This is a genomic window from Streptococcus sp. CCH8-H5 (genome assembly GCF_001556505.1).
GTDB lineage: Bacteria > Bacillota > Bacilli > Lactobacillales > Streptococcaceae > Streptococcus.
The window spans coordinates 1-43,978 of sequence record NZ_LSIZ01000081.1; the positions used below are offsets into that span (position 1 = coordinate 1).

Annotated in this window: 39 protein-coding genes, 1 pseudogene and 1 other annotated feature; of the genes and pseudogenes, 16 read left to right on the forward strand and 24 right to left on the reverse strand. The window is 36.9% G+C overall.

Annotation, left to right across the window (positions count from 1 at the left end):
- The 3 genes from AX663_RS05280 to AX663_RS05290 all read left to right on the forward strand — a co-directional run.
- On the forward strand, positions 1-983 hold a 983-nt coding region (locus AX663_RS05280; protein WP_060972931.1), incomplete at its 5' end, for a bifunctional glycosyltransferase family 2/GtrA family protein.
- Positions 973-3,198 (forward strand): glycosyltransferase family 2 protein, encoded by a 2,226-nt coding sequence (locus tag AX663_RS05285; protein WP_060972932.1) that lies wholly within the window; start codon positions 973-975, stop codon positions 3,196-3,198. The genes AX663_RS05280 and AX663_RS05285, both read left to right, overlap by 11 nt.
- A complete protein-coding gene (locus tag AX663_RS05290; RefSeq protein WP_060972933.1) occupies positions 3,195-5,135 on the forward strand; it encodes a hypothetical protein in 1,941 nt (646 codons plus the stop codon). The genes AX663_RS05285 and AX663_RS05290 overlap by 4 nt, the downstream gene beginning before the upstream one ends.
- Before the next feature lie 112 nt (positions 5,136-5,247).
- Here AX663_RS05290 and AX663_RS10355 read toward each other — a convergent pair.
- A pseudogene (locus AX663_RS10355) lies at positions 5,248-5,439 on the reverse strand (DNA polymerase); the annotation flags it as partial.
- Between the two features lie 303 nt (positions 5,440-5,742).
- On the opposite strand from AX663_RS10355, the gene AX663_RS05295 reads away from it, so the two are divergent.
- From AX663_RS05295 to AX663_RS05305, 3 genes are read left to right on the forward strand one after another with little or no spacing between them, the layout of a single operon-like run.
- Positions 5,743-6,675, forward strand: coding sequence for a hypothetical protein (locus tag AX663_RS05295; RefSeq protein ID WP_060972934.1), 933 nt, complete (start codon positions 5,743-5,745; stop codon positions 6,673-6,675).
- Between the two features lies 1 nt (position 6,676).
- Entirely contained in the window at positions 6,677-7,468 is a 792-nt protein-coding gene (locus AX663_RS05300) for a hypothetical protein (protein WP_060972935.1), read from the forward strand.
- Complete coding sequence (locus tag AX663_RS05305) at positions 7,443-7,943, forward strand: hypothetical protein (protein ID WP_037599346.1); 501 nt, start codon at positions 7,443-7,445, stop codon at positions 7,941-7,943. The genes AX663_RS05300 and AX663_RS05305 overlap by 26 nt, the downstream gene beginning before the upstream one ends.
- A 240-nt stretch (positions 7,944-8,183) precedes the next feature.
- Here the strand turns inward: AX663_RS05305 and AX663_RS05310 are convergent, their stop codons facing one another.
- Positions 8,184-8,792: an NUDIX hydrolase gene (locus AX663_RS05310; protein WP_060972936.1), complete on the reverse strand. Its 609-nt coding sequence runs from the start codon at positions 8,790-8,792 to the stop codon at positions 8,184-8,186.
- A gap of 161 nt (positions 8,793-8,953) precedes the next feature.
- Between AX663_RS05310 and AX663_RS05315 the strand changes: the two genes are divergently transcribed.
- The 3 genes from AX663_RS05315 to AX663_RS05325 are packed head-to-tail and all read left to right on the forward strand — an operon-like array spanning position 8,954 to position 10,693.
- The gene (locus tag AX663_RS05315) at positions 8,954-9,280 is read left to right on the forward strand and encodes a PadR family transcriptional regulator (protein WP_060972952.1); all 327 of its coding nucleotides are present in this window, start codon (positions 8,954-8,956) and stop codon (positions 9,278-9,280) included.
- Positions 9,267-9,851, forward strand: coding sequence for a DUF1700 domain-containing protein (locus AX663_RS05320; protein WP_060972937.1), 585 nt, complete (start codon positions 9,267-9,269; stop codon positions 9,849-9,851). The genes AX663_RS05315 and AX663_RS05320 overlap by 14 nt, the downstream gene beginning before the upstream one ends.
- Complete coding sequence (locus AX663_RS05325) at positions 9,848-10,693, forward strand: DUF4097 family beta strand repeat-containing protein (RefSeq protein ID WP_082759647.1); 846 nt, start codon at positions 9,848-9,850, stop codon at positions 10,691-10,693. Before AX663_RS05320 ends, AX663_RS05325 begins: the two co-directional genes overlap by 4 nt.
- Before the next feature lie 37 nt (positions 10,694-10,730).
- On the opposite strand, the gene AX663_RS05330 is transcribed toward AX663_RS05325, so the two are convergent.
- On the reverse strand, positions 10,731-13,100 hold the full coding sequence (locus AX663_RS05330; protein ID WP_060972939.1) for a YhgE/Pip domain-containing protein: 2,370 nt from the start codon (positions 13,098-13,100) through the stop codon (positions 10,731-10,733).
- A gap of 128 nt (positions 13,101-13,228) precedes the next feature.
- Between AX663_RS05330 and AX663_RS05335 the strand changes: the two genes are divergently transcribed.
- The gene (locus tag AX663_RS05335; protein ID WP_060972940.1) at positions 13,229-13,768 is read left to right on the forward strand and encodes a TetR/AcrR family transcriptional regulator; all 540 of its coding nucleotides are present in this window, start codon (positions 13,229-13,231) and stop codon (positions 13,766-13,768) included.
- 74 nt (positions 13,769-13,842) lie between these two features.
- On the opposite strand, the gene AX663_RS05340 is transcribed toward AX663_RS05335, so the two are convergent.
- Entirely contained in the window at positions 13,843-14,205 is a 363-nt protein-coding gene (locus AX663_RS05340; RefSeq protein WP_037599356.1) for a DUF1304 domain-containing protein, read from the reverse strand.
- A 115-nt stretch (positions 14,206-14,320) separates the two neighbouring features.
- Here AX663_RS05340 and AX663_RS05345 point away from each other — a divergent pair, with 115 nt between their 5' ends.
- The gene (locus AX663_RS05345; RefSeq protein WP_003095232.1) at positions 14,321-14,509 is read left to right on the forward strand and encodes a hypothetical protein; all 189 of its coding nucleotides are present in this window, start codon (positions 14,321-14,323) and stop codon (positions 14,507-14,509) included.
- 210 nt (positions 14,510-14,719) lie between these two features.
- Here the strand turns inward: AX663_RS05345 and rpsD are convergent, their stop codons facing one another.
- The 18 genes from rpsD to yfmF form a co-directional block, all read right to left on the reverse strand.
- Positions 14,720-15,331 carry a 30S ribosomal protein S4 gene (gene rpsD / locus AX663_RS05350; RefSeq protein ID WP_002885833.1) on the reverse strand — a complete coding sequence of 204 codons (612 nt, stop codon included), beginning with the start codon at positions 15,329-15,331 and terminating at the stop codon, positions 14,720-14,722.
- Positions 15,332-15,528: 197 nt separating this feature from the next.
- Positions 15,529-15,831: a Veg family protein gene (locus AX663_RS05355; RefSeq protein ID WP_002885699.1), complete on the reverse strand. Its 303-nt coding sequence runs from the start codon at positions 15,829-15,831 to the stop codon at positions 15,529-15,531.
- Positions 15,832-15,856: 25 nt separating this feature from the next.
- The gene (gene dnaB, locus AX663_RS05360; RefSeq protein WP_002892156.1) at positions 15,857-17,218 is read right to left on the reverse strand and encodes a replicative DNA helicase; all 1,362 of its coding nucleotides are present in this window, start codon (positions 17,216-17,218) and stop codon (positions 15,857-15,859) included.
- A 43-nt stretch (positions 17,219-17,261) separates the two neighbouring features.
- Positions 17,262-17,720 carry a 50S ribosomal protein L9 gene (rplI, locus tag AX663_RS05365; protein WP_002885729.1) on the reverse strand — a complete coding sequence of 153 codons (459 nt, stop codon included), beginning with the start codon at positions 17,718-17,720 and terminating at the stop codon, positions 17,262-17,264.
- A gap of 1 nt (position 17,721) precedes the next feature.
- The gene (locus tag AX663_RS05370; RefSeq protein ID WP_060972941.1) at positions 17,722-19,686 is read right to left on the reverse strand and encodes a DHH family phosphoesterase; all 1,965 of its coding nucleotides are present in this window, start codon (positions 19,684-19,686) and stop codon (positions 17,722-17,724) included.
- Between the two features lie 73 nt (positions 19,687-19,759).
- The gene (gene mnmG, locus AX663_RS05375) at positions 19,760-21,661 is read right to left on the reverse strand and encodes a tRNA uridine-5-carboxymethylaminomethyl(34) synthesis enzyme MnmG (protein WP_060972942.1); all 1,902 of its coding nucleotides are present in this window, start codon (positions 21,659-21,661) and stop codon (positions 19,760-19,762) included.
- A 179-nt stretch (positions 21,662-21,840) separates the two neighbouring features.
- Positions 21,841-22,455: a MarC family protein gene (locus AX663_RS05380; RefSeq protein ID WP_060972943.1), complete on the reverse strand. Its 615-nt coding sequence runs from the start codon at positions 22,453-22,455 to the stop codon at positions 21,841-21,843.
- A 19-nt stretch (positions 22,456-22,474) separates the two neighbouring features.
- Positions 22,475-23,596, reverse strand: coding sequence for a tRNA 2-thiouridine(34) synthase MnmA (mnmA, locus tag AX663_RS05385; RefSeq protein WP_060972944.1), 1,122 nt, complete (start codon positions 23,594-23,596; stop codon positions 22,475-22,477).
- A 144-nt stretch (positions 23,597-23,740) separates the two neighbouring features.
- A complete protein-coding gene (locus AX663_RS05390; protein ID WP_060972953.1) occupies positions 23,741-25,450 on the reverse strand; it encodes a hypothetical protein in 1,710 nt (569 codons plus the stop codon).
- A 100-nt stretch (positions 25,451-25,550) separates the two neighbouring features.
- Positions 25,551-26,249 (reverse strand): transglycosylase SLT domain-containing protein, encoded by a 699-nt coding sequence (locus tag AX663_RS05395; protein ID WP_060972945.1) that lies wholly within the window; start codon positions 26,247-26,249, stop codon positions 25,551-25,553.
- A 183-nt stretch (positions 26,250-26,432) separates the two neighbouring features.
- Complete coding sequence (locus AX663_RS05400) at positions 26,433-27,014, reverse strand: LysM peptidoglycan-binding domain-containing protein (protein WP_002892168.1); 582 nt, start codon at positions 27,012-27,014, stop codon at positions 26,433-26,435.
- 300 nt (positions 27,015-27,314) lie between these two features.
- A complete protein-coding gene (locus AX663_RS05405; RefSeq protein ID WP_002892171.1) occupies positions 27,315-28,109 on the reverse strand; it encodes an energy-coupling factor transporter transmembrane component T family protein in 795 nt (264 codons plus the stop codon).
- Positions 28,102-28,944: an energy-coupling factor transporter ATPase gene (locus AX663_RS05410; protein WP_037602396.1), complete on the reverse strand. Its 843-nt coding sequence runs from the start codon at positions 28,942-28,944 to the stop codon at positions 28,102-28,104. The genes AX663_RS05405 and AX663_RS05410 overlap by 8 nt, the downstream gene beginning before the upstream one ends.
- Positions 28,920-29,750 (reverse strand): energy-coupling factor ABC transporter ATP-binding protein, encoded by an 831-nt coding sequence (locus tag AX663_RS05415; protein ID WP_002892176.1) that lies wholly within the window; start codon positions 29,748-29,750, stop codon positions 28,920-28,922. The genes AX663_RS05410 and AX663_RS05415 overlap by 25 nt, the downstream gene beginning before the upstream one ends.
- A 12-nt stretch (positions 29,751-29,762) precedes the next feature.
- Entirely contained in the window at positions 29,763-30,305 is a 543-nt protein-coding gene (gene pgsA / locus AX663_RS05420; RefSeq protein ID WP_049545986.1) for a CDP-diacylglycerol--glycerol-3-phosphate 3-phosphatidyltransferase, read from the reverse strand.
- Between the two features lie 12 nt (positions 30,306-30,317).
- A complete protein-coding gene (locus AX663_RS05425; RefSeq protein WP_060972946.1) occupies positions 30,318-31,184 on the reverse strand; it encodes a helix-turn-helix domain-containing protein in 867 nt (288 codons plus the stop codon).
- A gap of 58 nt (positions 31,185-31,242) precedes the next feature.
- Entirely contained in the window at positions 31,243-32,520 is a 1,278-nt protein-coding gene (yfmH, locus tag AX663_RS05430) for an EF-P 5-aminopentanol modification-associated protein YfmH (RefSeq protein WP_060972947.1), read from the reverse strand.
- Between the two features lies 1 nt (position 32,521).
- The gene (yfmF, locus tag AX663_RS05435; RefSeq protein WP_060972948.1) at positions 32,522-33,772 is read right to left on the reverse strand and encodes an EF-P 5-aminopentanol modification-associated protein YfmF; all 1,251 of its coding nucleotides are present in this window, start codon (positions 33,770-33,772) and stop codon (positions 32,522-32,524) included.
- 77 nt (positions 33,773-33,849) lie between these two features.
- Between yfmF and yaaA the strand changes: the two genes are divergently transcribed.
- Positions 33,850-34,227, forward strand: coding sequence for a S4 domain-containing protein YaaA (gene yaaA, locus AX663_RS05440; protein ID WP_002892188.1), 378 nt, complete (start codon positions 33,850-33,852; stop codon positions 34,225-34,227).
- 2 nt (positions 34,228-34,229) lie between these two features.
- Positions 34,230-35,330 carry a DNA replication/repair protein RecF gene (recF, locus tag AX663_RS05445; RefSeq protein WP_060972949.1) on the forward strand — a complete coding sequence of 367 codons (1,101 nt, stop codon included), beginning with the start codon at positions 34,230-34,232 and terminating at the stop codon, positions 35,328-35,330.
- Between the two features lie 181 nt (positions 35,331-35,511).
- On the opposite strand, the gene guaB is transcribed toward recF, so the two are convergent.
- Positions 35,512-36,993, reverse strand: coding sequence for an IMP dehydrogenase (guaB, locus tag AX663_RS05450; RefSeq protein WP_021144763.1), 1,482 nt, complete (start codon positions 36,991-36,993; stop codon positions 35,512-35,514).
- Positions 36,994-37,171: 178 nt separating this feature from the next.
- Entirely contained in the window at positions 37,172-38,194 is a 1,023-nt protein-coding gene (gene trpS, locus AX663_RS05455) for a tryptophan--tRNA ligase (RefSeq protein ID WP_037599375.1), read from the reverse strand.
- A 44-nt stretch (positions 38,195-38,238) separates the two neighbouring features.
- Positions 38,239-38,478, reverse strand: a binding site (T-box leader).
- Between the two features lie 144 nt (positions 38,479-38,622).
- Between trpS and AX663_RS05460 the strand changes: the two genes are divergently transcribed.
- The 3 genes from AX663_RS05460 (at position 38,623) to AX663_RS05470 (ending at position 43,828) form a co-directional block, all read left to right on the forward strand.
- Positions 38,623-39,495, forward strand: a complete 873-nt coding sequence (locus tag AX663_RS05460; RefSeq protein WP_049545979.1) for a YitT family protein — start codon at positions 38,623-38,625, stop codon at positions 39,493-39,495.
- A gap of 66 nt (positions 39,496-39,561) precedes the next feature.
- Positions 39,562-41,184 carry an ABC-F family ATP-binding cassette domain-containing protein gene (locus AX663_RS05465; RefSeq protein ID WP_060972950.1) on the forward strand — a complete coding sequence of 541 codons (1,623 nt, stop codon included), beginning with the start codon at positions 39,562-39,564 and terminating at the stop codon, positions 41,182-41,184.
- 49 nt (positions 41,185-41,233) lie between these two features.
- Complete coding sequence (locus AX663_RS05470) at positions 41,234-43,828, forward strand: YfhO family protein (RefSeq protein ID WP_060972951.1); 2,595 nt, start codon at positions 41,234-41,236, stop codon at positions 43,826-43,828.
- Positions 43,829-43,978 lie beyond the last annotated feature (150 nt).

Sequence of the window (43,978 nt, forward strand, 5' to 3'; positions counted from 1 at the left end):
ATAAGGAAAATCAAATGTTTGACATTATTCTAGTCGATGACGGTAGTGGAGCTGACTTTGCACCGTTATTTGCAATAGCGCAGAGTAACTATGCATGTCATTTGCAAAGACATGCTGATAATAAAGGAAAAGGTCGTGCTTTAAAAACGGCTATTTCATATACTTTGGACAATTTTCCTAATGCCAAAGGAATTGTGACGATTGATTCTGATGGTCAACACACCTACGAAGACATGATGAAATGTTTGGCTGAATTTTTGCAACATCCTGATAGTTTGGTGCTGGGTGTTAGAACATTTGAAAAATCTGTTCCTTTACGTAGTAAATTTGGAAATTTATTGACAAGAGACGTCTTGGGGGCTATGACAGGTGTGAACGTTTCTGATACGCAAACGGGGCTTCGTGTGATTCCTATGTCATGGTTGCCAAAACTCTTAACCGTGGAAGGTGAACGGTATGAATTTGAGATGAATATGTTACTTGAGGCAAAAGAGGACAATATTCCGATTTGTGAAGTTGGCATTGCAACGATTTATTTGGATGAAAATCAGTCGTCGCATTTTGATGTGATTCGTGACTCGATTAGAATTTACAAGGTTTTCTTCAAGTACATTTTTTCATCATTGTTTTCCTTCTTGGTTGATATTGTTGCTTTTACGATTTTAATTTCTTTGTTTAATGGATTAAGTTTTAGTGCGGTGACGTTAGCTTCGATTTTAGCGCGTGTGATATCATCTGTTGTTAATTTCACCTTGAATCGTAAGGTGGTCTTTAAACGAGGTCAATCAAATAGTGCGATAAAATACTTCACTTTGGTGGTAGTACAGATTGTTTTGTCAAGTTTATTGGTTACAGTTCTAGGAAATGCCTTGACGACGCTGCCAATTTCATTGGTGAAGATTTTAGTTGACGGTACACTTTTCATTGTCAGTTATTTTGTGCAAAAACATTTGATTTTTAGTGGAGGTGAGAATGAAGACTAGTAAGAGGATACTCTATTTCGTTGCATTTGTAACGACTGCCTTTTATTTAACTTGGCGTTTGGTGGCGACTATCCCGTGGCATGATTCATGGTTTGCGCTGATCTTTGGGATTTTATTGTGGGGAAGTGAGGTAGTTTCAGCCATTACAGGCTACATTCTCATTTGGAATAAGCAAAAGGACTTTGAGCTTGAAAAGCCTGAGATTGCTAAGGAGCGTTACCCAGATGTGGATGTTTTGATTGCAACGCATAATGAGGATCCAGAGTTGCTTTATAAGACGATTAATGCCTGCACTTTTATGGAATATCCTGATAAGTCTAAGGTGCATATCTACGTCTGTGATGATACCAATCGTCTAGAAGTTGCCAAATTGGCTGATGAGCTTGGTGTTGGTTATTTTGGTTTGGCGGATAATAAAGATGCCAAATCAGGAAACTACAATAATGCTTTACGTCAGACGTCATCACCTTTGGTGGCGACATTTGATGCGGATATGATTCCTTATCGTGAATTCCTGTTGGAAACTGTGCCTTATTTTGTTGAACAAGTTGAGGCTTATGAAAATGGTGACGATTATGATAAGTCAAAAGTTGGTTTGATTCAAACGCCACAAAGTTTTTACAATGCTGATATTTTCCAATTTAACTTGTTTTCAGAATCAACCTTACCAAACGAACAAGATTTCTTTTCCAAAGAAATTAATGTTTTCAATAATTCGCACGGTGCAGCGCTTTATACGGGGTCTAATACGCTTATTTTCCGCAAGGCGATTGAAGATGTTGGTGGTTTTCCGACAGATACCATTACGGAGGATTTCGAGCTAGGTGTTCGGATAAATGCGGCTGGTTATGTAAATTATTCGACGAAAAGTCCAATGGCTAGCGGGTTAACGCCGACAGATTTGAAGAGTGTCATCAAACAGCGCGTGCGCTGGGGACGTGGCGTTATTCGCAGTAGCTACAATATGAATATCTTCTTTAATCCCAAATTGACAATGGGGCAAAGAATTGTTTATATTAATGGCTATCTTTATTGGTGGTCTTTCTTTAGACGGTTATTGTATATCTTGGCACCGATTTTATATACGGTTTTCCATGTGCGTGTGGTGGTGTCAAATATCTGGCTACTGTTCCTATTCTGGTTGCCAAGTTTCGCCTTGACACGCTTGTCAATGCGAGAAGTCTCAAAACAATACCAAACACAGGTTTGGGGAGAAATTGTGGAAACGATTTTTGCTCCGTATTTGTTTATTCCCATGATGTTGGAGTCCTTTGGCATTAGCAATAAAAAATTTAAGGTGACACGTAAGGGAAATTATACGTCGTGGACGTTGTACCTTTATGCGCTTCCTTATCTTGTTTTATGGGGATTAGCCGTTTATGGTTTGGTGACTTTTAACTATGGAAAATTTGGTTCAGAGCTTTTTTATGGAAGTATTATCAGTTTTTGGTTGATTTATCATATCATCAATTTGACCTTTGCGATTTTCTGTGCGCTTGGTCGTCCGATTTATCGCTCAAGTGAGCGTTTTACTGTTGATGAAGCTATGGTTATTGAGGTTGATGATGATTCTTACCAAGTGAGAGTCTGTGATATTTCAGAAACGGGGATTTCATTCTATACGGATTTACCATTGTATTTGCCGAAAGAAAAAGAACTGACGCTTAATTTGCAATCACGTGATTACCATGCGAGGGTAAAAGGTCATGTTGTTCGTGTTTTTGCGATTGATAATGGTTGGCGCTACGGCGTTCAATTTTCAGAAGTTCCTGAAGCTGATAAGCGCGAATTTTATCAGTACATTTATGACCGCATTAATTACAATCTTCCGAAGGAAAAAGACCCTTGGATGACAACATGGGATGATTTATTTGAGAACTTTAGTCAACGTTTCCAAAATAATGAACGTCCTGTTTCAGCCTATGACCAAGTAGCTTTTCCGAAAGTTCGTGTCAATGAAGAGGTTCAGGTTGCTGGAAAAAAATGCCAGCTTAGAAAGACAGATTATTATTACATGACATTTTCTGGAAAATTGACAAATACTAAAAAAGAACCGAATGTCGCATTTACCTACAAAGATTTGCCAATTCAGTTGACTTTTGTGTCCTATGATACTGATAGAGACGAATCGCTTTATCGAGTTACCAATTTAGCGGATTTGGATAGCTTACCTGCTTTTAAAGCCTTAGCAAATGAATGGAGAGGGAGAGTATGATTAGTATTGCTAGATTACTGTTGTTCTTTGTGATTACCATGGGGTACAATGCCTTTTTCCGTAATACTGTGAAGATGAATCGCCGTCTGACATGGGTGTTTACATTTTCAGTCATTACATTGGTATTGTACCTTGGTAGTTTGTTAGGCTTTATGTTGCAGACCGTGTATGCCATTTCTGTTTTGGGCTGTCTTTTGAGTCTTTATTATCTTTGGGCGGTATGGAAAAAGAAATATCGCTTTAGGAGACTTGATTATATTGCGCTTGGAATGATGGCTTATTTGCTTTTGTTTGGAATAACGCTCTGGCATTCACCGCTTTTACATTATGATAATTTTACGCATTGGGCAACGATTGTAAAATTTTTCCATATCAATAATGCTTTGCCAACACAGCAGGATACGATTATTAGTTATTATACCTATCCTGTTGGAAGTTCACTTTTCATTTATTTTTTCACGACTATCGTAGGCTTTTCAGAAGGTAGTATGTTGGTCGGGCAATTTTTCTTGATTGCATCCAGTCTTTATGCCATGTTTGCGGCACTTCGTGATGATCGACGTGTCTTAATGGTTAGCATGATTTTTGCTTCGTTTGCTGTTTTTAATACGTTCAACGTTGCTATTCGATTAAATAATTTGCTGGTTGATTTTCTGCTTCCGGCCTTGGCCTTGGCAGCCATAGCAGGTTGTTTTGTCTATCGTAATCGTTTCTGGCTTTTGTCGCTAAATACGGCGGTAATTCTTGGATTATTAAGTATCGTCAAAGTAAGTGGACTTTTCTTTGTCGCTCTCGTTTTAGTAGTTTATGTGGTTTGTATTGTGCGTTTACTTGTTCGTAAAAGAGCACGTTTAAAAGCACTAGTGCTGCTCATAATGACCTTGCTAGTCAGCTGTCTTCCTTTTGTTATTTGGCAAAAGCATGTGACGGATAATTTCCCAAATGCCTCAAGTGCCAAGCATGCGGTGTCCATGTCAGAACTTGATCAGGTATTGACTGGAAATCTGTCAGGCGACCCACAAAAAATTATCACTCTTTTTGTCAAATCGGTGTTTACGTTTGACAGTTTGGCAAGCAATGGAATTTTGATAATCAATCTGATTATGCTGATTGCCTTTATTGTGATTGGTATTCGTTTGAAATATAAGAAATTTGTCTTGTTGACTTGGGGATTTGTTGATATTTCGATTGTGACTTACTATATTGGCATTTTACTCATGTATCTGACAGCAATGCCGACTGATGAAGCGTTAGAATTAGCAGGATTTGAGCGCTATGCTTCGAGCATCGTTATCTTTGCTTTTGGTTGTTTGACCATGGCTTTAGCATGGGTAATGGACAAGTGTCTGTATGAAAAAATCATTAGTAAACGTAATGCTAGGTCTTACAAGAGCTTATTTAATAAACACTTGTACCAATACGCGAGCCTTGTTTTGACAGTTTATGCCATTGGAATGTTCTTGTCAGAAAATAATAGCATTGTTTACAATAACAATCAGGAAACAAACAAGGTCGTAAAAGAAATTCATCAGTTTACTGGAAGTCAGAGTAATTCGTCAACGGATAGAATTTTGGTTGTAACAGCAGATAAGGAGAATGTAGATAATTATTTTGTCCAATATGCTAGTCGTTATTATCTGTGGGATGTCAATGTTGATGCCAGAGAAAATTTTGTGTCGGTTGACCAAGAATTTTTAGATTTAATGGCATCATACAGCGACAGCGCAACAAGTTATTACCTCGGCAATGAACATATCGATACTAGAGATGGTTCCAATTTAACAGATGATGACTTTATTGCACTCTTAAAAACGTATGACGAAGTCTTGATTTTAGATGACCATTATACGTTTAATGCCTTGACGAAAAAACTATTTGGTCGGACATATTCCCCAGGATTGTATAAAGTATCAGATATTCTTGCTGGAAAAGGGTAAGTTTTCTAGCTTTATCAAGCATAAGTCTTGATATTTCAAATAAAATATTCTATTACAACAAAAAATATGTAGAAGGAGGCGGAGTTTGTGACTTCGCCTCTTGTGGTGCTCAAAAGACTTTCTTGAACATTGGAGAGGAAGCTAAGATAAATCCGTTTGAATTATCTGCTCTAATCATCACACAAAGCGAGGTCCTTAAAGGATGCAATCCACGTTCCACACACTCAACACTAGTATAGAAAGATCTCATATCCGCAAAAGCAATATCAGATTTTGGTTCCCGTGAACAATCAAAATAGCCCATTATCTATCTATTTTATAGTTGTTTTCCCAATATTCCCTTTCACCTTTTCCTATGCCTTCTGGTAATTGCTTCAAACATTGTCCCATACTTTGATATTTAACAATTTCAGTTATTTCAGCCAAAGAAAGTCGATGAGATGCTCTGCTAAAGTCCGTATCGAAGTAATCAACCTCTTCTATTTCAACTAAAATCTCATAATTTTGACCAAGATAATATTTAATTTCAGATGAGGTAAAATAATTGAATTAAAAACCATGAAAATAAGATTTTCATGGTTTTTCTATTACTCAAAGAGGAGTTCCTATGACAAAAATAGAAACATTTAGATGGCGTATGTGGCATGTTTATCTCCTTATTTTTATAACCATTCTACTTACAGGTACATTCGTTCGCTATGGTTATAGAATTCAGGCCGCTTATTCCTTAGACGATAGACTTTACGACTATACTAACAAAAAAGTTACTGTAACATCCTTTCAAAACGTCAAAATTGGAAACTTTAACGTTTTAGGTGTTAAGTTTGGAAATGAAAAATCACTGGAAAGAAGTCAATTAGCCGTTGGTCGCACCTATCTAGCCTTCCAAGAATCTAGGTATAAACTATCTAAAAACAAGAAGGACTCTAAAAATTATGATATTATTCACTATTATCAGCTTGGTAAAGATACTGGAAAAGGACATACTATTAATGTACTAGGCCTTGCTAAGAAACTAGGATATGATGATCCTGGTTCCATGGATGATACCATGTACTCCGATGGTCGGGATGAGTTTGTGAAATTTTCATCCTATGACAACAAAAAAGTATTCTATGTCAATTTACGCACCCATAAGGCAACTAAAACCAAACCAGAAAGAGTCAGTCAATACTACGGATTTGCTAAACCTTACCGCTATCTCCTTTCAAAGGATAATTTTTCTGTAGGTTATAAAGATTATCCCCTCACTATCAACTCCATGCCCCTTATCTGGACCAAAGAAAGAAATTTTGCTGATTACAAAAATCAAGATGACAACAAATATAGTGACCAATCGCTCAAAAAAAGATTTAGCTTAATCATCGTAACAACTGACTCACTTAATCTGGATGATGCTATTAAACTGCAAAAAGAGTTAACACCAGATAAGGAGGATATTTATTGGTATTTTACAAGCACTAACACAACTACTGGACGCCTCGAGGAAGTTAAAAGTCAAAAAGATTACAACCTACTAGTTAAGGAGAGTCAGAACTAAGATGGTAAAAAATAGCTTCAAATACCTTAAAATTACTATGCCCCTGATTTTATTATTGACCATGATTGCTATCTTTTTCTATTACAATGCTCAAGAAAATATTAAAGGTTTTTATAAAACTCGTGGATTTCAAGGAAAGATACAAATAACTGGTATCGGATGGGCAGATAAAATTACTTATCGTATGAATGAAGAAGATGAGGTTAAACATTACCTGATTTTCCATATTGATTATCAAGAGACTATTAATAACAAAACAGCACATGTAAAGACTCAACTGCCTCTCCATATTCAAGATTTACTCTATCCTTACATTGCCAGCCCAACAGAAAGCGACTCAGATTTTAATCGCCAAAATAGTGAATATAAGATTTTACCTGATGAAAGGGAATATTGGGACGATTTTGTTAAAAAGTCTATTAAAATCAACCCTAGAAATCAAAAATTTATCAATGATATCTCTAAAGCTTTAAGTACCGAAAAAGATTTAAAAAATATTATTGTTCAGATAGAACCTGTACCATACACGACACTCTATACTTATGAGAGGGGACATTCTAAGGCCCTAGGTGGCTATTATGATTTTTCACTTAAAGATGCTCTACGAAACAAACAACTTACTGTTCAATTGAGTTTTCCTTCTGGTTCCACGACTAAAGAAATTGACTTACATTCGCAATTAGAACAGGTACTTAAAAACTCTGAACTACCAGATGGATGGTATATCTTAAATCAAAATAACGACTTTCCAAAAGAGGTACATATTGATGGCAATCAAATTAGAATTAACTGAAGAAAAAACTCAGAGAGAATTATCTGAGGAAGAATGGGCTTTCCCTATTTGGAGATGGGCGGCTTTCTCACTATTTGACACCCTAATCCTAGTTAGTCCCTTGACAAGAGAATTGATTTATCCGGGGGGGAGTGATTCTCGTTTTTACCTAGGTAAATCATTGGGTAACTTGATGCTAGATGATACACAACGCTTCATCTTTATTATTATCATTCTAACTCTGTTACTACCTGCTTTTGCCTTAATCATAGAAAGCCTATTATTTTCAAAAGGATATCCTCTACTTTCAATAATATGTAGCTGTCTAATTTTTGTTAGTGCAACAGTCCTATTTGTCTATAGTCTCAGTATTGTCCCAGATTTTTGGAGCTTTACTATTTATAGTTATATGCTTTACCTTCTCTTCAACATAGGTAACTCCCTAAGAAAGATTAATAGAATCATCAATCTTAGGCAGAATAACACCAAAGCATAACAGCCTCTATCTACATAGTACTCCCCTTTTAGTATAGGAATGACACAAATGAAACAAAAAAATCTTGGCTACTCTGAAGTTGACCACCTAGCTAAAAGCTTCGATATTAATTTTGAAAATCATTTTAGGAATACTCTAGACTTATGTCTCAGAAATAAATTTCACTCCTTTGGTAGCAATTAAACAATGTAATTCATAGTAAAAATAAAAGATCAACATATTATTGTTGATCTTTTATTTTTACTCTAAGCCTTTTAAAATATCTGTAAATCTATGTGTAAACATAGCTGTCATCCCCCATATATTCTCTGTCAAATTCCTGTAAAAAGGAATATGACGTTCACTGTACCCAAAATTATATTTTTCTCTGTTTTTTACGAGGAAAAATGGGAAACCTTTCGCATCACTCAAAGTAGAAGTGACTTTGTAATAAATCGGATCTTCTGTCAACAAAGTGTCAACACAAACTGTAAACAACCGTTTCACCTCTTCATTTGGATGAATATCCTCCCAATTTTCTATATTTATCTTTCCAACAAAGCAATGGATGGTTCTCCCCTGATGAATCAGATAATCAAGCTCTCCCCAAATGTCAATTTGATCAGGAATTAAGTTTAGTTCCTCACACGTTTCTCGTATAGCAGCTTCTTGAAAAGTCTCACCATCTTCGACACGGCCACCAGGAAAAGAGACCTCACCTGGTTGAGAAATATGCTCACTTCGTACTTGGTAAAGGATTTGATACTTATCAGTTTTTATATCATATATCAAGGGTAAAAGCACTGCATAGCGTCCTTTCTCCCCTAGTGGCTTCGGCTCGTAATGAGCTAGTTTATCTTTAATAGTCATAAGAACTCCTTGACTTCATATTATCATAAAAAAGAAGATAACCCTATTATATAAAATTTTTATATATAAAATATTGACATATCTTTCTAAAAGAGATACACTCAATGTGTAAAATAATTATATATAATTTTTATACATATCTAAAAGCAAAGGAGCACACTATGTATTTTCCAACATCGTCAATCCTGATAGAGTTCCTAATACTAGCTATTATCGATAGAGAAGACTCTTATGGCTATGAGATTAGTCAAACCATAAAGCTTGCAGCTAATATCAAGGAGTCAACACTTTATCCTATTCTAAAAAAGCTTGAAAAAGCAGGCTATATGACCACCTATAGCCAAGCGTATCAAGGGCGTAAACGTAAATATTATAGTATTACCCAAGAGGGAAAAAATCAACTTCAATTTCTTAATGAAGAATGGTTAACTTACAAAGAAACTATGGATGGTATTGTAGAAGGGAGATTAAGACATGACAAGGACTGAATATATAGCCAAATTAACAAAATATCTACGAAAATTACCACAAAAGGACTATGAAGAGGCCCTCGAATATTTCATGGAATATTTTGAAGAGGCTGGACCTGAGAATGAAGCTCGGGTTATTGCAGAACTGGGTACACCTAAGGAAGCAGCACATGAAGTCATTAGTCGTCTTCTAGACGAAAAGATTATTGAGGAAAAGAGTAGCTTACGTAATAAAACAACTATCCTCTGGATTGCGATTCTAGCTGTTTTAGCCAGTCCAGTCGCCTTACCAATTCTACTATTCTTCCTAGCTATTCTATTGACACTTATTTTGATTATTTTTGCAGTTATAGTGACTGCCTTAGCTCTTACTTTTGCCTTGCTCATTAGTGGTGTTTACACTTTCTTTACAAGCTTCTCTCTCTTAAATATTTCACTAGCTTCAACACTGTTTGGAGTAGGTCTAGGTCTATTGATGTTTGGAGGAGCACTCTTACTGCTTTTGATTTCATTTGAAATCTGTAAACTTATTGTAAAGCTAATTACCCTATTGATTAAATGGCTCATCAAGAAAGGAAGAAAATCATGAAAACTTGGAAAAAGATTGTCCTCGGAGTGTCTCTTATCTCTCTATTTTTAGGAGGAGGATTAGTAGCTTGGGGTTATAGCCAAGGTGGCTTAACAGATTTACAAAATCAAACTATAAGTGAGCAAGATTATGTCAAGAAAGAAGTTGAGGACTTCAATAAAATTGATATTAAAAGTAGTAACTACAATGTGCTTATAAAAAATGGTGATGTTGACAAAGCAACGCTTTCTTACTACCAAAAAACAAAAAATCCAATTGACACATCTGTAAAGGATGGTCAATTGACTATCAATGATAGCAACTCTGAATTAGATTCAACTTCTAACAAACATATTAACTTTTTCGGATTAAAAGATTTAGTAAAGCTTTCTACTCTCAACGAGGAAGTCAGAAATAAAACCATTGTCATTACACTCCCTAAAAAACAAACGATTGATTTTTTAAAGGTTGATTTAGCAACTGGAAATCTAGATTTAAGTAATAGCACCATCAAACAAGCAGATATCAATCTAAATGTAGGGGACCTAACTTTTACTAAAATGATTGTCAGCAACCTAAAAGCTAACCTTGATGTTGGTAGTGTTGATAGTAATCATACACTTTTTACTAACTCAGATTTATCTATTGCAATGGGAGATTACTCTGGAGATAACCTAATTTTCAATGGTCACAATAAACTTGATGTTACATCTGGTGATATTGAACTAGCTCTTAAAGATTACACGCTCAATGTTCAAGCCGATAGTCATTCAGGAGAGGTAGACATCACAAATAACCTTAAAATCTCAAAGGATAACTCACTAACCATTACCTCAGACCTCGGTGATATAACTGTTGAATAACATAAAAAGCCAGCTCACATTAGAGCTGGCCTTTAGTTTATTCATTTTCAGACTTTGGTCTATAAATAATAATACCTACAACTACAAAAATAAGTAAGAAAATGAATAACATACGTACTTGATCTGAGATCTGTCCTGTCATTGAAATAGTTTGACGAAGACCTGATACCGAGTAGGACATTGGTAAGAATGGTTGGATGACCTTAAAGAACTTAGGACTAAGTTCAATTGGATAAGTCCCTGCACTAGACCCTAGTTGCAAAAGCAGCATAATCATGGAAGCAAATGCGCCATATCTATCATTCCAACCTACAAGGGCTGTAACCAGCGCCATTAAAGTACATGCTGCAAGGAAAATCATACCAAATGTAGCTAATGGATGATTTGGTTCAACTCCCACAAATCGAATGGCAATATAAAGCGCAATAGCAGCCATAGTTGTAATAATACCATTGATAAGTAACTTATTCTTAGCCCAATCAAAACGGCCCGTAAATTTTCTTCCTGTCAAGCTCTTAGCAAAGATAACATTAGTTGAAAGAGCAACAACCATAAGAGAAACAGAAATCATATATGGAGCCATTCCCACACCATTAGTGTCAACCTTATCCTTATCAGTTTTCTTCTCTTTGAGTGGAGCACTCACCATTTTTGCATTGTCTGAGTTTACAGATACAAGAGAGAGTTGCTGATTAGCCTTGTTTAATGAATCAGACAATGTGGAAAGGTTAGTTGACAAACTTGTCAACCCATTTGTTAAGGTATTTCCTCCAGTTGCTAATTGTTGAGCCCCTGTATTGAGAGCACTTGTACCACTCTGAAGAGTAGCAAAACCAGTCATTAAACTACTACTGTTAGCATCTAGAGTTTGAGCACCACTGGCAATCGTTGACACAGCACCAGTATAAGTTGACAAACCAGTTGAAAGTGAGCTTGCACCTGTTGCTAGAGTACTTTGAGCTGTTGACACACCTGATGCCACTTGAGTTGCTCCTGGTGATAATTGATTGACAAGTACCGAATTGACATTAGCAATATTAGCTTGCATTGATGATACCGTTGATGAAGCTACAGGAAGAAGTGCATTCGCCGAACTTGCAATGCCTGAGATAGATGTTTGTAGAGAAGCTAAACTACTTGAATCTCCGCTACTAGTTGTTGTCGTACCTGTCAAGCTAGATAAGGCTGTTGACATGCTTGACACTTCTGATGCAATAGTTGAAGCGTAACTACTAGCCGTAGATCCTGCGTTACTAATTGCCGATGTAATCTCTGCTTGTTGATCTGCCGTCAAGCTTTGATAAGCAGCTGTTCCTTGTACCGCAGCCAAATCATTCGCTTTGTCAGTGGCACTAGCTGTAGCTATAGAACTAGCCGCAGAAGAAATATTTGAAAGATAAGTCGCTATTGAACTTGTATCTACTGATGTTGTTGATGTTCCACTAGGTAATGATGTGTTACTTACCGCTGTATTGAGATTTTGAATTGCTGTATTTAAATCGGTTAAATTAGTTGACAAGGTTGACAACTGTGCTTGCTGTTCTTCAGATAAACTTGTTGCCGTAGCCATTTGATTGAGTGCACTTGACAAAGAATCTGCACCAGTAACTAAGGTACTCATAGCATCTGCTCCTGATACAAATTGACCTGCAGCAGAATTAACAGCCTCAGAGTTAGCGTTTAACTGTGACAGAGCACCTGACAAAGTTGACACACCTGAAGTATAGGCAGATGCACCTGAACTCAAGGTATCAACACCTGTAGCCAATGTCTGTGTAGAACCAGCAAGAGTTCCTAAACCACTTGATAAAGTCTGACTCCCAGACTGAAGTGCGCCTGCACCTGCATATAATTGACTAGCTCCATTCGCCGCAGTTCCCATACCACCCTGAAGTTGAGACATACTCTTAAAGACAGCTCCAACATAAGTTGACGTAATATTTTTAGAAACGGTATCCTTTAACTTAGACATGGCAGAATCGCTCATTTTTGAAGAAACGAAGCTATGCCCTGCTGTTGTCTGATAAGAAATTTCAAGTTTCTTAGGATCATTTGTCAAAAGACTTGCTGCATTACTTGAGAGATTTTCTGGAAAAGTGATTACCATATAGTAATCACCATCATCAATTCCTTTTTTGGCTTCATTTTCAGTCACAAAATGATAGTCTAGATTTTTATTTTTAGACATATTGTCTACCATGTCATGACCAATATTTAGAGTTTTATTCTGGAAACTAGCGCTCTTATCTTTGTTCACTACGGCTACTGGTAGATGCTTTACATTTCCATAAGGATTCCACATAGAAGATAAAAAGATTAGATTATATAAAGCGGGTATCAATGAGACACCAATAATAGTTATCCAGAGCTTTGGACTTTTAAGAAGCGCCTTTAATTCTGCTAACATATTTCTCCTTTTTAGACATTGTGTTTATTTTTATGATATAATCAATTATAAACTCATTTACATGAAAATCAATGTTAAACAATTAGTTTTTGGACACATAGTCTAAAAGTGTATAAAAGGAGATTTGTATGTCAAAAGATCAAAGGCGAGCTCAAACTAAAAAAGCTCTTTTAGACGCTTTAGTAATATGCTTAAAAAACCAAGATTTCAATGATATTACTACCATTCGTCTGGTTCAAACAGCTGGGATTAGCCGTTCAAGTTTTTATACCCACTACAAAGATAAGTATGAAATGATTGATAGTTATCAGAAAGAGCTTTTCCATAAACTAGAGTATATCTTCGATAAATACGAAGGAAAGAAGGAGGGAGCCTTCCTCGAAATCTTTGAATTTCTTACTCGTGAAAAACTCCTATCAGCTCTTTTGTCTACCAATGGATCAAAAGAAATTCAAGATTTTCTGATACATAAACTTCAGCGTATGATAGCTGAGGACTTCATTGTCCCTACTGCTGAAGAAAGATCTCTAAAAGGATTTGAGAAAGACTATGCCAGTATTTATTTTGCACACGCTATTTTTGGTGCTTGTCAAGCCTGGATAAATAAAGGAAAGAAAGAATCCCCCCGAGAAATGACAGATTTTCTTCTACGATTTATTCCACAATAAAACAACTTCAAAAGCATAAAAAGCTGCAAACCATTTCAACAGTTAAAGCAGCTTTTTCTTTTACAATAAAAACCTTAAAATAAGGAAATGATAAGTGAAAGTAAGGTCAAGATTGCGGGTCCACCTTGAGTTAAAATAATTTTCTTATTTGCAGTCATAGCACCATAAATAGCAGCAAAGAAAACATTGAGTACAAAAACAGTTACAAGTAGCTGACTACTTGTGAAAATCCCATACAAGAGGAATACAGCAATCAAACCATTGTAGATCCCTTGATTTTTAAATAAGTTTGTAACAGAATCACGTTGAAGTTCTTCTTTACTCATATTGAAAACACGACTAGTCATGTCTGAATGTGTCGCAAAAGTTTCCAAATACATGATATAGAGATGCTCCAAAGCAACAATCCCAGCTAAGATTAGTGTAATAATAGACATAGTAGCCTCCTTCTTAAATAACTTTGACAGTATATCAAAAGTAAACTTTTAAAACAACATGTATGCTTCATACAATTTGAAATATGGTAAAATAAAGAATGAAAGAGAGGTTCTTATGACAAAGACAGAAGTAATCCAACGTCTCCAAAAAGATTTGGGAATTCCTAGATTTCAGGCTTATATAGAGGATAAAGATTACTCCGAAGAGGAGTACGACCAACTAAAAAAAGATTTTGAAAGCTACTTCACCAACTACGTTTCAAACGTTTCAGCAGATTTTGAAGGCGGATTGGATAATAAATAATTTATACCTCAAAATCATCTGTCATCATGTTACGAATCCCTTAGTCACTTGTATCAGACTAGGGGTCTTTTTAATATTCGAAAACAAAAAGCCGTCTCATTCTATGAAATAGCTTTAGGAAACTTGTAACTGAACAAACCTAGAAATCAATGATTTAAGACAAACAAAAAAGCCCATAACAACAGGCTTTTCGATACAATAATCTTAAAATTAAAGCATTTTGTTGTAGAATTCAACGACAAGTGCTTCGTTGATTTCTGGGTTGATTTCATCACGTTCTGGAAGACGTGTCAATGAACCTTCAAGTTTTTCAGCATCGAATGATACAAATGCTGGACGTCCGATAGTAGCTTCTACTGCTTCAAGGATAGCAGGAACCTTAGCTGATTTTTCACGAACTGAGATTACTTGACCAACTTCAACGCGGTATGAAGGGATATCAACACGTTTACCATCAACAAGGATGTGACCGTGGTTTACGAATTGGCGTGCTTGACGACGAGTAGTTGCAAGACCAAGACGGTAAACAACGTTGTCAAGACGACGTTCCAAAAGAACCATAAAGTTGAAACCAAGTGTTCCACCTTTAACTTTAGTAGCTTGTACGAACAAGTTACGGAATTGTTTTTCACCCAAACCGTATGAGAAACGAAGTTTTTGTTTCTCAGCCAATTGCAAACCGTATTCTGAAAGTTTTGAACGGTTGTTTGGACCGTGTTGACCTGGTACGTAGTTACGACGTGCCAATTCTTTACCTGTGCCTGTAAGTGAGAAACCAAGGCGACGTGATTGTTTCCATGATGGACCTGTATAACGTGACATTAATAATGTCCTCCTATAAAAAATATTTTTAGGAAATAACGTTTTAGATAAACCTGATTCGTTCAGAAAGACTTCGCCCAAACAGCAAAGGTTACTTTTCTAGCCGACTTCCTGTTGACGAGCTTCATTTTATCCTGCTATTATTTCACATACTTAAATATTTTACCACGAAAAAAAGCCCAAGTAAAGGCTTTTTCTTATTTATTTTCGATTTCAGCTTGTTCCTCAGGACTCAAATAACGAATGAGAGTCTTCTCAGTCAAAATATCTGAATAAGTGTAAGATTCAACATAACTATTATTAATAGCTCCTGCTTGGGAACTGAAGTCTTGATATTCAACAATAAACAATGATGGATAAACTTCTGTCAATCGACCAATTTTATTCTTTTCACGTTTACGCCCATTCTCTAGGGTCAATTCTACTAGCTGACCTTCATGTGACTTAATAGCTTCCTTGATGTTTTTCATCTTAGCAACATCTGCAAATGCATCACTCATATATATATCTCCTTAAATCTGAAAATTATGATTCCTCAAACTGAGCAATCGATGAAAATTTATTGTATTCTTTTTGGAATAGTAACTTGACTGTTCCACGCGCACCAGCACGGTTTTTTTCTAGGATAACTTCGATGGTATTATCTTCAATCGCATTTTCTGGTTCTTCACCCTCTTTTCGGTAGTAATCATCACGATACAAGAAGGCGACAATATCGGCATCCTGCTCGATAGATCCTGACTCACGGATATCAGATAAGACTGGACGTTTGTCCTGACGTTGTTCAACCCCACGAGATAACTGACTCAAGGCAATTACAGGAACTTTGAGCTCCTTGGCCAGGATTTTTAACTGTCTTGAAATATCTGAAACCTCTTGTTGGCGATTTTCTGGTCGCGTACCTGTAATCAACTGCAAGTAGTCAATCACAATGAGACCAAGACCACCCTCTACTTCTTGTGACAATTTACGGGACCGTGCACGAATCTCAGTAATCTTTATACCAGGGGTATCATCTATGTAAATCGGTGCCTCAGCCAGTGCTCCTTGAGCAATCATAACATTATTCCAATCTTGCTCTGTCAATTGACCTGTACGTAAAGCATGAGAATCAATCATCCCTTCAGCTGCCAACATACGATCAACCAAGCTTTCTGCACCCATCTCTAATGAAAAGACTGCAACAGCTTTATTTTGCTTGGTGCCAACATTCTGAGCAATGTTCAACACAAAGGCTGTTTTACCAACTGCGGGGCGAGCTGCTAAAATAATTAATTGATCAGGGTGTAAACCTGTTGTAATCTTGTCAAGGTCACGGAAACCTGTTGGTAATCCAGTAACATCTGATGTTTGCTGAGAACGCATCTCCAAGGTATTAAAATTGACGTCAAGAACTTCAGATATTTTGCGGAAACCACTACGATTACTATGCTCTGAAACATCAACCAAGGCTTTCTCAGCATTCGCAATAATTTCATCAGATTCCGTTGCGCCCTCATATGCTTGGTTGACAGTCTCTGTCAGCCTATTTATAATACGTCGAAGCATGGCTTTCTCAGCCACAATCTTAGCATAGTACTCAGCATTTGCGGATGTTGGGACACTATTGACCAAATCTACAAGATAAGAAATACCCCCTATATTTTGGAGGTCATCTTGGTCATCTAAAATGGTACGTACTGTCGTGGCATCAATGGCATCATTTCGATCCGACAGCGTTACCATTGCTTTAAAAATGACACGATGGGAATACTTGTAAAAGTCGTCTGCTTCGATAAATTCTCGAACTGTAATCAACTTTTCCGGGTTAATGAGAATAGCCCCTAGAACAGACTGTTCCGCTACTAAATCATGAGGTTGTACTCGTAATTCTTGAGCCTCTGCCACAATTATTCCCTCCTTTACAAGATTTACTTATAGTGTCAACGAATTACTCAGCACTATTTTTGATGTTAAGTTTAATTTGTGCGCTCACTTCTTTATGAAGCTTTACAGGAACCTCAATCAGACCAATCGCACGAATAGGATGTTCAAGTTCAATATGACGTTTATCAACTTTTATACCAAATTGTTTTTGAAGTCCTTCTGCAATCTTTTTGGCTGTAATTGAACCAAAAGTACGTCCGTCTGGTCCGACCTTCTCAGTAAATTGAAGACGATTTTCTTCTTTTTCAAGTTGCTCTTTAACTTGCTTCGCTTCAGCCAACAACTCTGCTGCATGTTTTTCTTCAGATTTTTGCTTGCCTTTCAACTCACCGATAGCTTGGTTTGTCGCTTCCTTAGCAAGATTCTTTTTAATCAAGAAGTTTTGGGCATAACCTGATGGTACTTCTTTAATTTCGCCTTTTTTACCTTTACCTTTAACGTCTTGTAAGAAAATAACTTTCATTTTAGTCCTCCTTGGGAGCCAACTCTCCCATAATAGTTTCAATCAATTTATTTTTTGCTTGAGCAACACTACAGTCTCGCAATTGGCAGGCAGCTAAGTTGAAATGGCCACCACCACCCATTTTCTCCATAATACGTTGTACATTAATCGCTTTATGACTTCGAGCAGAGATATTCACAGTAGAATCGCTTGTCCTAGCGACAACAAAAGTTGCTTCGATACCTGCCATGGCAAGCATCGTATCTGCTGCCTTAGAAATCACAACATTATTATAACATTTAGGATTATCACCTGAGGCAACAATGATATCATCTGTAATACGTTCACCTGCTAGAATTAGCTCATTGATACGTCGATACTCTTCAAAATCAGTAGCAGAGATTGTTTGGATTTCTCCACTGTCACTTCCTAAACTACGTAGATAAGAGGCGACATCAAAGGTTCTACTAGTCACACGAGTTGAGAAATTTTTAGTATCTAGCATGATACCTGCCATAAGGATAGAGGCTTGGATTTTACTCAAACGTTCTGGGGCACCTTGGAATTGCAACAACTCCGTAACCAATTCACAGGCTGAGCTTGCCCCACTTTCAATAAAGGTCAAAACAGCATTTTCAGGAAAATCGTCATCTCGACGGTGATGATCTACCACAATAACTTCATTAAATCGATCATAAAAATCCTTAGACAAAGTTAAATTGATTTTAGAATGGTCAACCATAATTAGTAATGACTGTTGGTTGACTAACTCTTCAGCCTCTGAAAGTGTAACAAGAGGTGATTGACCATCTTCTTTTAAGCGTTCGACCGCACGCTCAATATCTGCATTCATAGCCGTATCATCGTAAACAGCATAGCTTTTTCGAACAATTTGACTAGCAAAATGAGCCATACCGACAGTGGCCCCTAGGGCATCCATATCGAGATTCTTATGTCCGACAACAAACACTTTTTCGACTGTTTTCAACTTATCTGAGATTGCAGTCATCATAGCCCTTGTTCTTGTACGAGAACGTTTTACTGTTGAGACAGAACCTCCTCCAAAATAAAGAAGTTCCTTGTGATCATCGTTTTCCTTGACAACAGCTTGATCTCCACCGCGAACTAGTGCGATGTTCAGATTCTGCAAGGCAACCTGACCGATTTGATCATGCTTAAGCGTACCGAACGAAATTCCCATGCTCAAAGTCAGTGGTAAACCACGCTCTTGAGCCTGCTGACGAAAGTCATCCAAGACAGAAAACTTTTGATCCATGAATTCTGTCAAGACACTGTAATTGGTGAAGAAGTAAAAACGATCGCCTTCAATACGTCGATAATGAATATGCTTAGCCTTAGCAAACTCAGAAATAAACCCTGCCACGAATGTGTTGATTTTTGAAACATCGGCATCGGGTAAACTTCCTGTCACATCGTCGTAGTTATCAACTGAAATAATCCCGATAACAGGACGAGTCATATTTGGATCAGCATTTTCATCTTGATCATAAACATTGTCAATAAAATATGTCAACTTATTGTCAAAATCCACAAAAGCGGCATATTTATTGTCACCAACGGTTATCACATTCGAAGGCGAACCTTTTCGTTTCTGGGAAATAAAATCCGCAATCAACTGTTTATTGAAATTTCCATTTTCATCCGAAAGTACTAGCTTCGCATAGGGGTTGAACCATTCAATATGATCGTTCTCATCAAAAGTAATAACCCCAACAGGCATCTTTCCGAGAAGGGTCTTCAAAGAATCTTCAACATCCTGATTCAGTTCATCTAATTGCTCTATTTCTAAGGACTCATATGTTGTCTTTTGGTAATGCAATAAGGCAACAACTACTACCATAATAATAAAAAGCGCAAAAATGAGGGCATACTCCGATTTTAGTACGCGAACAAAAATAGTAGCAATTCCAAAAAGAATTAACCCAATCATTATAAGATGAATCGTTGCAAAGTGAAATCTTTTCATATAAAACCTCTTAATCTAACAATTATAACATAAAAAAGCCTTAATTAAAAGGCTTTTAAACGTGTTACCACCGTTAATCTACTTTTCTGCGGGCCTTATTATTGCCTTCAAGATAAACCATCAGAATTGAGATATCTGCTGGATTGACCCCTGAAATACGACTCGCTTGACCAATGGTCTCAGGATTGATTTTCTTAAATTTTTGACGAGCTTCAGTAGCAATAGAATCAATAGCATCCCAATCAATATTTTGGGGAATCCTCTTTTCTTCCATACGCTTCATCTTAGCTACTTGATCCAAAGCTTTATTGATATAACCTTCGTACTTGATTTCAGTCTCAAGCAACTCTATAATCTTAGCGTCCAAATTTTCTGCAGCTGGACCCACAAACTGAGTAGCTGTGGCGTAATCAATCTCTGGTCTACGCATAAACTCTTTAGCTGTCATGGCATCTGTCAATGGCTTAAAGCCTAGAGCTTGAATTTTCTCATTCGTTTCTTTAATTGGTTTTAATTTTTCTTTTGATAAACGTGTCAACTCGCTGTCAAACTGATTTTTCTTAATTTCAAAGATATTCCAACGTTCATCGTCAACCAAACCAACTTCTCGACCAATAGGTGTCAAGCGCATGTCAGCATTATCATGACGTAATATGAGACGATACTCTGCGCGTGATGTCAATAAACGATATGGCTCCAAGGTTCCTTTCGTGACAAGATCGTCAATCATTACACCAATATAGGCATCACTACGTTTGAGAATAAGCTCAGGTTTACCTTGGACTTTCAGAGCTGCATTGATACCAGCAACTAGACCTTGACCTGCTGCTTCCTCGTATCCAGAAGTTCCGTTGGTCTGTCCTGCTGTAAAGAGACCTGAAATTAACTTCGTTTCAAGTGTTGCACGTAATTGATGAGGGAGCACGATATCATATTCAATCGCATAACCAGTTCGCATCATCTCTGCCTTCTCGAGGCCTTTAATTGAGCGAATCAACTCTTTTTGAACATCTTCTGGCAGACTAGTTGACAGGCCTTGCACATAGACTTCTTCAGTCTCTCTTCCTTCAGGTTCAAGGAAAAGTTGATGGCGATTCTTATCGGCAAATCGGACAATTTTATCTTCGATTGATGGACAATAACGAGGTCCTACACCCTTGACAATACCTGAAAACATTGGTGCACGGTGTAAATTATTATTGATAATATCATGGCTCTCTTGATTCGTATAAGTTAGCCAACAAGGTATTTGATCCTGAAGATAATCTTCATCTTTCGACAAGAATGAAAAATGATTTGGCTTTTCATCACCTGGTTGAATTTCAGTTTCTTCGTAATTAATTGATGATGCCTTAACACGAGGAGGGGTACCCGTTTTAAATCTTCCTATTTCAAGGCCAAGATCCCTCAGGTTATCTGCCAATGTAACAGATGCAAGGCTATTATTAGGTCCTGAAGAGTATTTGAGCTCACCTAGGATAATTTCACCACGCAAAGCCGTTCCTGTTGTTACAATAACCGCTTTTGCTCCGTATTTTTGATTTGTGGCTGTTCTGACACCAACTACCTTACCATCTTCAACAAGAATTTCATCAACCATTGACTGACGGAGAGTTAAGTTTTCCTGACGCTCAACTGTATGCTTCATCGTCATAGCATACAAGGCTTTATCTGCTTGTGCACGTAAAGCTCTGACAGCAGGTCCCTTACCAGTATTCAACATTTTCATTTGAATATAAGTTTTATCAATATTTTTACCCATCTCTCCGCCGAGGGCATCAATCTCACGGACAACAATACCCTTGGCCGATCCTCCAATAGAAGGATTACATGGCATAAATGCCAGCATCTCTAGGTTAATAGTCGCTAATAAAACCTTACATCCCATGCGGGCTGCAGCTAGGGAGGCTTCTACACCAGCGTGACCAGCACCAACAACAATTACATCAAAATTTTCATCAAACTCGTAAGACATTTTTTAGATTTATGCAGTGATTTACAATCAACTGCCCCATCCTTTCTTTATTTTTTTCCTACAAAAATAGCCAAAACTCCAGAAAACTGTACGCAAAAACGTACAATTCTCATGAGCTTTGACCATCATGACTATTGTTAAAGTTATTTTATCAAATCAAATCATTTTGTCAATGCAAATCACTGTTTGATCAAGGTCTGCACACTGACGATAATCATCTGTATTCCTATCGAGAATAGTAAAAGTCCCATCATTTTCGTTATAATTTTCATCAAATTTTTTCCCAAGAAGCCTGCAATTTGTTTTGCACTTCTTAGTAGGAGATAAGTGATTACACATAGTATAGCAAAAGCAACTACGGTTATTAGTTGATTCCGCAAACCTCCATTAGCCAAGCTTAAGGCAGTTGTAATTGTTCCTGGTCCTGCAAAAAGCGGCATTGCAAGAGGAGAAATAGCAATAGACATTGGATCTGAATTTACTGCTTGCTGCTCCATTCCTTTATAGCTAGGTGAATGATTACCATTAATCATATGATAACCGATAACGGCCACTAATATTCCACCAGCAATTCTGAAAGAAACAATTGTAATTCCAAATACTTTAAAAATGAAATCTCCTGAAAAGATAAAAACAGTTATAATAACAAAGGCAATCAAAAGACTCCTAAAAGCAATTTTTCGTGAAATTTTTTGACTATCATCTGCTACTAAAGCCATGTAAGCAGGAAGATTTGAAATTGGATTCATTATAGCGAAAAATGCCATAAATGCATAAAACAATTGGGAACTCATCGTTAATACTTACCTCCAGTTAGATATACTGACAAACTTTTCCGTCTTTATAAGCTTGGTCAATAATACCGCCGCCCAAACATTCCTGACCATCATAGAAAACAACGGCTTGACCAGGTGTAATAGCACGCTGAGGTTCAGCAAAAATAACCTCTGCTTTATCACCCTTAACCTTTACAGTAACTTTACTATCAGGTTGACGATAACGGAATTTTGCTGTGCATTCTATTTCAAATTCTTCTGGCATATCTCGAGTAAAGTGAATCATTGAAGCATCAAGTGAAGTTGACATCAACGACTCATGGTGGAAACCTTGACCCACGTAAAGAATATTTTTAGAAAGATCTTTCCCTACTACAAACCAAGGAGCATTATCTCCACCTTTTTGACCACCAATACCCATACCACCACGTTGACCAATGGTGTAATACATGAGTCCGTTATGTTCCCCCATATCACGACCATCGACAGTCATCATACGACCTTTTTGAGCTGGCAAGTACTGACTAAGAAACTCTTTAAAGTTCTTTTCACCAATAAAACAGATTCCTGTCGAATCTTTTTTCTTGGCTGTTGCAAGACCTGCACGTTCAGCAATCTCACGAACTTCTGGCTTTTGTAGATGTCCTAAGGGAAACATCGTTTTCTGCAACTGCTCTTGCGAAAGTTGACTAAGGAAGTAGGTTTGATCTTTATTATTATCTGCACCACGCAACATATGGACAATGCCGTCTTCATCGCGAACAACTTGAGCGTAATGTCCTGTAGCCACATAATCTGCTCCCAATGTCATCGCATAATCTAAGAATGCCTTAAACTTGATTTCCTTATTACACATAACGTCTGGATTAGGGGTACGGCCTGCACGGTACTCTGCTAAGAAATACTCAAATACACGATCCCAGTACTCTTTTTCAAAGTTGACAGAGTAATAGGGGATACCAATCTGATCAGCTACTGCTGCTACATCTTTATAATCTTCGGTTGCTGTACACACACCAAACTCATCTGTGTCATCCCAGTTTTTCATGAAAACACCGATTACATCATAACCTTGCTCTTTTAAAAGTAAGGCTGTCACTGATGAATCAACGCCACCACTCATACCGACAACAACACGTGTTTTTGAATTATCAGTCATAGATAACTCCTCCCATCAAATAAAAATTAACATAGACTTGAAGGGTCTAGTTATTCAAATATCGATTTGAAGGTCGATTTTGAAGCGTAAAAGCACGCAAGCTTAATTATATCATGATTAAAGAATAATGCAAAAAGGTTACCACTAAGCAACCTTTTTTATACTTATTTTTGTGTAAAGCCACTGTAAACCTATTACTCCCAGAACTATTATTGGAATCACTAACGCTACAAATAGCCATCCTGGCTCCTGATAACTTAACACAAGTTTATTCTGTCCTTTTTGTGATGAAACGGTCGGTGTACCAATCGTTGACAAACTATAGTCATCCTTGTCTAGTTCTTTACCATTTAGTGTCAAGATAGAATCTTTATAAACAACTATTGGTAGATTCAGTTCCTCCCCTTCAGCAGCTGGCCAAGTTAATACAAGATAACCATCTTCTACTAGCTTTTCTGCCTTCTGATTCGTAACGATATTTTTATAATAAAGATCGTAAGTATTCTGCTCACCTATTTTCCCATAAATTGGTACGTAATCTGGTGTGGGTTTGACAACTAAATTTAAAAACTGTGACAAGTCACTGTCATTCATGGTAAGACTTATCGTCTGGTAATCTCCTTCAACGTAAGTATGTTTAACAATGGAAATAAGTTCACCATCTTGTGCCGCAGTTTTTACACGATCGGTAGTATCCATCATATTCTGAATAAGACCAACGCCCGCAAAGGCAAAGAGTAAAACAGCAATACTTTTTCGCCAGTTTACAAATCGCGTGACCGTTAACCCTGTAATTGCTAAAAGTAAAATAGTCGCAGGAACAAAAAATCTAAATGGAAATTGAATCAATTCAGCAAATGTATTTCCATTTTCTACTAGATACTGCCATGGAAAAAGACCTGTCGATAAGAAGAAAAAGATAAAATAAATAAAATGCAGTATTTTTTTCCATTTAGCAAATTTCTTCCAATTCAAAACAGCGTAAATAAACTGTAAAATGAGTAACACCATTAAGGAAATTGGGGTATATAGCCAGTATCTTGCAGTTCCATCTATCCCATTCTTACCTATTTCTCTATTTATAAATGGATCTAAGAGATGATTAGTCCCTCTCAAATATAGGAGTACTAACCAGACATTAACAGTCAGTAAGAGGAACAGAATGACTGCTATAAGGACTTGCACGAAGGTTTCCTTTTTCTTAGCGATAGGAGCCTTTACAAAAGTGTAAAGATAAAAAGGAAGATACATCATCACTAGCATCAAAGCACTAAGTACGTGAATCTGAAAAATCAATGCCATTGATAAGGCCAGTCTAATTGGTTCTACTTTTTGATAAAAGACATAGTGAATCGCTGGAATAAAACAAAAAGGTAGTAAAGCTGCTCCCCAACTAGAGAACCCCTGACGCATCGTCCAGTATTGAATAGAGAATGTTGTCGCATAAAGTAAACCTAGTGACAAGGCAATTGTTGTCTTAACTTTACACTGCTTGAGCAAAGCATACATTGAAGACTCAGACAGTATATGTAGTAATACCCTTGACACAATCTGATAACGAAACCAAGTGCGACTTATTAAAACAAGCCCTCCTTGTAAATAGGCAAAAAAAGGACCGTAAAGAGCATTGACAATGCGGCCTGACTGTTGGAATCCATATAAAGATAAAAAGTAAGAAAGGTTACCATTTTTTAGTTGCATAGCAGCTTCATAGAATCTGTTATAGTGAAAGATGGAATCTGAACCTAAAATGACTTTTCTTGTAAATAGTTGTGGTGTAACCAATAACACAGCAAAAGCTATAATAATAAGAGAAACCCACAACTTTTCTCTTGATTTAAAAATTTGTTTCATTGCTATACCTTTCATTCCTATTATAACAAAAAGCTCTATAAAACATATTACCCACATCCAAATTAAAAAGCTGAGAGTATGCTCCCAACTTCTATTAATATTAGTAATTCCAAGCTGACAAACCTTGTGCGTTATAGGCATTCAAGGCTGATTGAATTTGATCCTCAACCGTTGCAGTAGAGCCCCATCCAGGCATTGTCTGAAAAAGACCTGATGCACCTGAACCATTTGCTGCAGTATGGTCACCATTTGACTCACGCGCAATAATTGACTCCCAAGTTGACTGAGGAACACCAGTAGCAGCTGCCATCTGTGCCGCTGCATAAGAACCAACTTCTCCTGCAGTGTTACCATTTGAGAGAGCAACTGACCCACTACCACTTGCAGCAACCGAAGGAGCTGTCCCAGTATTTTGAGTCGACGTAGTATCAGTACTCGTTGTAGCAGTGCTTGTAGTAGCAGTATCTGACTGAGACTTTTCAGCTGCTTCTACCGCTTCTCCTGTTGTTTCTGACTGAGGCTTACTTTCTTCAACCTTTTCTTTATTAGCCTTATTATCTTTACTTGAGCTAATTTCTGTTGATTTTACTAAATCTGCTGTCGATTCTGACGTTGTTGATGCTGTTGAAGGCGCTGGAGTAACAGAATCTGAAAATGCATTAACCAACCCTTTATTAATTAGTGTAGACAGTGATACTGCCAAAATAACAATAAAACTTGTTACAATTGCTACTGGTACCGCCAATGATTTCTTCGCTGCAAATTTAATACGGCGTCCCTTATAACTTTTTTTAAACATAAATCCCTCCTAGTTAATTCTAGTTACATTCATCATAACCTAGTAATATTACTGCCGATTATTTGTATTATGTCTAATGTTACAATTATTTATCAATTTAATAAAAAAATGCCAAAAATCTGGCATTTTTCCCTTATTTGTATGAGGTTTTACTAGTTTTCCTCATAAGTCAGTAATAATGATTTAGTACCAACCATTAGCATTCCAGAAAGCAAGAGCTGCAGTCCATGAACCATAACGGCTTGCTACATAATTATCTGCTACTTTCTCTTGATTTTCAGGAGACAAGTCTCCATTCAAATATGATGATGCTAATTGGTAACGTCCATAATATTGCCCATTTTGAGCTGTATAGCTACCGCTTGACTCACGTTGTGCAATTTCTTCTTTGGCAGCTGCCTCTGAAGAAGAAAGATTTGTATTGGTTGCTTGAGTATCTTCACTTTGTGTAGACTCTGTTGATTGTGTTGATTCAGCAGTTGCTTCTGTTGCTTCTGTTGTAACTGAAGGTTCTGAAGTTTCTTCAGTAGTTTCATTAATTGTTAAGTTTTGACCAATAGAAATCTTATTGGCATCTTGAATACCGTTTTTTGAAACGATTTCATCTACAGTCGTACCATTCTTCTTAGCAATAGCTGAAAGGGTATCGCCTTTTTGAACTGTGTAAGTTTCTGCATTAGCTAAGGCTGTTGCTCCAAGTGTTGCTACTGTAACAAGTCCAAAAAGACCCAATTTTTTAGTGTTAGATGTATTCTTTTTTTGCATGATGATGCTCCTTTATCTATTTATAGTCCAATCCATATTAGTCAAAGATATTAAGTTATTTTATTATTTATGACTAATAGGTAAATCAACGGGCTTATTCTATATAGGGATTTTTCAATCCAGATTAGGCTGAAGAACTATAACCATATATCTATGATACCTTGGAAATATAACATCCCCTTGTTAGGGATATTAAAAATATTACAAGTAGGTTGGGATTAGACGAAAAAAGAACGCCTACGTGGGCGTCCATCTAAAATTTCTAGGTCTTAAGACCTAGTTTTTATTTATCTCAACGAATTAACTCTTAAGATAAAAAAGCATTAATCCTAAAGCTAAAATAGCAATAATTGATAAGGTATCTCGACTATTCCATGAAAGTCGACGATATTTTGTTCGTCCTTCACCACCTTGATAGCCTCGTGCCTCCATAGCAATCGCCAGAGCATCTGCTCGTTTAAAGCTTGACGCAAACAAAGGAATTAAAATAGGTATTATTGAGCGTACCTTTTGAATAATATTTCCTTCACCAAAGTCAACACCACGCGCCTTTTGAGCATTCATAATACGAGTTGTATCATCCATCAAAGTTGGTACAAAACGTAGACTCAAAGATAGCATTAAACCAATTTCATGTGCTGGCACTTTGAAAACAGTAAGAGGTTTTAAAAGTGATTCAACTGCATCAGATAAACTTAAAGGTGTTGTCGTTAGAGTAAGTAGGGTGGAAAAACTAATAATGAGGATAAATCTAAGGAATATCATCCAACCTTGATTTAAACCAACTTCCGTAATCTTTAAAAAGCCGATAGACCAAAGCACACTCCCTTTTGTATTGAAGAAAACTTGAAATAGGGTAGAAAATAAAATAATCCAAATCATCGGTTTAATTCCACCTAAAAAGAAACCAAGTTTTATTTTAGACAAGAAAACCAAGAAAAGTGTAAATAAAGTTATTACAGCATAAGTTAAGGGATTATTAGCCCAAAAGATAATAACAATATAAATCAGCATGGCTAATAATTTACTTCTAGGGTCTAATCGGTGTATAAAAGAGTCCCCAACAATATAACGTCCAATAATTAACTTATCCATGCGACACCACCTCTACGAATTCCTCGATTGTAATAGGGAGAGTTTCAAATCGATAACCTTTTTCTTGTAGCTGTAGTGCAAACTCTGTAATTTTAGGAACACCTAATTGCTTTTCTTTAAGAAAAGTAACCTTTTGAAAAACATCTTTAGGAGCTCCCGAAAATACCAGTTGCCCTTTTTCCATAACATTCACAGCTGTTGCATAATCGGCAACATCATCCATCAAGTGAGTAACTAAAACAATCGTCATTCCAGAAAGATGTAACTCCTTAAAGAGAGACATCAATTCCTTCCGTCCCTGTGGGTCTAGACCGGCAGTCGGTTCATCCAGCACTAGAATATCTGGTTGCATAGCTAGAATCCCTGCAATGGCAACACGTCGCATTTGCCCTCCTGATAAATCAAAAGGATTCTGACCATGAAATTCTTCCGGGAGTCCAACTAATTTTAGACTTTCAATAGCACGTTGTTCTGCTTCTTCCTTAGAAACTCCGAAATTTTGAGGTCCAAAGGCAACATCCTCTAAAACAGTCTCTGCAAATAACTGACTTTCTGGAAATTGAAAAACTAAACCTACTTTCTTACGAATTGGTTTTATGTCCTTGTTCTTTGATTGACTGGTTATGATAGTATCATCAACTTGAACCTGACCACTAGTTGGTATATAGAGGCCATTCAAGAGCTGCATAATAGTAGATTTACCACTTCCTGTATGTCCAATAAAGGCTGTATATGAACCATCTTTTATCGTCGTTGTCAATTCAAAAAGGGCACGCCCCTCAAAAGGAGTACCCGCTTGATAGATATAACTTACATTTTCGAGAGAGATTCCCATAATTGTTCTACCAATTCCTTTTCTGTCAGATAGTCTTCACACTCTATCAGACCTTTATTTCTTAGCTTTTGAGTTAATAATGCACTAAAAGGGATATCCAAACCTAAGTCAACCAACTCTGTGCCTCTACTAAATAGTTCACGAGGACTTGAAACAGACTCCACTTTACCTTTTTTCAAAACCAAAACACGGTCGCTCAAAGCGACCTCATCGAGATCATGAGTAATTGATAAAACAGTCATTCCGTATTCTTTACGAATAGCTTTAATAGATTGAATCAATTCCTGGCGACCTTCTGGGTCCAGCATGCTAGTTGCCTCATCCAAAATCAAAATTGATGGTCTCATAGCTACAATACCTGCGATAGCCACACGTTGTTTTTGACCTCCAGATAATCTAGCTGGCTCTCTATCCTTAAATTCTGACATTCCTACAAATTCCAGAGCCTCTTGAACCCTTGAAGCCATTTCTTCATAGGGAACGCCTTTATTTTCAAGACCAAAAGCAACATCGTCTTCAACAGTTGCCCCAACAAATTGATTATCTGGATTTTGAAAGACCATGCCAATCTTATCACGAATATCCCAGACATTCTCTTCTGTTAATTCTTGACCATCAACGATAATCTGCCCAGACTCTGCCACTAATAGTCCATCAATAAGACGTGCTGTCGTGGATTTTCCAGAACCATTATGCCCTACAATGGATAGCCACTCCCCACGTTTCACGTGAAACGATACATCATCAAGAATATAGGATGGTTGATCTTGATGATATTTAAACTTTAAATTTTTTATTTCAATCATTTGTTTATCGTACTACTTGAAAGTATCCTTAAATAAGAAACCTGCACCTTTGAAATAATCATAGCCTGAGTAAATTGTAAAGAACAAAGCGATATAAAGCATAATTGTTCCAATAAAATGCAAATGACACAATAATAGAATGATAGATAACATCTGAGTCACTGTCTTAATCTTACCAGGCATAGCTGCAGCGAGAACTGTACCACCGTTTTCCACTAATAAAAGACGAAGACCTGTGACTGCAAGCTCACGACAGATAATAACTGAAACCACCCAGGCTGGCGCTTGATCAATACCGACTAACATAATAAATGCTGACATCACTAGCATCTTATCTGCCAATGGATCTGCAAATTTCCCGAAATTAGTAACAACATGCCATTTTCGTGCCAAATAGCCATCTAAATAATCTGTAATACTGGCAATAGCAAAGACAACCGCCGCAGCAATATGCATGATATTACTTGACGCAAGTGATGTCATCAATAAAAAGATAGGAATCAAAATAATTCTAGCAAGTGTCAATAAGTTAGGTAAATTTTCTTTTTTAAACATTTCTTCTCGATTCTATTGGATTCTTAATGTTAGGTAGCTAGGTGTATTTTTATCTAATTGCGATAAATCAAGTGACTCCCCATTTACCTTTAGAGTTACTTTTGAAGATTGAGCAATGATAATTTGAGTTGGTTTCGTTTTATCAGAAAAATCTAAAGAGTATTTTGAATTTTTCGTTTTTGAAAGGAGGTAACTCTCTGAACTCTCTGAAGTCTCTGAATTATCTACTGAAAACCAGGTGTCATCATTATTTTCTGATAACTCTACATCTAAAACTACTGAAGAATTTACATTGGAGAAATCAACCATTAGCTGATTTCCTTGAGTTGTCGTTGTTACATTTGCCCCCGAAACGGTAACCTCAGAAATGCTTCGTGACGATTTAGCCTTACTAGCCGTTGATAGATGATTAACTGTAGAGATAATATTCGGTTTTATCACCTGAGGTTGATTAGAAAGATGTCTAATAATAATATAACCTACTGAACAAATAATAAGTAACGAAACCGCACTAAGAATTAGTAAAGGTAGATAGTTAGACTTTCTTTTTTCTTCACGTTTATGCTTTAAAAAGCGTGACATAGGAGCTTTGGTAGCTAAGCTTTCTTCCTTACGTTCAACTGGTTTCTTTTCTTTTTTTAGTTTTTGCTCGTTCTGTCTCTGCTCCTCAAACAGACGCTTTCCATCTAAACCAACCGAAGTGGCATACTTTTCAAGCGCTTCTTGCTGAATGTCCTCTGGCAAAGCTTTAAGTTGATCCATTTCCATAGCCAGAAGAAACTGAGCTTCGACTCCAGAAATTTTTTCTACATCATATAAACTTAATTCTTTCTTTATACGTGCTGCACGTAATTGCTCACCTAGAGAGTGTAACTTCATTTTTCCCCTTTCTAATATTCTTCTTTGTTTTCGTGTCTCTATTATAGCAAATAATCACTTATTTAGGGAAGACAACAAAATCGGTAATCTCTATATTTGAGAGATAATGATTCAAAAAATCCTTCAAATCCTTGGAAGTAATGCTCATCAGTTCCTGACCAAAATCAAAGTATGTTTTATCATTCTCAAAATAAGCTAAATACTGACTTCCTAAATTCTGGATATTATCTAGACTACGTAAAAATTCACCATACAAAGCTTTCTTTTGCAAATCCAATGCCTCATCCGTCAACAGTCTTTTTTTATCTGCCGACGTCATCACTTGACGAATTAAACTTGACATACGGATAGGTTCTGCAGTGTCCATAGTCATAATGACAAATGAATATCGATTAGATACCTCGTATTCAATTGACACAGACTCATCTATTTTTCCTTCAGCATACCAATTTTGATAATAAGGAGACGTCCAGCCAAACAGTAAATTAAACAATAACTGTACCAGTATGTTTTCTCTCATACGATTATCAGTAAAAGGAACACTCTTAAAACCAATGGCTAGCTTTGAGATGAAAATCTCCATTTGAAGACTATCTAATTTTTGGATATCTGACTCAATCGGGTTCTTTTCTTTTTCAACTATACTCTCAGGTAGTGTAAACTCACTTTGTTTTTCATTGACAAAAGTGTAAATATCTTCAACATCAAAATCACCTACCAAAACGAGATGACAGTTTGCTGGTTTGTAAAAGCAATCAAAATTATCTTTCAAATCCTTTACAGTAATTTTTTCAATGCTATCAACACTTCCAGCAATGTCTTGCCCTAATATAGTATTGGGATACAAACTTTGTAAACAACCCAGATATACTCTATAATCAGGATCATCCTGATACATATTTATTTCTTGTTCAATAATTCTTTTTTCATGGTTGACAGCATCTTCGGAACTTGTAAACTTCGATGTAAACTTTAATAAAAGTTCTAAAGACTCCTCAAAGTGATCAAGGGTAGAGAAATAATATGTTGTCTTATCCAAGGTTGTAAAAGCATTGACATCAGCTCCAAGCTTGACAAAATCCAATGTCACATCCCTTCCCTGCTCATCCTCAAATAGCTTGTGTTCCAGAAAATGAGCAATACCTGCAGGATAAGATTGTAACTCACCATCAATATAAAAGTGATTATCTAGCGCCCCAAAATTCGTTGACAAAAAGGCGGCTTTTTCTAAAAATCCTTTTTTCTTAATAATTGATAAAGACATACCATTATCTAAAATTGCTGAATAAACTTCTTCATCAATTTTTTGATAATAACGTTTCTTCAAAGCAGCCATTCTAAGACACTCCTTCTAAAAAGAACAAACTCTGTAGCTTAACTTGACGCGCTACACGGCAAACATCTTTTTTAGTAACCTTCTCAATCTCATCTAACCAATTCTCTAATGAAAGACTTTTATCGCCAAAAATCACCTTATTAAAACGTTGTTCCACCAATGTTAAGGCATGATCTTCAGAGAGTAGGGCATTCATTCGTATGATTTTTTTGGTTTGATTCAGGAGAGAACTTGAAAAACGTCCTAATTTAATATAATTCAATTCTCTACTAATTCCTCGCATAGCCTGATTTCTATTAGATTTTTCAATTCCAGCGTAAACTTCTAGTAAACCTGTAAAGACATCAAATTGACTACTAATTGAATAAGCCAATCCTTCCTTTTCTCGAAGCGTTGTAAATAAAGCAGAGTGGGCAAATTCACCAAACATGGCATTGAATACAATTAAAGCAAAGTAATCTTTATCTCCATATTGACATGAAAATTGGTACCCTAATTGTAAAATAGATTGACTACTCTGTCTAGGTTCTATCTTTTCTTTCACCACATTGACATAAGGTTGACTATAGCTAAACTGTAAATCAACTTGACGTCCCTCCAAAGGAAAACGATGTAAACCTTGGAGTACTTGATAATCATCAAATTCTCCAACCATAAAGATATCAATACGATCTCTTGTCAACATACTTTGAAATTCTTGATAAGCTGTAAACGAAGTCTCGGCTTCAACAAGTTCTGCTTGACCATATTTGGGAACTTTCAAGCCTTCATTTACAAAATAAAGCTCTCTTCCCTTAACTTCACTGTAATAGTAATTATTCTCTGTGTCAACATCAAGGTAGGTCTTTAAATTTTGTTTCTCTATATCAAATACTCTATTTTGGTATTGAGCTACTCTTGACAGTGGCTTGTAAAGACACTCTTTCAAAAATCCTAGAACTTCCCAAAATAATCCATTATTCGTAGGGATAAAGGCATCCTTCAGGTATGTCAACTCTATGTCAACACTATGTGTCAACCCTTTAGTTAACACTCTAGTTGACAACTGTGTTCCATAAAGAGAAGCTAATCTCTCTTTAAAAGACTGTACTGTTGGATACGTCTGATTGGCTGTAGCCAACATTTGTGAAACCAGAGCTCGTTTAGCAATTGTTTGTTTATTCAAAGAACCTGTCATTCGAAAAACAATACGATTAGTTTTATATTTTTGTGTTGGAATGAAGTGTACATAGACACCATCAGCAATTTTCATTGATAACCTCTAAAAAGTTTATGCTTCCAATTATACCATTTTTATGCTATCTTATCTCAAGAGAAAGTTGAGGTACTATGGAATATAAATTATTTGATGAATACATCACACTGCAGGCACTTTTAAAAGAATTAAGTATCATTCATAGTGGCGGAGCTATTAAAGGTTTTTTAGCTAACAATACCGTTTTATTCAATGGTGAGGATGAAAAACGTCGTGGAAAAAAACTTCGTTATGGGGATGTTATTACTATTCCGTCTGAGGAACTTGAAATAACGATTATAGCTCCTACAACAAATGAAATTGAAGAGCATCAAAAAGAAGTCGCTGAAAAAGCACGTGTTGCTGCCATTGTAAAAAAAATGAATCAGGATAATAAAAAGAAACAAAAGGCACATCCGTCAAAAGAAGGCAATAAAACTAAACGAAAACCCGTTCGTTTCCCAGGAACCTAACTATGTGGCTCGAAAATATTGATATTCAACACTTTAGAAATTATACTGAAGCCTCTGTGAGCTTCTCACCTCATCTCAATATTTTTCTTGGTCGCAATGCTCAAGGAAAAACAAATATTCTTGAGGCCATCTATTTTCTAGCATTGACACGTAGTCATCGGACTCGTTCAGATAAGGAACTGATTCAATTTCAGCAAAATACTCTCAAACTGAACGGCATCGTGCATCGTCAGAGTGGAAAACTACCTCTGGAAATCAGTTTATCTAATAAAGGCCGCATAACAAAGGTCAACCACCTCAAACAAGCTAAATTATCCGATTATATCGGTCACATGACAGTGGTACTCTTTGCTCCTGAGGATTTACAACTTGTAAAGGGATCTCCAAGCCTAAGACGTAAATTTATAGATATTGATTTAGGACAGATTAAGCCTGTTTACCTTTCAGACCTATCAAGTTATAATCATGTACTCAAGCAACGTAATGCCTATCTCAAATCTACTGACAATGTAGACATTAATTTTCTCTTAGTGTTAGATGAACAGCTTTCCGATTTTGGAGCACGCGTTATCAAACATAGACTAGAATTTATCAAGCAATTAGAGGAAGAGGCAGATAGACATCATAGTAATCTCTCAAATCAGATAGAGCGCCTTAAAATCTCCTACGAATCTAATATCCCATTCGGGAATAACAAAGTTATTCGTGAATCATTTTTAACCACGTTAAAGCAAAATCACAAAAGGGATATCTTCAAAAAGAACACTGGTGTTGGTCCACATAGGGATGATTTGACATTTTACATTAATGACATGAACGCATCTTTCGGCAGTCAGGGGCAACAACGTAGTCTCATTCTTTCTTTAAAAATGGCTGAGATTGCTCTGATAAAAAAAGTAACAGGTGAATTTCCAATTCTTCTCCTCGATGATGTCATGAGTGAGCTTGACAATCACCGTCAACTCAAACTGTTAGAAAGTATTGACGAAGAGGTTCAAACCTTCATGACGACAACTTCACTTGATCATCTGAGTAACCTACCACCCGATTTAAAGACCTTCTTAGTCAAGAATGGTATTATTTGTGAAAAACAAGTCGATTAAGCGACTTGTTTTTCTGTTTTCTGTGCTTTACATATATGACAGGTGATGTAAAAAAGAGTGTAAACAAAAACCCACCCAAACCCTTTGTTAACAATTTTGTTTGTGTAAATATATTGTAAACCTCTGTAAAAACCAATGTAAAGAAAAAGTACTTGCCTGAAGTAAGTACTTTTATGTTTTTTTAATGAGCTGAGTAGTTAGGCGCCTCGTTTGTAATTTGAACATCGTGAGGGTGACTTTCAATAAGTCCTGCACCTGACATTTCAACAAACTGAGCTTTGTCATGTAAAGCCTGGATATCTTCTGCACCTGTATAACCCATACCTGCACGAATACCGCCAATCAATTGGAATACGATATCAGCAGCAGAACCTTTATAAGCTACACGGCCTTCAATTCCTTCTGGAACAAGTTTATTCGCTTCATTAACTGCACCTTGGAAGTAACGATCGCTTGATCCCTTCTTCATCGCTGCAATTGATCCCATACCACGGTAAGATTTGTATTTACGACCTTGGAAAATCTCAGTTTCACCTGGTGCTTCATCAGTACCAGCAAACATAGAACCAAGCATTACAGCATTACCACCTGCTGCAAGAGCTTTTACAATATCACCTGAGTATTTGATACCGCCATCAGCAATGATTGTTTTTCCGTATTCACGCGCAACACTAGCTGCATCGTAAATAGCAGTGACTTGAGGAACACCTACACCCGCAACCACACGTGTTGTACAAATAGAACCTGGTCCGATACCTACTTTAACAACATCGACACCTGCTTCATAAAGTGCACGCGCACCTTCAGCTGTTGCGATATTTCCTGCAATCAAAGTACGGTCTGGGAAGTGGGCACGAATTTCAGCAATTTTACGAAGAACACCTGCTGAATGACCATGTGCAGTATCAATGACAATAGCATCTGCGCCTGCTTCAAAAAGAGCTTCTGCACGTTCAAAGGTATCAGAAGTAACACCTACAGCACCTGCTACCAAAAGACGACCGAACTCATCCTTAGCTGCATTAGGAAACTCAATAACTTTTTCGATATCCTTAATAGTAATAAGTCCTGATAAACGACCTTCTTCATCAACTAGAGGTAGCTTTTCAATACGATGCTCATGAAGAATACTTTCAGCTGTTTCAAGATCTGTTTCAACTGGAGCAGTGACCAATTTCTCAGAAGTCATGTGTTCTGAAATTGGAGTATCGTAATTAGAGATAAAACGCATATCACGGTTTGTGATAATACCAACCAATTTACGATTTTCAAGTGTCTCAACAATTGGAACCCCTGAGATACGGTAACGCTGCATCAACTCTTCAGCTTCAGCAACTTTATTTTCAGGCGTTAGGAAGAATGGATCAATGATGACACCATTTTCAGAGCGCTTTACTTTTCGAACTTCTTCAGCTTGTTCCGCAATAGACATGTTTTTGTGAATGACACCCAAACCACCTGCACGAGCAATTGAGATAGCCATCTTACTATCTGTGACCGTATCCATGGCTGCAGTGATAATTGGGATATTTAATGTCAAATTTTTAGCCAATTTCGTCTTCAAGTTGACGTTGTTTGGTAGAACATGACTTTCCGCAGGAATAAGCAATACGTCATCAAAAGTGTAACCTTTTTTCAAGAATTTAGTGTCCCAATTTGACATTATAATCGTCCTCTTTTCTCAAAGTTTTGAGGTACAAAAACCCCAGCCTATTTTTTAATTGTTAATATCATATCATGCTAAAATGATTTGTCAACAGATTTCGCATAAGATTCTAAGAAAACCTTTTTCCAAATAAAAATAGAGCTCCAGATTATCTTGAGTCCCTACTTTTTATTTCTTAGAAATACTTAATTCCCATCGCTTCTTTTACTTCCGCCAATGTTTGTCCAGCAACTTCACGCGCTGCTTGACTACCTTTTTCAAGCATACGGAAAACTTCTCCCATATCCTTGGCATATTCTAAACGACGTTCACGAATTGGAGCTAACTCACGTTCTAAGATTTCTAGAAGATAACGTTTTGTCTTCACATCTCCTAAACCACCTCGTTGATAATGTTCTTTCATTTCAGCAATTGTAGTAGCATCCTCTTCGCGACCAAAGATATCAAGATAATGGAAAACCATATTACCTTCAATTTGGCCTGGATCTTCCACACGAATATGATTTGGATCCGTATACATGCTCATGACTTTTTTACGAACAGTGTCCTCATCATCTGAAAGGAAGATACCATTACCTAAGGATTTTGACATCTTAGCATTTCCGTCTAGACCTGGAAGGCGTCCTGCAGCTTCATTTTTAGGGTAGATTCCCTCTGGCTCAACCAAAATATCACAATGATAAGTATGATTGAAGCTACGTGCAATTTCACGTGTCTGCTCAATCATTGGCTTTTGGTCATTACCTACAGGAACATAATTTGCTTTAAAGGCCGTGATATCAGCTGCCTGAGAAATTGGATAAACTAAAAAGCCTGTTGGAATAGATTCTCCGAAGCCTTTTTGAGCAATTTCCGTCTTAACCGTTGGGTTACGCTCTAAACGTGCCAATGAAACTAGGTTCATGTAATACATAGTCAACTCAGCCAACTCAGGAATCTGACTTTGAATGAAAATAGTCGACTTCGTTGGATCCAAACCTACAGAGAGATAATCTAAAGCAACATTCCCAATTGATTCTTTGATAATCTCTGACTCTTTGGCGTGATCCGTAAGGGCTTGCTGATCAGCCAAAAAGACAAACATGTTATATTTATCTTCGTTTTGTAAAAGGACACGATTTTTTAAACTACCAACATAGTGTCCTAGATGAAGTTTCCCTGTTGGACGGTCTCCCGTCAAAATAATAGGTTTCGTCATATAATTACCTCTCTAATACAAAAAAATCCCCACGCAAAAACATGCGTGAGGGCGTTAATCACTTTTGATACGCGGTACCACCTCAGTTGATAACTCTTTCTGAAGCTATCATCTCAAACCTTCTCAACAAAGAAGTTGCACGATAAGGGGTGCCAAACCTAACGTTTATGTGTTCACGTTAACCGTCAATTCTCTTCAGCCCATTCATTCCACCTTCATACTGGTTTTCAGCAACCACCAGCTCTCTATAAAAAAGGAAAGAATTACTCTTCTGATGACTATTATTCTACATTGTTTTATCTATTCTTGTCAAGATTATGTTTCTAGTTTCACGTGAAACACAACCTTAGATACAACCAAAATAGTCAATACTTGACGGAAACTAAAAAAGACTTGATAATAAGAATATCATTTCTAGGAGATAATATATGAAACGTCGAATAATAGATATACTTTTAGTTACAATCGGTTCTTTTATAGCTTCGGTTGGCTATAATTCACTTTTAGTTAAGAATAATATTGCCTCGGGTGGTGTCGGGGGACTAGCCATTAGTTTAAACGCCCTTTTTGGTTGGAACAATGCTAACTTCGTCTTAGCAACCACCATCCCTTTGTTAATTTTATGTTGGTGCTTTCTTGGTCGCGAAGTTCTCCTAAAAACCTTCTATGGGTCTCTTATCTTCCCAACTTTTATTAAATTAACCGAGGGCTTACCTACACTCACCAAACAACCTTTGTTGGCTGCTATTTTTGGTGGGATTGTATTAGGGTTAGGACTAGGAATAGTCTTTTATGGAAATTCCTCAACTGGGGGAACTGGAATTATCACACAAATTCTCCACAAGTATACGCCACTCCCACTAGGAATGGTACTACTTATTGTTGATGGAATCATTGTCGCAATCAGTGCTATTGCCTTTCCACCTGATACTGTTATGTACTCCATTCTCTCACTTGGAGTTGTTTCTCTTACAATTGATAAAATGATGGTCGGACTCAATTCATCACGAAATCTTCTAATCATTTCGCAAAATAGTGAACAAATCCTAAAATACATCACTAGAGTGGCTGATAGAGGTGCAACAAAAATTCCAGTTCTTGGTGGACATACTGGACATGCACAAAATATGATTATGACTACCTTGTCAACTCATGAGGTTCCAAAAGTTCAAGAAGAAATCCAAAAAATAGATGAAACTGCCTTTATCGTCATTGTTCCTGCTTCTACAGTTATGGGACGTGGATTTAGCCTCCAAAAAGATTACCAAAGAGTTCCAAATGACTTTATTAATCCCTTATAAAATCGATTGAAATAAAGTCTAATTTCTCGTAAAATAGTAGTTAAGAATAAAAATAAAGGATATTATATGCTTACTGTATCGGATGTATCGCTTCGTTTTAGCGATCGTAAACTTTTTGATGATGTTAATATTGCCTTCACGCCAGGTAATACTTACGGTCTTATCGGTGCCAATGGTGCTGGTAAATCTACTTTTTTGAAAATTTTAGCTGGTGATATCGAACCAACAACAGGACATATCTCTCTTGGTCCTGATGAGCGTCTTTCTGTTCTTCGTCAGAACCACTTTGACTATGAAGATGAACGCGTCATTGATGTTGTTATCATGGGGAATGAACGCCTCTACGATATTATGAAAGAAAAAGATGCCATCTACATGAAGGAAGATTTTTCAGATGAAGATGGTGTCCGTGCTGCTGAATTAGAAGGACTCTTTGCTGAATTGGGTGGTTGGGAAGCTGAAAGCGAAGCCTCACAATTGCTTCAGAACCTAAATATCTCAGAAGACCTTCACTATCAAAACATGAGTGAATTGGCTAATGGTGACAAGGTGAAGGTGCTCCTTGCAAAAGCACTCTTTGGTAAACCTGATGTACTACTTCTTGACGAACCTACCAACGGTCTTGATATCCAGTCAATCTCATGGCTTGAAGATTTCTTGATTGATTTTGAAAATACGGTCATTGTCGTATCCCATGACCGTCACTTCTTGAATAAGGTGTGTACGCATATGGCCGACCTTGACTTTGGTAAAATCAAACTCTATGTCGGTAACTATGACTTCTGGAAACAATCTTCAGAATTGGCTGCACGCTTGCAGGCTGACCGTAATGCAAAAGCAGAAGAAAAAATCAAAGAACTTCAAGAATTCGTTGCACGTTTCTCTGCCAACGCTTCAAAATCTAAACAAGCGACTTCTCGTAAGAAAATGCTTGATAAAATTGAACTAGAAGAAATCGTCCCATCAAGTCGTAAATATCCATTCATCAATTTTAAAGCAGAGCGTGAAATCGGCAATGACCTTCTAACAGTTGAAAATCTCACTGTTAAGATGGATGGTGAGACTATTCTTGATAACATTAGTTTCATCTTGCGACCAGGAGATAAGACTGCCATCATCGGTCAAAACGATATTCAAACAACTGCATTAATTCGTGCTCTTGCTGATGATATTGACTACGAAGGTACAATCAAATGGGGTGTTACTACTAGCCACTCTTACCTTCCAAAAGATAATTCTAAAGACTTTGCATCCGGTGAATCAATTCTCGAATGGCTCCGTCAATTTGCCGAAAAAGGGGAAGATGATGATACCTTCTTGCGTGGATTCCTTGGACGTATGCTCTTCTCAGGAGATGAGGTTAATAAATCTGTTAGTGTTCTCTCAGGGGGAGAAAAGGTACGTGTCATGCTTTCTAAGCTCATGCTTTTGAAATCTAACGTCCTTCTTCTAGATGATCCTACTAATCACTTGGATTTGGAATCAATCTCAAGTCTGAATGATGGCGTCCGTGACTTCAAAGAGTCTGTTATCTTTGCCAGTCATGACCATGAATTTATCCAAACAATAGCGAACCACATCGTAGTCGTTTCTAAAAATGGGGTTATTGACCGTATTGATGAAACTTATGATGAATTCCTTGAAAATGAAGAAGTGCAAGCTAAAGTCAAAGCACTATGGGCTGATTAAACTATAAAAAGATGCAGGTTGGGATATCCCAACCTGTCTTAGTATCATTATGACAAATAAAAAATACCATACGACTTTATTATTTTATCTGGCTGCCTTTTTCTTGCCAGTACTAATCATGATAGGTGTTCTGTATAGCCAAAAAATCTATCCTGGTAGTGAGCGGACTATTTTAACAAGTGATGGTTTTCATCAGTATGTGATTTTTGCAACTGGACTTAGGAATATACTTCATGGAGATGGAAGCCTCTTTTACACCTTTACAAGTGGGCTAGGTCTTAATTTCTATGCTCTAACAAGCTATTACTTAGGTTCCTTCTTGTCTCCACTTTACTATTTCTTTACTGTCAACCAAATGGCCGATGCTTTTTATTATATAACACTGCTTAAGTTTGGTCTTATTGGGCTCTCAGGAGCTTTTAGCTTTAAGCGTCTCTTTACAAAAGTGTCAAGAAGTTTCATCCTATGTCTTTCTACAGGATTTGCTTTGATGAGCTTTGCTACCAGTCAGTTAGAAATTAACACCTGGCTAGATGCCTTTATTCTAGCACCTCTAATCATATTAGGTTTACACCTCTTACTAAGATTCAATAGACGGGGCTTATACTTTTTTAGTCTAACCTGCCTTTTTATCCAAAACTACTATTTTGGATATATGATGGCTATTTTCCTAACCCTTTACACCATAGTACAATTGATAACTATCAAGGGGTGGAAGAGTAAGATTCTTCATTTCATAGACTTTGGAATTGTCTCTATACTAGCTGGTTTAAGTAGTGCTGTCATGCTGCTGCCAACGCTACTTGACTTGACAACACATGGTGAAAAATTTACAGGTGCGTCAAGTTTGTTGACAGAGTCTACCTATTATTTTGACTTCTTTGCGAAAAATCTCGTTGGAGTTTATGATACTACTAAATTCGGATCAATCCCTATGATTTATGTGGGAATCTTACCTTTGATTCTTTTTCTACTTTTCTTTATTAGTAGGGAAATCAAGCTATCATTACGTCTAGGTTACCTCTTATTAGTAGCTTTCTTTATCGCTAGTTTCTACTTACAACCTCTTGATTTGTTTTGGCAAGGTATGCACACGCCTAACATGTTTCTCCATCGCTATTCTTGGCTCCTATCTCTCCTAACTGTTCTTTTAGCAGGAGAAACACTCAACCGAATTAGAAAGTTTTCTTTTAAAAGGCTCCTCCTATCTTTCTTAGGATTGAGTACCGCTTACTTACTAACTTGGATCTTTCAATCTCACTATAGCTTCATTGAACCAGTCTCCTGGCTATTAAGTCTAGCATTTCTCCTAGCCTATGCCATTCTATTTACTAGCTATTTTAGCCAGCAGGTTCCTGGGAGTGTTTTTCGCTGTTTCACCTTCTTATTCTGCATTTTTGAGCTTACATTAAGTACTTACTATGTTGTTGGAGCTCTTGGAAATGAGTGGGTATTCCCAACTCGTGAAGGCTATCTACAAAATATGTCTGCCATTACAAAACTAGTTTCAAAAACTAAGCAAGCGAATAAGACTTTTTACCGTACTGAAAGGTTAGAGGCTCAAACTGGTAACGACAGTATGAAATTCAATTATAATGGTATTTCTCAGTTTTCATCCATTCGAAATACCGCTTCAAGCTCAACACTCGATAGGTTAGGCTTCAAATCTGAAGGGACTAATTTAAACCTACGTTACCAAAATAACACCATTATCGCTGATAGTCTCTTCGGAATAAAATATAATTTATCGAACTTTGACCTTAATAAGTATGGTTTTAATCACATAACTTCTGAGAAAACAATGGGACTTTATCAAAATAATAATGCAAGCCAGCTTGCTATCTTAACTGATGGCATTTACAATAATATTGACTTCACTGTCAATACGCTTGACAATCAAACTAGCTTGCTGAATACTCTCTCTGGACTTAACTTAACCTATTTTAAACGAGCTCCATCTCAACTGTTTGATAAGGATGCTAGATCTTTGAATCAGCGCGTGGCTAAAAACGTTAGCAACTCGAATAAAGATTTTGTAACAATCACCTATCAAGTTATTGCTCCACCACATAGTCAACTCTATGTTAGTATTCCTAATATTTCTTGGTCTGATGACAATAACCACTCTCTGTCAATTACTGTAAACGGTGTGGCAAAGAATCAAGTTACTGACAATACCTTTGATTTTTTTGACCTTGGCTACTTTGAAACAGAGTCAATGGTTACCATCAAACTTAGTTTCTCTGGCAATAAAGCAATATCCTTTGATAATCCTAGTTTTTATGCCCTTGATACTCAAAACTATCAGATAGCTATGGATACTATTAATGAACGTGATAGCAAGGTTACTACGTCAAAAAATAAAGTGTTCGTTGATTATAGCAGTAAAACGAATGCGTCACTATTCTTTACCATTCCATATGATAAGGGATGGACAGCGACCATAAATCATAAAAAAGTTAAGATTCAACGAGCTCAAAAGGGGTTCATGAAAGTCGATGTCCCTAGTGGAAGAGGAAAAGTTGTTCTAACCTTTATTCCCTATGGACTTAAGACAGGTTCATTGATTAGTCTATTGGCAAGTATCATATTTTGTTGCTACGCTTACTTCATCAGAAAAACAACTATTATTCAAAAAAGCTGATTATCTTAAATTAAATAGGTCTGGAACAAGTGTTCCAGACCTATTTAACTTTGGGTACAAAAAAACTCAAGCTATACAACTTGAGGTGTCTTATCACTCCGCCAGTAGGACTCGAACCTACGACATCATGATTAACAGTCATGCGCTACT

Coding starts and splice junctions, on each gene's coding strand:
- AX663_RS05285 (WP_060972932.1), top strand. CDS start 973: ATGAAGACTAGTAAGAGGATACTCTATTTCGTTGCATTTGTAACGACT.
- AX663_RS05290 (WP_060972933.1), top strand. CDS start 3,195: ATGATTAGTATTGCTAGATTACTGTTGTTCTTTGTGATTACCATGGGG.
- AX663_RS05295 (WP_060972934.1), top strand. CDS start 5,743: ATGACAAAAATAGAAACATTTAGATGGCGTATGTGGCATGTTTATCTC.
- AX663_RS05300 (WP_060972935.1), top strand. CDS start 6,677: ATGGTAAAAAATAGCTTCAAATACCTTAAAATTACTATGCCCCTGATT.
- AX663_RS05305 (WP_037599346.1), top strand. CDS start 7,443: ATGGCAATCAAATTAGAATTAACTGAAGAAAAAACTCAGAGAGAATTA.
- AX663_RS05310 (WP_060972936.1), bottom strand. CDS start 8,792: ATGACTATTAAAGATAAACTAGCTCATTACGAGCCGAAGCCACTAGGG.
- AX663_RS05315 (WP_060972952.1), top strand. CDS start 8,954: ATGTATTTTCCAACATCGTCAATCCTGATAGAGTTCCTAATACTAGCT.
- AX663_RS05320 (WP_060972937.1), top strand. CDS start 9,267: ATGACAAGGACTGAATATATAGCCAAATTAACAAAATATCTACGAAAA.
- AX663_RS05325 (WP_082759647.1), top strand. CDS start 9,848: ATGAAAACTTGGAAAAAGATTGTCCTCGGAGTGTCTCTTATCTCTCTA.
- AX663_RS05330 (WP_060972939.1), bottom strand. CDS start 13,100: ATGTTAGCAGAATTAAAGGCGCTTCTTAAAAGTCCAAAGCTCTGGATA.
- AX663_RS05335 (WP_060972940.1), top strand. CDS start 13,229: ATGTCAAAAGATCAAAGGCGAGCTCAAACTAAAAAAGCTCTTTTAGAC.
- AX663_RS05340 (WP_037599356.1), bottom strand. CDS start 14,205: ATGTCTATTATTACACTAATCTTAGCTGGGATTGTTGCTTTGGAGCAT.
- AX663_RS05345 (WP_003095232.1), top strand. CDS start 14,321: ATGACAAAGACAGAAGTAATCCAACGTCTCCAAAAAGATTTGGGAATT.
- rpsD (WP_002885833.1), bottom strand. CDS start 15,331: ATGTCACGTTATACAGGTCCATCATGGAAACAATCACGTCGCCTTGGT.
- AX663_RS05355 (WP_002885699.1), bottom strand. CDS start 15,831: ATGAGTGATGCATTTGCAGATGTTGCTAAGATGAAAAACATCAAGGAA.
- rplI (WP_002885729.1), bottom strand. CDS start 17,720: ATGAAAGTTATTTTCTTACAAGACGTTAAAGGTAAAGGTAAAAAAGGC.
- AX663_RS05370 (WP_060972941.1), bottom strand. CDS start 19,686: ATGAAAAGATTTCACTTTGCAACGATTCATCTTATAATGATTGGGTTA.
- mnmG (WP_060972942.1), bottom strand. CDS start 21,661: ATGTCTTACGAGTTTGATGAAAATTTTGATGTAATTGTTGTTGGTGCT.
- AX663_RS05380 (WP_060972943.1), bottom strand. CDS start 22,455: ATGAGTTCCCAATTGTTTTATGCATTTATGGCATTTTTCGCTATAATG.
- mnmA (WP_060972944.1), bottom strand. CDS start 23,596: ATGACTGATAATTCAAAAACACGTGTTGTTGTCGGTATGAGTGGTGGC.
- AX663_RS05390 (WP_060972953.1), bottom strand. CDS start 25,450: ATGAAACAAATTTTTAAATCAAGAGAAAAGTTGTGGGTTTCTCTTATT.
- AX663_RS05395 (WP_060972945.1), bottom strand. CDS start 26,249: ATGTTTAAAAAAAGTTATAAGGGACGCCGTATTAAATTTGCAGCGAAG.
- AX663_RS05400 (WP_002892168.1), bottom strand. CDS start 27,014: ATGCAAAAAAAGAATACATCTAACACTAAAAAATTGGGTCTTTTTGGA.
- AX663_RS05405 (WP_002892171.1), bottom strand. CDS start 28,109: ATGGATAAGTTAATTATTGGACGTTATATTGTTGGGGACTCTTTTATA.
- AX663_RS05410 (WP_037602396.1), bottom strand. CDS start 28,944: ATGGGAATCTCTCTCGAAAATGTAAGTTATATCTATCAAGCGGGTACT.
- AX663_RS05415 (WP_002892176.1), bottom strand. CDS start 29,750: ATGATTGAAATAAAAAATTTAAAGTTTAAATATCATCAAGATCAACCA.
- pgsA (WP_049545986.1), bottom strand. CDS start 30,305: ATGTTTAAAAAAGAAAATTTACCTAACTTATTGACACTTGCTAGAATT.
- AX663_RS05425 (WP_060972946.1), bottom strand. CDS start 31,184: ATGAAGTTACACTCTCTAGGTGAGCAATTACGTGCAGCACGTATAAAG.
- yfmH (WP_060972947.1), bottom strand. CDS start 32,520: ATGGCTGCTTTGAAGAAACGTTATTATCAAAAAATTGATGAAGAAGTT.
- yfmF (WP_060972948.1), bottom strand. CDS start 33,772: ATGAAAATTGCTGATGGTGTCTATGTACACTTCATTCCAACACAAAAA.
- yaaA (WP_002892188.1), top strand. CDS start 33,850: ATGGAATATAAATTATTTGATGAATACATCACACTGCAGGCACTTTTA.
- recF (WP_060972949.1), top strand. CDS start 34,230: ATGTGGCTCGAAAATATTGATATTCAACACTTTAGAAATTATACTGAA.
- guaB (WP_021144763.1), bottom strand. CDS start 36,993: ATGTCAAATTGGGACACTAAATTCTTGAAAAAAGGTTACACTTTTGAT.
- trpS (WP_037599375.1), bottom strand. CDS start 38,194: ATGACGAAACCTATTATTTTGACGGGAGACCGTCCAACAGGGAAACTT.
- AX663_RS05460 (WP_049545979.1), top strand. CDS start 38,623: ATGAAACGTCGAATAATAGATATACTTTTAGTTACAATCGGTTCTTTT.
- AX663_RS05465 (WP_060972950.1), top strand. CDS start 39,562: ATGCTTACTGTATCGGATGTATCGCTTCGTTTTAGCGATCGTAAACTT.
- AX663_RS05470 (WP_060972951.1), top strand. CDS start 41,234: ATGACAAATAAAAAATACCATACGACTTTATTATTTTATCTGGCTGCC.